Source organism: Streptomyces sp. NPDC002701 (genome assembly GCF_042889045.1).
Classification (GTDB): domain Bacteria; phylum Actinomycetota; class Actinomycetes; order Streptomycetales; family Streptomycetaceae; genus Streptomyces.
The window spans coordinates 1-56,444 of sequence record NZ_JBIAQL010000015.1; the positions used below are offsets into that span (position 1 = coordinate 1).

General features: G+C 72.8%; 49 protein-coding genes (1 of these 49 running past the window's edge). 17 read left to right on the forward strand and 32 right to left on the reverse strand.

Translation table 11 applies throughout. The annotated features are described in order from the left end of the window. Window positions 1-153: 153 nt before the first annotated feature. Window positions 154-699 carry a GtrA family protein gene (locus ACFYXC_RS29810; RefSeq protein ID WP_389555064.1) on the reverse strand — a complete coding sequence of 182 codons (546 nt, stop codon included), beginning with the start codon at window positions 697-699 and terminating at the stop codon, window positions 154-156. A gap of 308 nt (window positions 700-1,007) precedes the next feature. On the opposite strand from ACFYXC_RS29810, the gene ACFYXC_RS29815 reads away from it, so the two are divergent. Both ACFYXC_RS29815 and ACFYXC_RS29820 read left to right on the forward strand, forming a co-directional pair. Continuing rightward, window positions 1,008-1,433, forward strand: a complete 426-nt coding sequence (locus ACFYXC_RS29815; RefSeq protein WP_388913313.1) for a pyridoxamine 5'-phosphate oxidase family protein — start codon at window positions 1,008-1,010, stop codon at window positions 1,431-1,433. 27 nt (window positions 1,434-1,460) lie between these two features. Next, complete coding sequence (locus ACFYXC_RS29820) at window positions 1,461-2,186, forward strand: pyridoxal 5'-phosphate synthase (protein ID WP_389555066.1); 726 nt, start codon at window positions 1,461-1,463, stop codon at window positions 2,184-2,186. Here the strand turns inward: ACFYXC_RS29820 and ACFYXC_RS29825 are convergent. Genes ACFYXC_RS29825 through ACFYXC_RS29835 form a run of 3 tightly spaced genes read right to left on the reverse strand, consistent with a single transcriptional unit; the run spans window position 2,164 to window position 3,694 of the window. Further along, complete coding sequence (locus tag ACFYXC_RS29825; protein ID WP_389555068.1) at window positions 2,164-2,775, reverse strand: GNAT family N-acetyltransferase; 612 nt, start codon at window positions 2,773-2,775, stop codon at window positions 2,164-2,166. The two genes, ACFYXC_RS29820 and ACFYXC_RS29825, sit on opposite strands and share 23 nt — an antisense overlap. Window positions 2,776-2,783: 8 nt before the next feature. Further along, a complete protein-coding gene (locus tag ACFYXC_RS29830; protein WP_389555070.1) occupies window positions 2,784-3,245 on the reverse strand; it encodes a Zn-ribbon domain-containing OB-fold protein in 462 nt (153 codons plus the stop codon). Further along, the gene (locus ACFYXC_RS29835; RefSeq protein WP_389555072.1) at window positions 3,242-3,694 is read right to left on the reverse strand and encodes a DoxX family protein; all 453 of its coding nucleotides are present in this window, start codon (window positions 3,692-3,694) and stop codon (window positions 3,242-3,244) included. The genes ACFYXC_RS29830 and ACFYXC_RS29835 overlap by 4 nt, the downstream gene beginning before the upstream one ends. 181 nt (window positions 3,695-3,875) lie before the next feature. On the opposite strand from ACFYXC_RS29835, the gene ACFYXC_RS29840 reads away from it, so the two are divergent. The 4 genes from ACFYXC_RS29840 to ACFYXC_RS29855 all read left to right on the forward strand — a co-directional run bounded on the left by ACFYXC_RS29840 (window position 3,876) and on the right by ACFYXC_RS29855 (window position 9,331). After that, entirely contained in the window at window positions 3,876-5,165 is a 1,290-nt protein-coding gene (locus ACFYXC_RS29840) for a flavin-containing monooxygenase (RefSeq protein WP_389555074.1), read from the forward strand. A gap of 155 nt (window positions 5,166-5,320) precedes the next feature. After that, complete coding sequence (locus ACFYXC_RS29845; protein WP_389555076.1) at window positions 5,321-7,570, forward strand: acetate--CoA ligase family protein; 2,250 nt, start codon at window positions 5,321-5,323, stop codon at window positions 7,568-7,570. A 291-nt stretch (window positions 7,571-7,861) separates the two neighbouring features. Further along, entirely contained in the window at window positions 7,862-8,641 is a 780-nt protein-coding gene (locus ACFYXC_RS29850; protein WP_389555078.1) for an enoyl-CoA hydratase/isomerase family protein, read from the forward strand. A gap of 57 nt (window positions 8,642-8,698) precedes the next feature. Next, entirely contained in the window at window positions 8,699-9,331 is a 633-nt protein-coding gene (locus tag ACFYXC_RS29855; protein WP_389555079.1) for a flavin reductase family protein, read from the forward strand. A 41-nt stretch (window positions 9,332-9,372) separates the two neighbouring features. On the opposite strand, the gene ACFYXC_RS29860 is transcribed toward ACFYXC_RS29855, so the two are convergent. Continuing rightward, window positions 9,373-10,689 (reverse strand): MFS transporter, encoded by a 1,317-nt coding sequence (locus ACFYXC_RS29860; protein ID WP_389555080.1) that lies wholly within the window; start codon window positions 10,687-10,689, stop codon window positions 9,373-9,375. Between the two features lie 71 nt (window positions 10,690-10,760). Here ACFYXC_RS29860 and ACFYXC_RS29865 point away from each other — a divergent pair, with 71 nt between their 5' ends. Next, window positions 10,761-11,750, forward strand: coding sequence for a GlxA family transcriptional regulator (locus ACFYXC_RS29865; protein WP_389555082.1), 990 nt, complete (start codon window positions 10,761-10,763; stop codon window positions 11,748-11,750). A 102-nt stretch (window positions 11,751-11,852) separates the two neighbouring features. Here the strand turns inward: ACFYXC_RS29865 and ACFYXC_RS29870 are convergent, their stop codons facing one another. The 3 genes from ACFYXC_RS29870 to ACFYXC_RS29880 form a co-directional block, all read right to left on the reverse strand. Beyond that, window positions 11,853-12,902 carry a Zn-dependent alcohol dehydrogenase gene (locus ACFYXC_RS29870; RefSeq protein WP_389555084.1) on the reverse strand — a complete coding sequence of 350 codons (1,050 nt, stop codon included), beginning with the start codon at window positions 12,900-12,902 and terminating at the stop codon, window positions 11,853-11,855. Between the two features lie 4 nt (window positions 12,903-12,906). Beyond that, window positions 12,907-14,049: an acyl-CoA dehydrogenase family protein gene (locus ACFYXC_RS29875; RefSeq protein ID WP_389555085.1), complete on the reverse strand. Its 1,143-nt coding sequence runs from the start codon at window positions 14,047-14,049 to the stop codon at window positions 12,907-12,909. A gap of 102 nt (window positions 14,050-14,151) precedes the next feature. Further along, window positions 14,152-15,072: an SDR family oxidoreductase gene (locus ACFYXC_RS29880; protein ID WP_389555087.1), complete on the reverse strand. Its 921-nt coding sequence runs from the start codon at window positions 15,070-15,072 to the stop codon at window positions 14,152-14,154. Window positions 15,073-15,168: 96 nt separating this feature from the next. Between ACFYXC_RS29880 and ACFYXC_RS29885 the strand changes: the two genes are divergently transcribed. Further along, a complete protein-coding gene (locus ACFYXC_RS29885; protein ID WP_389555089.1) occupies window positions 15,169-16,095 on the forward strand; it encodes a cyclase family protein in 927 nt (308 codons plus the stop codon). Between the two features lie 435 nt (window positions 16,096-16,530). Here ACFYXC_RS29885 and ACFYXC_RS29890 read toward each other — a convergent pair whose 3' ends face one another. The 4 genes from ACFYXC_RS29890 to ACFYXC_RS29905 all read right to left on the reverse strand — a co-directional run bounded on the left by ACFYXC_RS29890 (window position 16,531) and on the right by ACFYXC_RS29905 (window position 20,793). After that, complete coding sequence (locus ACFYXC_RS29890; protein WP_389555267.1) at window positions 16,531-17,025, reverse strand: ATP-binding protein; 495 nt, start codon at window positions 17,023-17,025, stop codon at window positions 16,531-16,533. 495 nt (window positions 17,026-17,520) lie between these two features. Continuing rightward, window positions 17,521-18,441, reverse strand: a complete 921-nt coding sequence (locus ACFYXC_RS29895) for an acyl-CoA dehydrogenase family protein (RefSeq protein ID WP_389555091.1) — start codon at window positions 18,439-18,441, stop codon at window positions 17,521-17,523. Window positions 18,442-18,445: 4 nt separating this feature from the next. Further along, window positions 18,446-19,600, reverse strand: coding sequence for an acyl-CoA dehydrogenase (locus ACFYXC_RS29900; RefSeq protein WP_389555092.1), 1,155 nt, complete (start codon window positions 19,598-19,600; stop codon window positions 18,446-18,448). Then, window positions 19,600-20,793: an amidohydrolase family protein gene (locus ACFYXC_RS29905; protein WP_388913267.1), complete on the reverse strand. Its 1,194-nt coding sequence runs from the start codon at window positions 20,791-20,793 to the stop codon at window positions 19,600-19,602. The genes ACFYXC_RS29900 and ACFYXC_RS29905 overlap by 1 nt, the downstream gene beginning before the upstream one ends. Window positions 20,794-20,926: 133 nt before the next feature. Here ACFYXC_RS29905 and ACFYXC_RS29910 point away from each other — a divergent pair, with 133 nt between their 5' ends. Continuing rightward, the gene (locus ACFYXC_RS29910) at window positions 20,927-22,438 is read left to right on the forward strand and encodes a class I adenylate-forming enzyme family protein (RefSeq protein ID WP_389555094.1); all 1,512 of its coding nucleotides are present in this window, start codon (window positions 20,927-20,929) and stop codon (window positions 22,436-22,438) included. On the opposite strand, the gene ACFYXC_RS29915 is transcribed toward ACFYXC_RS29910, so the two are convergent. Beyond that, the gene (locus ACFYXC_RS29915) at window positions 22,417-22,929 is read right to left on the reverse strand and encodes an EF-hand domain-containing protein (protein ID WP_388913261.1); all 513 of its coding nucleotides are present in this window, start codon (window positions 22,927-22,929) and stop codon (window positions 22,417-22,419) included. The two genes, ACFYXC_RS29910 and ACFYXC_RS29915, sit on opposite strands and share 22 nt — an antisense overlap. A gap of 163 nt (window positions 22,930-23,092) precedes the next feature. Further along, the gene (locus ACFYXC_RS29920; RefSeq protein ID WP_388913258.1) at window positions 23,093-23,467 is read right to left on the reverse strand and encodes an STAS domain-containing protein; all 375 of its coding nucleotides are present in this window, start codon (window positions 23,465-23,467) and stop codon (window positions 23,093-23,095) included. 395 nt (window positions 23,468-23,862) lie between these two features. Between ACFYXC_RS29920 and ACFYXC_RS29925 the strand changes: the two genes are divergently transcribed. Then, a complete protein-coding gene (locus tag ACFYXC_RS29925) occupies window positions 23,863-24,444 on the forward strand; it encodes a sigma-70 family RNA polymerase sigma factor (protein ID WP_389555095.1) in 582 nt (193 codons plus the stop codon). After that, on the forward strand, window positions 24,441-25,727 hold the full coding sequence (locus tag ACFYXC_RS29930; RefSeq protein WP_389555097.1) for a zf-HC2 domain-containing protein: 1,287 nt from the start codon (window positions 24,441-24,443) through the stop codon (window positions 25,725-25,727). The genes ACFYXC_RS29925 and ACFYXC_RS29930 overlap by 4 nt, the downstream gene beginning before the upstream one ends. Window positions 25,728-25,966: 239 nt before the next feature. On the opposite strand, the gene purU is transcribed toward ACFYXC_RS29930, so the two are convergent. After that, window positions 25,967-26,818 carry a formyltetrahydrofolate deformylase gene (gene purU, locus ACFYXC_RS29935; RefSeq protein ID WP_389555099.1) on the reverse strand — a complete coding sequence of 284 codons (852 nt, stop codon included), beginning with the start codon at window positions 26,816-26,818 and terminating at the stop codon, window positions 25,967-25,969. A 171-nt stretch (window positions 26,819-26,989) separates the two neighbouring features. Continuing rightward, window positions 26,990-27,490 (reverse strand): hypothetical protein, encoded by a 501-nt coding sequence (locus ACFYXC_RS29940; protein WP_388913246.1) that lies wholly within the window; start codon window positions 27,488-27,490, stop codon window positions 26,990-26,992. A 117-nt stretch (window positions 27,491-27,607) separates the two neighbouring features. On the opposite strand from ACFYXC_RS29940, the gene ACFYXC_RS29945 reads away from it, so the two are divergent. Continuing rightward, window positions 27,608-28,912: an ABC transporter substrate-binding protein gene (locus tag ACFYXC_RS29945; RefSeq protein ID WP_389555101.1), complete on the forward strand. Its 1,305-nt coding sequence runs from the start codon at window positions 27,608-27,610 to the stop codon at window positions 28,910-28,912. Here the strand turns inward: ACFYXC_RS29945 and ACFYXC_RS29950 are convergent, their stop codons facing one another. Both ACFYXC_RS29950 and ACFYXC_RS29955 read right to left on the reverse strand, forming a co-directional pair. Next, entirely contained in the window at window positions 28,913-30,865 is a 1,953-nt protein-coding gene (locus ACFYXC_RS29950) for a hypothetical protein (RefSeq protein WP_389555102.1), read from the reverse strand. A 341-nt stretch (window positions 30,866-31,206) separates the two neighbouring features. Then, complete coding sequence (locus ACFYXC_RS29955) at window positions 31,207-32,592, reverse strand: transcriptional regulator (protein ID WP_388913237.1); 1,386 nt, start codon at window positions 32,590-32,592, stop codon at window positions 31,207-31,209. Between the two features lie 327 nt (window positions 32,593-32,919). Here ACFYXC_RS29955 and ACFYXC_RS29960 point away from each other — a divergent pair, with 327 nt between their 5' ends. From ACFYXC_RS29960 to ACFYXC_RS29970, 3 genes are all read left to right on the forward strand, one after another. Further along, window positions 32,920-33,579, forward strand: coding sequence for a bifunctional DNA primase/polymerase (locus ACFYXC_RS29960; protein WP_389555103.1), 660 nt, complete (start codon window positions 32,920-32,922; stop codon window positions 33,577-33,579). A gap of 166 nt (window positions 33,580-33,745) precedes the next feature. Then, window positions 33,746-34,537 (forward strand): ABC transporter ATP-binding protein, encoded by a 792-nt coding sequence (locus ACFYXC_RS29965; RefSeq protein ID WP_388913231.1) that lies wholly within the window; start codon window positions 33,746-33,748, stop codon window positions 34,535-34,537. Beyond that, window positions 34,534-36,162, forward strand: coding sequence for a transporter (locus tag ACFYXC_RS29970; protein ID WP_389555105.1), 1,629 nt, complete (start codon window positions 34,534-34,536; stop codon window positions 36,160-36,162). The genes ACFYXC_RS29965 and ACFYXC_RS29970 overlap by 4 nt, the downstream gene beginning before the upstream one ends. A 209-nt stretch (window positions 36,163-36,371) precedes the next feature. Here the strand turns inward: ACFYXC_RS29970 and ACFYXC_RS29975 are convergent, their stop codons facing one another. Together ACFYXC_RS29975 and ACFYXC_RS29980 are read right to left on the reverse strand one after the other, a co-directional pair. Then, a complete protein-coding gene (locus ACFYXC_RS29975) occupies window positions 36,372-37,253 on the reverse strand; it encodes an alpha/beta fold hydrolase (protein WP_388913225.1) in 882 nt (293 codons plus the stop codon). A 779-nt stretch (window positions 37,254-38,032) separates the two neighbouring features. After that, the gene (locus ACFYXC_RS29980) at window positions 38,033-38,722 is read right to left on the reverse strand and encodes a metal-dependent transcriptional regulator (protein WP_149509265.1); all 690 of its coding nucleotides are present in this window, start codon (window positions 38,720-38,722) and stop codon (window positions 38,033-38,035) included. Window positions 38,723-39,005: 283 nt separating this feature from the next. Between ACFYXC_RS29980 and ACFYXC_RS29985 the strand changes: the two genes are divergently transcribed. After that, on the forward strand, window positions 39,006-39,764 hold the full coding sequence (locus tag ACFYXC_RS29985) for an SIS domain-containing protein (RefSeq protein WP_388913221.1): 759 nt from the start codon (window positions 39,006-39,008) through the stop codon (window positions 39,762-39,764). A gap of 72 nt (window positions 39,765-39,836) precedes the next feature. Here ACFYXC_RS29985 and ACFYXC_RS29990 read toward each other — a convergent pair whose 3' ends face one another. Beyond that, the gene (locus ACFYXC_RS29990; protein WP_389555107.1) at window positions 39,837-41,219 is read right to left on the reverse strand and encodes a PAS domain-containing protein; all 1,383 of its coding nucleotides are present in this window, start codon (window positions 41,217-41,219) and stop codon (window positions 39,837-39,839) included. Window positions 41,220-41,864: 645 nt separating this feature from the next. Continuing rightward, window positions 41,865-42,965 (reverse strand): citrate synthase 2, encoded by a 1,101-nt coding sequence (locus ACFYXC_RS29995; RefSeq protein WP_389555109.1) that lies wholly within the window; start codon window positions 42,963-42,965, stop codon window positions 41,865-41,867. Window positions 42,966-43,263: 298 nt separating this feature from the next. Between ACFYXC_RS29995 and pdxH the strand changes: the two genes are divergently transcribed. After that, on the forward strand, window positions 43,264-43,947 hold the full coding sequence (gene pdxH / locus ACFYXC_RS30000; RefSeq protein WP_388913212.1) for a pyridoxamine 5'-phosphate oxidase: 684 nt from the start codon (window positions 43,264-43,266) through the stop codon (window positions 43,945-43,947). A 70-nt stretch (window positions 43,948-44,017) separates the two neighbouring features. Here the strand turns inward: pdxH and ACFYXC_RS30005 are convergent, their stop codons facing one another. The 10 genes from ACFYXC_RS30005 to ACFYXC_RS30050 all read right to left on the reverse strand — a co-directional run. Next, window positions 44,018-44,626: a TetR/AcrR family transcriptional regulator gene (locus tag ACFYXC_RS30005; RefSeq protein ID WP_388913209.1), complete on the reverse strand. Its 609-nt coding sequence runs from the start codon at window positions 44,624-44,626 to the stop codon at window positions 44,018-44,020. Then, on the reverse strand, window positions 44,614-45,348 hold the full coding sequence (locus ACFYXC_RS30010; protein ID WP_389555111.1) for an enoyl-CoA hydratase family protein: 735 nt from the start codon (window positions 45,346-45,348) through the stop codon (window positions 44,614-44,616). Before ACFYXC_RS30010 ends, ACFYXC_RS30005 begins: the two co-directional genes overlap by 13 nt. Next, the gene (locus tag ACFYXC_RS30015; protein ID WP_389555268.1) at window positions 45,345-46,910 is read right to left on the reverse strand and encodes a 4-coumarate--CoA ligase family protein; all 1,566 of its coding nucleotides are present in this window, start codon (window positions 46,908-46,910) and stop codon (window positions 45,345-45,347) included. Before ACFYXC_RS30015 ends, ACFYXC_RS30010 begins: the two co-directional genes overlap by 4 nt. An 84-nt stretch (window positions 46,911-46,994) precedes the next feature. Continuing rightward, entirely contained in the window at window positions 46,995-48,197 is a 1,203-nt protein-coding gene (locus tag ACFYXC_RS30020) for an acyl-CoA dehydrogenase family protein (RefSeq protein WP_389555112.1), read from the reverse strand. Between the two features lie 221 nt (window positions 48,198-48,418). Then, window positions 48,419-50,287 carry a biotin carboxylase N-terminal domain-containing protein gene (locus ACFYXC_RS30025; protein WP_388913565.1) on the reverse strand — a complete coding sequence of 623 codons (1,869 nt, stop codon included), beginning with the start codon at window positions 50,285-50,287 and terminating at the stop codon, window positions 48,419-48,421. Window positions 50,288-50,322: 35 nt separating this feature from the next. Next, window positions 50,323-51,930, reverse strand: a complete 1,608-nt coding sequence (locus ACFYXC_RS30030; RefSeq protein ID WP_389555114.1) for an acyl-CoA carboxylase subunit beta — start codon at window positions 51,928-51,930, stop codon at window positions 50,323-50,325. Continuing rightward, window positions 51,927-53,666, reverse strand: coding sequence for an acyclic terpene utilization AtuA family protein (locus ACFYXC_RS30035; RefSeq protein ID WP_389555115.1), 1,740 nt, complete (start codon window positions 53,664-53,666; stop codon window positions 51,927-51,929). The genes ACFYXC_RS30030 and ACFYXC_RS30035 overlap by 4 nt, the downstream gene beginning before the upstream one ends. After that, on the reverse strand, window positions 53,663-54,460 hold the full coding sequence (locus ACFYXC_RS30040; RefSeq protein ID WP_389555117.1) for a TIGR03084 family metal-binding protein: 798 nt from the start codon (window positions 54,458-54,460) through the stop codon (window positions 53,663-53,665). The genes ACFYXC_RS30035 and ACFYXC_RS30040 overlap by 4 nt, the downstream gene beginning before the upstream one ends. 117 nt (window positions 54,461-54,577) lie before the next feature. Next, window positions 54,578-55,552: a DMT family transporter gene (locus ACFYXC_RS30045; protein ID WP_389555119.1), complete on the reverse strand. Its 975-nt coding sequence runs from the start codon at window positions 55,550-55,552 to the stop codon at window positions 54,578-54,580. Window positions 55,553-55,707: 155 nt separating this feature from the next. Beyond that, window positions 55,708-56,444: the final stretch of an FAD-binding and (Fe-S)-binding domain-containing protein gene (locus tag ACFYXC_RS30050; protein ID WP_389555121.1), read on the reverse strand. Its footprint extends 2,167 nt past the window's final position; only the last 737 of its 2,904 coding nucleotides appear in the window; its start codon lies off the right edge, out of view — the gene reads right to left on this strand; its stop codon occupies window positions 55,708-55,710.

The window sequence follows — 56,444 nt, forward strand, 5'->3', positions numbered from 1 at the left end:
TCCCACCCGCCTTCCGGCAGGTGGTCGGCCCGACGCGTTTCCGGCTGCGAGCGCACGTCCCACCCCACCCCCGCCCCCGACAGACCACCCCCACCCCCACCCACCCAAGGGGCGCGGGGAACTGCGCGACCAGCCACAACGCACCCGCGGACATCACCCCCCGGCAGCAAGCCCCAACGCACCCACCCGCCCAGAAGCAACCGGCACCGGCACCGCCACCACGGTCACCGCAGCCCCACGCCCCACCCGCTCACCCCGCGAACCCGCGAACACGACCAACCGCAGCACCAGGAACCGCCCAACCCCCGCAGCCCCGGACGCCAAGAGGTACACGACCTGCTCGGCCAGCACCCCGGGCGCCCCCTGCAGCACGTGCAGGACGAACACCGCGAGCGAGGTCACCGCGTACGCCACCGTCGCGGACCCCGCGGACTGCCAGTGCGCCCGCCACCCCGCCCGCCCCCCGGTCCCGAACGTGAACAACGCGTGCAGCTCCGTGCAGACGACCGTCGACACGACAGTGATCACCGCGTTCGCCACAGCCCACGGCATCGTGCCCGTGCCGGCCAGCAGCGCCACCGCCCCGCTGGAGAGAACCCCGACCCCGCCGCCGCACACCACGAACCGGACGAAGGAGGCGAACGGCCCAGGTGCGGCCCCGCCCACCGACTTCGGCTCCGCCGCACGCTGCGACTCCATGGGATCTTCCTTCCGGCAAAGGGCTGAGGGCTGCGAAGACCTGTGCCGCACCCCTGCGATCAACTGGCCACAACAATGCCGTCGTCCGTCCGTCTCCACGAGAGAGCCCGCACCCGGATCCATGGTGGTGCCAGCACTACCCCCACCCCCCGCCGCACCCCCGTACGACGTACCTCTGACGCGATGTCGCCGTGGCGGCCCCGGAATACCCAGCGGGACGGAAGACGCTGAAGGAACCGAGGGAGACAAACCGAGGGAAACAACCGCCGTCGCACGCCGTCGCACCGCCACACCACGGAGGAGACCCCATGGCCCTGACCCGTGAAGAACGCGAGCAGTTCCTCGCCGAACCGCGCATCGCCGCGCTCGCCGTCGACGCCGGGGCGGGCCGCGCCCCGCTCACCGTGCCGATCTGGTACCAGTACGAACCCGGCGGCCTCGTATGGATCCTGACCGGCCGCGACTCCCGCAAGAACGAGCTGATCACCGCCGCGGGCAGGTTCTCCCTGATGGTGGAGCGGGTCGAACCCACCATCCGGTACGTGTCCCTGGAGGGCCCGGTCGTCGAGTCGACCCCCGCGACCCGCGAACAGCTCCACGAGATCTCGGCCCGCTACCTCCCGGCCGACAAGGTCGACGGGTACGTCGACTTCTCCTGGAAGGAGCACGGCGAGATGGTGGTGATCCGGATGCGCCCCGAACGGTGGGTGTCGTCCGACCTCGGTTCGGTCTGAGGCCAGCCGCCACGTGACAATCGGGGCATGAGCGCCGACACCCCCACCCCGCCGCCTGACATCCCCGCCCCACCCCCGGACACCGCCGGCTCCGCCCCGTCCGGCGAGTTCGTACGGCTGCTGAGGTCCCAGCGGGTCTGGGACACCGAGCTGCCGGAGTTCGCCCCGGACACGGCCCCCGCGCGACCGCTGCCGCTCTTCGAGCAGTGGTTCGCGCAGGCCGTGGCGGCCGGGCAGAGCGAGCCGCACACGATGTCGCTGGCCACGGCCGACGCCGAGGGCCGGCCCGACGTACGGACCGTCATGCTGCACGGCGCCGACGAGGAGGGCTGGCACTTCGCCTCCCACGCGGGCAGCCGCAAGGGCCGGCACCTGGCGTCCCGCCCGTACGCGGCACTCGGCTTCTACTGGCCCGCGCAGGGCCGGCAGATCCGGGTGCGCGGCCCGGTGACCGTCGCGCCGCCCGAGGTCGCGCGGGCCGACCTGCGGGCCCGTTCGACCGGGGCGCTGGCCTCAGCCCTGGTGGGCCGGCAGAGCGAAGTCCTGCCCTCGTACGAGGAGTTGACGCGCGCCTCGGACGCGGCCTGGGACCGTGCCCGGCGGGAACCGGACGCTTCCGCGCCGTCGTGGACGGTGTACGTCCTGGACCCGGACGAGGTGGAGTTCTTCCAGGGCGACGCGCGCCGGCGACACGTACGGCTCACCTACCGCCGCGCGCAGGGCACCTGGCTCAGAGAACTGCTGTGGCCCTGAGTTCCGGATCCGTGGCCAGTCGTGCGTGCAGATGCACGTCCCGGAAGGCGTCCCGGCGCCCCGCCTCGAACATCGCCCCGCGCAGGGTCCCCTCGTACGGGAAGCCGCACCGCTCGGCGATCCGGCACGACGCCTCGTGTCCGAGGGCGTGGCCCAGTTCCAGCCGGTGCAGGCCCAGTTCCTCGAAGGCCCACCGCGAGGCGAGGGCGAGCGCGCGCGTGGCCACGTGGCGGCCGCGGGCGTCGGGGAGCACCCAGTAGCCGACCCGGGCGACCCTGATGACGTGGTCGACGTCGTTGATGCCGATGTGCCCGAGCGGTACGCCGTCCGCCGCGTCGGTGACGCAGAAGGAGGCGCCCACCGCCTCCTGGGCGGCCTTGGCCCGTGCCCGCAGCGAGTCCCGCGCGTCGACCGCGTCCACTGTCTGCCTCAGCGGCGTGTTCCACCGCTGGAACTCCGGGTCGAGATGGCCCCGCAGCCACGCCTGGACGTCCGCACCGGCGTCCGCGTCCCAGGGGCGCAGCCACAGTCCGTGACCGTGGATCTCGGGCAGCGGGAGGGCGGCGGAGGCTTCGTACGGGTCGGTCATCACACCATTCAACAACGGCCGCCGGAGCCCTCCGGGACGAGGGCCGGGCGGAACACGGGAACCACGACCGCGGCCCGCGCCCCGGCCGTGTCCTCCCCACCCTGTGCGCGGAAGGCGACCTCCAGCGCCATTCCCACCGTCAGCGCGCCCTCGCCGCAGTCCACCACCTCGGTCATCATCCGCGGCCCTTCCGCCAGGTCGACGACGGCGGCGACGTACGGCGTGCGGGCCGTGAAGGGCGGCAGGTCGTTGCGGTGGACGACGGACCAGGTGTAGAGCGTGGCCCGGCCGCTCGCCCGCTCCCAGGTCACGGCCCCGCTCCAGCAGTGCGGGCAGAACTCGCGGGGGTAGTGGTGGGCGCGCCCGCACACTCCGCACCGGCGCAGCAGCAGGTGCCCGTCGCACGCCGCGTCCCAGTAGGGGCGGGTGAAGGCGTCGATCTCCGGCACGTCGAAGCGGTCGGCCGTCATCGGAAGAGGCCCAGCGCGCTGTCCAGCGACCAGGTCTGCCAGGACATGGCGAAGAGGGCCACCAGGGAGATCAGCGCCATCATCGTGTTCTGCCCCTGCTCGGCCCAGTCGTGGATCATCAGCACGAGGTACAGGAGATTGAGCAGCAGCCCGCCGGCCAGGGCGATCGGTGTCAGGAGGCCCGCGACGAGGCCGAGTCCGAGGGCGAGTTCCGCGTACACGACGACGTACGCCATGGTCCGCGGCCGGGGCGCGACGACCGTGTCGAAGCCGCTGCGCACCGCGTTCCACCGGTGCTTCGCCGCGACGTCCGCCGCCCACGCGATGCCGGTGCCCCGCTCGAACCAGCCCTTCCGGTCCTTGTGCCGCCAGCTCTCCAGCCACCACAGCCCGAGGCCGATCCGGAGCACGGCACCCCATTCCGCACCGGTGAGCCAGATCGTGTCCATGGACCCTCGCCCCTTCCGCACCCACACATCTGACGGTACGTCAGTTGAGCGCACCGGACCCGGACGCGCAAGAGTCCTACGACACGAGCCCCACACACCCCTCCCACAGCCGTGATCGATTCGCAACCGATTCCGGGCTTGACCGAGACCCAACAAATGACGACATGCATACGCTCGGCACATGGCCGACTCTCCCGACCCGACACCCCAGGCACCCGCACCGGCATCCGCGCCGGACGCCGTACCGACACCCGCACAGGCGGCCGCACCGGCACCCGCACAGGCGTCCCCGCAGGCGGCCGCGCCGCGGCAGGACCGACCCGTGTACGTCATCGGCGGCGGGCCGGGCGGGCTCGCGGCGGCGTACGCGCTGCGCGCCCGCGGCGTACGGGCCGTCGTGCTGGAGAAGTCCGACCGGGTCGGCGCGTCCTGGCGGCGGCACTACGACCGGCTGCGGCTGCACACCACCCGGCGGCTCTCCGCGCTGCCCGGCCTCGCGATGCCGCGCTCGTTCGGGCGGTGGGTGGCCCGTGACGACGTGGTGCGCTACCTGGAGAAGTACGCCGAGCACCACGAGCTGGAGATCGTCACAGGCGTCGAGGTCTCCCGCGTCGAGCCCTCCGCCGACGGCACCGGCTGGCTGCTGCACGCCACCGGCGGACGCGAGCTGACCGGCAGCGCGGTGGTCGTCGCCACCGGCTACAACCACACGCCGTACGTGCCCGAGTGGCCGGGCCGTGACGCCTACACGGGCCGGTTCCTGCACGCCGGCGAGTACCGCAACCCCGCCCCGTTCGCCGGCCAGGACGTCCTGGTGGTCGGCGTGGGCAACACGGGCGCGGAGATCGCCGTCGACCTCGTCGAGGGCGGCGCCTCCCGCGTACGCCTCGCCGTGCGGACCGCGCCGCACATCGTGCGCCGGTCGACGGCCGGGTGGGCCGCCCAGTACACCGGGGTCCTCTGCAGGCGGCTGCCGTGCGCGCTGGTGGACCGGATGGCGCGCCCGCTGGCGAAGCTCAGCGTGCCGGACCTCTCCGCGCAGGGGCTGCCGCGACCCGACACCGGGCTGTACTCGCGGGTCAACCAGGGAGCCATCCCCGTCCAGGACGTCGGGCTCATCGACGCCGTCCGCAAGGGCCGGGTCGAGGTCGTGTCCGCGGTCGACGGCTTCGAGGACGGCAAGGTCGTCCTCGTGAACGGCGACCGTGTCGCCCCGGACGCCGTGATCGCGGCGACCGGTTACCGGCGCGCCCTGGAGAACGTCGTCGGCCACCTCGACGTGCTCGACGGCCGTGGACGCCCGGTCGTCCACGGCGCCCGCACGCCGAAGAACGCGCCCGGTCTCTACTTCACCGGCTTCACCAACCCGATCAGCGGCATGCTCCGCGAACTGGCCATCGACGCCGAGAAGGTGGCGAAGGCGATCGCGCGCGACGCCGGGCGGCGCAATCCGTCCCGCATCACGCGCTGACCAGCCCGGGCGGGCCGGGCCGGCCCGCCCGGACCTGCCCGCCGGCGGGCGGTCGCCCCGACTTCTTTGCCTGCAGCACCGTTCCTGACGCGGTGTCAGTTCGTTAATCTGACACTGCGTCAGCTAATGGCAGCCACTCAGGAGCGGGCGGACCGATGCTTGGATCAACCCACGGCACCCTCACCACCGACGCCCGCCGGGCCCGGGTCATCGCCTGCGGCGAGCAACCGGCCCCTGCCGCGCACGGCAGGCCCGCCACCGACGGCGACCTCGACGTCAGCGGCCGTCCGCTGTACGCCGGCGTACCCGATCTGGACCGCTTCTTCCGCCCCGAGTCGGTGGCCGTCGTCGGCGCCTCCGACACCGAAGGGCGCCCGAACGCCGGCATCACCCGGCAGCTGCTCGCCTGGGCGGAGCGGGTCGGCGCCCGGCTGCACCCGGTGCACCCCACCCGTGCGTCCGTGTTCGGCACACCCTGCGTCCCCTCGGTCGCCGACCTGCCCGAGCAGGTCGACCTGGCCGTGCTGCTGGTCTCCGACCCCCTCCCCGTGATCGAGCAGCTCACCGACACCAAGGTGCGGTTCGCGGTCGCCTTCGCGTCCGGGTTCGCCGAGACGGGCGCGGCGGGGGCCGCCGCGCAGGCCCGCCTCACCGAGGCCGTACAGCGCTCCCTGCAGCGCTCGGGACCGCGCTCCGGACTCCGGCTGCTCGGCCCCAACACCAACCTCAACGCCTTCGAGAGGTTCCGCGACGACCTGGACGGACCGGCGATCGCGCTGATCACCCAGTCCGGCCACCAGGGCCGCCCGGTCTTCACCCTCCAGGAACTGGGCATCCGGCTCTCCCACTGGGCGCCCACCGGCAACGAGGCCGACCTGGAGAGCGCCGACTTCCTCTCGTACTTCGCCGAGCAGCCCGAGGTGGGCGCCATCGCCTGCTACCTCGAAGGGCTGAAGGACGGCCGCGCCTTCCTCCTCGCCGCCGACCGGGCCGCCCGCCGCGGGGTCCCCGTCGTCGCGGTGAAGGTCGGCCGCACGGAGACGGGCGCCCGCACGGCCGCCTCCCACACCGGCAAGCTGACCGGCGCCGACGCCGTGGTGGACGCCGCGATGCGCCAGTACGGCGTCGTACGCGTCGACGGCCTGGACGAACTGCAGGACACCGCGGCCCTGTTGGCGCGGGCCCGGCCGCCGGTCGCCGAAGGGGTCGCCGTCTACTCGATCTCCGGCGGTACGGGCGCGCACTTCTCCGACCTGGCGACCCGGGCGGGCCTGCGCCTGCCCGCCCTCTCCGCCGCCAAGCAGGCCGAACTCCACCAGTGGATACCGCACTACCTGGACGTCACGAACCCGATCGACAACGGCGGCCACCCCGTCGGCGACCGGCGGGGCCGCAGGATCATCGACGCGATCCTCGCCGATCCGGCCGTGGGGGTGCTGATCTGCCCGATCACGGGCCCCTTCCCGCCCATGAGCGACCGGCTCGCGCGGGACCTGGTGGACGCGGCCGAGCAGACGGACAAACTCGTCTGCGTGGTGTGGGGGTCGCCGGTCGGCACGGAGCCCGCGTACCGCGAGACCCTGCTCGGCTCGTCCCGCGTCGCGACGTTCCGCACCTTCGCGAACTGCATCACGGCGGTACGCGCCCACCTCGACCACGCCCGCTTCACGGCCTCGTACCGCTCCCCCTTCGACGACGCCCCCCGTACCCCGTCTCCCTCCTTCCGCAAGGCCCAGGCGCTGATGCGGCCGGGCAGCACGCTCAGCGAGCACGCGGCGAAACAACTGCTGCGCGCGTACGGGATCCGGGTGCCGCGCGAGCAGTTGGTGACCAGCGCGGCCGCGGCCGTCCGGGCGGCCGGGCTCGTCGGGTACCCCGTCGTCATGAAGGCGTCCGGCGCGCGGCTCGCCCACAAGACCGAACTGGGGCTGGTGAAGATCGGTCTGACGTCGGCGAGTCAGGTGCGGGACACGTACCGGGAGCTGACCGACATCGCGCGGTACGAGGACGTGCCGCTCGACGGGGTCCTGGTGTGCCAGCTGGTGGAACCCGGCGTCGAGATGGTCGTCGGGGTGACGCACGACGACCTCTTCGGGCCGACGGTGACGGTCGGGCTCGGAGGGGTACTGGTCGAGGTCCTGCGGGACACGGCCGTACGGGTGCCGCCGTTCGGCGAGGAGCAGGCGCGGTCGATGCTCGGCGAGCTGCGGGGGCGGGCGCTGCTGGACGGCGTCCGGGGGCGGCCTCCGGCGGACCTGGACGCGCTGGTGGAGGTGGTGCTGCGGGTCCAGCGGATGGCCCTCGAACTGGACGCGGAGCTGTCCGAGCTGGACATCAACCCCCTGGTGGTGCTGCCACGCGGCCAGGGCGCGGTGGCCCTGGACGCCCTGACAACATGCCGCTGACCCCTCCGGGGGGTGCGCTCCCGAGTGGGGGGTTGGGGGGGGGGGGGGCCCCCGCCCCCCCCCCCCCCCCCCCCCCCCCCCCCCCCCGCCCCCGGGGGGGGCGGCCCCCCCGCGCCCCTGAAGGGGCGGGCCCCTTCAGGGGCGCGGGGAACTGCGCGCTCAACCCCCACCACCCGCACCAACACACCACCGCAAGCCCCACCCACCCGAGGGGCGCGGGGAACTGCGCGACCAGCCCCCACCCACCCGCACCAACACACCCGCCCGCCCACAACTCCCGGAGGGAACCCCGTGATCACGCACGTTCTCAAGGACGGCGTCTCCTGGATCACCCTCAACCGCCCCGACGCGATGAACGCCCTCACCCCAGACCACCGAAACCACCTGATCCACCTGTTGGAGGAGGCGTCAGCCTCCGACAACACCCGCGCCGTCGTGCTCACAGCAACCGGCCGCGGCTTCTGCGCCGGCGCAGACCTCCGCGGCGGCCCACCCCCCACGGCCCGAGCCGCAGGCGACATCGCGAGGGTCGTCCGAACCGGCGCCCAGCGCCTCGTCACCGCGGTCCTCGACTGCGAGAAACCAGTGATCGCCGCCGTGAACGGCACCGCGGCCGGCCTGGGCGCCCACCTCGCCTACGCCTGCGACCTGATCCTCGCCGCCGAGTCGGCGAGGTTCATCGAGGTCTTCGTCCGCCGCGGCCTCGTCCCCGACGGCGGCGGCGCCTACCTCCTCCCCCGCCTCATCGGCGTGCACCGCGCGAAGGAGCTGCTGTTCTTCGGCGACGCCCTGACCGCCGCGGAGGCCCACCGTCTGGGCCTGGTCAACAAGGTCGTCCCGGACGACGAGCTGGAGCAGACGGCCCGCACCTGGGCCGAACGCCTCGCCACCGGCCCCACCCGCTCCCTCGCCCTCACCAAGCAACTGGTGAACGCGTCCCTGGAATCGGACCGCGCCACCGCGTTCACCGCCGAGGCCGCCGCCCAGGAGATCAACATGACGACGGCGGACGCCACCGAGGGCGTGACGGCGTTCGTGGAGCGGCGCGGCCCGCGGTTCAGGGGCCGCTGAGCCGCCGCCGGCACCCCCTTCCGATCTGACACTCCGTCAGCTTCAATGGAGGGTGTGATGGGACACGCAGGAATGGCCGCGGCAGCCGTCCGCTACCTGAGGTCGGCCGACCCCCCGCGGGCCGCGGAACCGGTCGTCGAACCACTCCCGCGCCCCGCCCTGCGCGCGGTCGCCGACGACGAACGCGCCCCCGTCGGCCCCACCGAGTTCCGCCGCGTCCTCGGCACCTTCGCGACAGGCGTCACGGTGATCACCGCTCCGGCCACCGAGGCCGGCACGTCCGGCCCCGCCGGCTTCGCCTGTCAGTCCTTCACCGCGCTCTCCTTGGATCCGCCCCTGGTGGCGTTCATGGTCGCGCGCACGTCCACGACCTGGCCGCGCATCGCCCGCGCGGGCGTCTTCTGCGTGAACGTCCTGGGCGCGCACCAGGAGGACCTGTGCCGCGGTTTCGCGGTGAGCGGCTCGGACAAGTTCGCCGGGGTCGCCCACGACCCGGCCCCGGTCTCCGGCGCACCACGCCTGGCCAGCGCCACGGCGTGGATCGACTGCACGGTCCACGCCGTCCACACCGGCGGCGACCACCTGATCGTGGTGGGCCGGGTGAACGCCCTGGGCACCCCCGACGAGGACGCCGGGGACGCCGCCCCCCTGCTCTTCCACCGCGGCCACTTCGGCGGCTTCACGGTCTGACGCCCTCGCTCTCGCCCTCGCCCCAGCCCTCGCCTTCACCCTCAGGCGACAGCGATCTCCCCCGGCTCCCGCCGCCGCCGGATCACCAGTGCCATCAGCGCGGCCACCGCGCACAGCGCCCCGGAGGCGTACCACATCACGTCGTACGAGCCGAAGGCGTCGCGGGCGGCTCCGCCGAGGAAGGCGACGAGGGCGGCGCCGACCTGGTGGGAGGCGAGGACCCAGCCGAAGACGATGGCGCTGTCGTCGCCGAACCGCTCACGGCACAGCGCGATGGTGGGTGGCACGGTGGCGACCCAGTCGAGCCCGTAGAAGACGATGAAGAAGACCATCGGCGGGTGGACCGAGGGGCCCAGGAGCAGCGGCAGGAAGAGGAGCGAGACGCCACGCAGGGCGTAGTACACCGCGAGCAGCCGCCGCGGGTCGAAGCGGTCCGTGAACCAGCCGGAGGCGATCGTGCCGACGACGTCGAAGACACCGATCACGGCGAGCAGCGAGGCGGCGGCCGTGATGGGCATGCCGTGGTCGTGGGCGGCGGGCACGAAGTGGGTCTGGATCAGGCCGTTGGTCGAGGCGCCGCAGATCGCGAACGTCCCGGCGAGCAGCCAGAAGGGTCCGGTGCGGGCGGCGGAGAAGAGCACCTTCACCGCCCGGCGTGCCGCTCCCGGCACGGGCGGCGGTTTCTCGACGAACCGCGTCGATCCGTACGGTTCGAGGCCGACGTCCGCCGGGTGGTCCCGCAGCAGCAGCCAGACGAACGGCACGACCGCGAGCGCCGCCAGGGCGACGGTCACGGCGGCGGGGCGCCAGTCGTGCTCCGTGACGATCCAGGACAGCACCGGCAGGAAGATCAGCTGACCGGAGGCCGAGGCGGCCGTGAGGATGCCGGTGACCAGGCCCCGCCGCTCGGTGAACCAGCGGTTCGTGACGGTCGCGGCGAAGGCGAGCGCCATCGATCCCGAGCCGAGCCCGACGAGCAGCCCCCAGCACAGGATGAGCTGCCAGGCAGCGGTCATCCACACCGTGGCGCCGGAGCCGACGGCGATGACGATCAGCGCGAGGGCGACGACCCGCCGGATGCCGAACCGGTCCATCAGCGCGGCGGCGAACGGCGCCGTCAGCCCGTACAGCGCGAGGTTGACGGAGACCGCGAGGCCGATCGTGCCGCGCGACCAGTCGAACTCGTCGTGCAGCGGGTCGATCAGCAGTCCCGGCAGGGAGCGGAAGGCGGCCGCGCCGATGATCGTCACGAAGGTGACGGCGGCCACGAACCACGCCCGGTGCACCCGGGTGCGCCGCCGCCCGGTTCCGGGGCCCTTCGCGGGCGTCACGGCGGCCGCGTCAGTTGTCTGTGTCACGTCATAGAGCCTCCGCCGTGCGCCCCCTGCGGACGAGTGGCCCGAAGGACAGCATTCGCTAGGATCGGGCCATGGGTACGCACCTGGCGCACAGCCCGTTCCGCCCGCACCGCGTGGTCGTCCTCGCCCTGGACGGTCTCCTCCCCTTCGAGCTGGGCATCCCGCAGCGCATCTTCGGACGCGCGGTGGACGGGCAGGGCCGGAAGCTGTACGAGATCGTCACCTGCTCGGTCCGGCCGCCGGGCCCGGTCGAGACGGACGCCGACTTCGCCGTGCTCGTCGAGAACGGACCACAGGCGCTGGCCACCGCCGACACCGTCGTGATCCCGGCCTCGTACGAGCTGGGCCCGGTCCACGAGGAGGGCGTGCTCACCGAGGAGCTGGCCGTGGCGCTCGCCCTGATCCGGCCCGGTACCCGGCTCGTCTCCATCTGCACGGGCGGGTACGTGCTGGCCGCGGCCGGTCTGCTCGACGGGCGCCCGGCGACCACGCACTGGGCGTCCGCCGAGCACTTCCAGCGGCTCTTCCCGAAGGTGCGGGTCGACGCGGACGTGCTGTTCATCGACGACGGGGACGTCCTGACCTCCGCCGGGGTGGCGGCGGGCATCGACCTGTGTGTCCACATCGTGCGCCGTGACCACGGCACCGCCGTCGCCAACGAGGTGGCCCGCCGTACGGTCGTGCCGCCGCACCGGGACGGCGGACAGGCGCAGTACATCCGACGACCGGTCCCCGAGCCGCAGGTGGCGACGACCACCGCCGCCCGCGCGTGGGCGCTCGGCCGGCTGCACGAGCCGATCCAGTTGCGGGACATGGCCGCGCAGGAGGCGATGTCCGTGCGTACGTTCACGCGCCGCTTCCGCGAGGAGGCCGGGGTCAGTCCAGGCCAGTGGCTCACTCAGCGGCGGGTGGAGCGTGCCCGGCACCTCCTGGAGTCCACGGACCTGCCGATCGACCAGGTGGCCGCGGAGTCCGGCTTCGGCACAGCACAGTCGATGCGCCAACACCTCCAGTCAACCCTGGGAGTAACCCCCACGTCCTACCGCAGAACCTTCCGCTGACCCCGACCCACACCCACCGCCCAGGGGCGCGGGGAACTGCGCGCCCAGCCCCCACACACCCGCAGACTCAAACGCACCCGCACCCACACCCGACGAGCGGACCTAGAACAACAAAACCCCCCGGGCGACCCGCCCGGCCCCGGCGTCGGCGACGGCCTTCTCGAAGTCCTCCACCGCATACGTGCACGTCACCAGCTCGTCCAGCAGCAACCGCCCCTCCCGGTACAGCTCCGCGTACAGCGCGACATCCCGCTGCGGCCGCGAAGCCCCGTACCGGCACCCGAGGATCGACTTGTCCAGGAACATCGAGGAGACGAGGAAGGACGCCTCGGCGTCCGCCCCCGGCACCCCCAGCAGCACGGCCTGCCCGTGCCGGTCGAGCAGGTCGACGGCCTGCCGTACGAGCTCCACCCGGCCCACGCACTCGAAGACGTGGTCGGCGCCGGTCGGCAGGATGTCCCGCACCCCCTCCACGGAGGTGAGGAAGTGTCCCGCGCCGAACCGCCGCGCCATCTCCTCCTTCGCCGGGTTCGAGTCGACCGCCACCACGGTGAGCGCCCCGGCGATCCGCGCGCCCTGCAGCACGTTGAGCCCGATCCCGCCCGCGCCGATGACGACGACGCTGTCCCCGCGGTCCACCCGTGCCCGGTTCAGCACGGCCCCGACCCCGGTCAGCACCCCGCAGCCGATCAGGGCGGCCGACGCCATCGGGATGTCCTTCGGGATGCGTACCGCCTGCACGGCCTTCACCACCGTCCGCTGCGCGAACGCGGAGTTGGACGCGAACTGGTACAGCGGCTGCCCGCCCCGCGTGAACGGCCGCTGCGGCCTCCCGATCGCCTTGCGGCACATGGTGGGCCGCCCCCGGTCGCACTCCGCGCACGCGCCGCAGTTGGCGAGCGTGGACAGGGAGACATGGTCTCCGGCCTCGACGTGGGTGACGCCCGGCCCCACCTCCGCGACGACGCCCGCGCCCTCGTGCCCGAGCACCACGGGTACGGGGAAGGGGATGGTCCCGTCCAGCACGGAGAGGTCGCTGTGGCACAGCCCCGCCGCCGCGACCTCGACCAGTACCTCGCCCGGCCCCGGACCGCGTACCTCCAGGTCGTCCACCACCAGGGTCTGCCTGCCGTCGAAGACCACGCCCTTCATGACCTCAGCCCTTCGCTTCCCTGGGAAGGCCGAGCACGCGCTCGGCGATGATCGTGCGCTGGATCTCGTCCGAGCCGCCGTAGACGGTGTCGGCCCGGCTGAAGAGGAACAGGTGCTGCGACGCGTCCAGTTCGTACGGGGCCTCCGCCGTCCAGTCCGCCGGTCCGACCGCCGCCCCGGCGCCCCGCACCCGCACCGCGAGTTCGCCGAGCCGCTGGTGCCACCGGCCCCACAGCAGCTTGGCCACACTGGGGGCGCCCCGGTCCGCCGGCCCGCCCAGCGTCCGCAGCGCGTTCCACCGCATGGTGCGCAGCTCGGCCCACTGCCGTACGAGCTGCTCCCGTAGGACCGGGTCGTCGGCCGCACCCGTGGCGACGGCCGTCTCCAGCACCTGGGCCAGCTCCTGTGCGAAGCCGATCTGCTGGGCCAGGGTGGAGACTCCGCGTTCGAAGCCGAGCAGGCTCATGGCGACCCGCCAGCCGTCGCCCTCGCCGCCGACGAGGTGCTCGGCGCGCGCGTGCGCCCCGTCGAAGAAGACCTCGTTGAACTCGCTGGTCCCGGTCATCTGCCGGATCGGCCGGACGTCGATCCGGCCGGGCTGGTCCATGGGCACGAGCAGGAAACTCAGTCCGTGATGCCTGCGCGACCCCGCTTCGGTACGGGCCAGGACGAAGCACCAGTCCGCCTCGTGCGCCAGGGAGGTCCAGATCTTCTGTCCGCTGATCCGGTAGCCGCCCGCCTCCCGTACGGCCGCCGTGCGGATGCCGGCGAGGTCGGATCCGGCTCCGGGCTCGCTGTACCCCTGGCACCAGAGCTCGTCCCCGGCCGCGACGGGCGGCAGGAAGCGGGCCTTCTGCCCGGCGCTCCCGTGCGCGATGAGCGTGGGGGCCAGCAGCTTCTCCCCGATGTGCCCGCTGCGGGCGGGCGCCCGGGCCAGCGCGTACTCCTCGGCCCACACCACCTGCCGGCTGAGCCCGACCGTCCGGTTCCCGTATCCGCCCTCCGCCCACCCGAGCCCGATCCACCCGGCCTTCCCGAGCGTCCGCTCCCAGTCCCGCCGGTTCCCGCCCCACGGCACGCGCTCCGCCAGCCACTCCCGCACCTCGACACGAAAGGCTTCGTCCTCCACGCCGATCCCGAACTGCATGAATCCCGCCACCTCCTGCGCACCGGCTCACCCAGGGGCGCGGGGAACTGCGCAACCAGCCACAACGCACCCGCACCCACACCCCACGCACGCCCCCGTCCCCTACGACGTCGCCCCCTCCGCGGCCCGAGCGGCACGCGCCGCCCGGGCCATCTCCGCCACCTGTTCCAACAGCGGCATGGGATCCACCCCCACCGTCCCCGGCAGGAAGTCCGCGATCCGCTCGGGGGTCCAGGCCCCCTCCGCGTACCCGGCACGGAGTTCCCGCGGCTGTGCCCACACCGCGATCTTCGGTCCGGCGACCGTGTAGACCTGCCCGGTGATCTCCGCGGCCCGGGCCCGCTCGGACAGCAGGTAGACCACGAGCGCGGCCACGTCCTCGGGCTCGCCGATCTCCTTCAGCTCCATCGGCACGTTCGCCGACATCCGCGTACGGGCGACCGGCGCGACCGCGTTCGCCGTGACCCCGTACTTGTGGAGCCCGAGCGCCGCGCTGCGGACGAGCGAGATGATCCCGCCCTTCGCCGCGCTGTAGTTGGCCTGCGAGACGGACCCCTGGTGGTTGCCGCTGGTGAACCCGATCAGCGTGCCGGAGCGCTGCCCGCGCATCACGGCCGAGGCGGCGCGGAACACGGTGAAGGTGCCCTTGAGGTGGGTGGCGATCACCGGGTCCCACTCGTCCTCGGACATGTTGAACAGCATCCGCTCGCGCAGGATCCCGGCCAGGCAGACGACTCCGTCGAGCCGCCCGTACGCCTCCAGGGCCACGTCCACGAGCCGCTGTCCGCCCGCCATGGTGGAGATGTCGTCGGCGACCGCCACCGCGTCGCCGCCGGCCGACCCGATCTCCTCGACCACGGCGTCGGCGACCGAACTCGTCGGCTGCGCGCCCTCGACCGACACGCCGTGGTCGTTGACGACGACCCGCGCGCCCTCGGCCGCGGCGGCCAGGGCCACCGCGCGTCCGATGCCCCGGCCCGCCCCGGTCACGGCGACGACCTTGCCCGCCAAGAAGTTCCCCACGCGCCGGCCCCTTCCCGCAGTTTCTGACGGCCCGTTAGATTTGGCTCCGATTCTACGGCCCGTCGGACACCTGAGGACAAGCCCCGGGGAGGACTCATGTCACTGCCGGCCGAGTTCCACGAGATCGCCAAGCGCGTGAACAACTGGGGGCGTTGGGGCGCCGAGGACGAGATCGGCACCCTGAACCTGATCACCGACGAGGTCGTGCGCAGGGCCGCCGCGGGCGTCCTCAGCGGTCTGCGCGTGCCGCTCGCGCTGCCCCTGCGGCGGGACGGCGTACAGACGGGGATGATTCCCGGGCGGGTCGATCCGCTCCACACGATGACGCAGATCAACCAGGAGCTGTTCGGTCCCGGCACGGTCGCGTGCAGCGACGACGCCGTGACGATGGGCCTCCAGGCGGCCACCCACTGGGACGCCCTCACCCATGTCTCGCACTCCGGCACGCTCTACAACGGCCGCCCCGCGGGCACGATCACGGCGCACGGCGGCGCGGAGTTCGGCGGTATCGACAAGGTGGGGCACATCGTCTCGCGCGGTGTCCTGCTGGACGTGGCCCGCGCGCTCGGCAGGGAGCGCCTGGACGGCGGACACGCGGTGACCCCGGAGGACCTCGAAGCGGCCGAGGAGATGGGCGGGACGCGGGTCGGTCCGGGGGACGTCGTCCTCGTACGCACCGGTCAGATGCAGGTGCTGCTCGCGGGCGACAAGGAGGCGTACGCGTTCCCGTCCCCCGGACTGTCCGTGCGCACTCCGGAGTGGTTCCACGCCCGCGATGTCGCGGCGGTCGCGAACGACACCCTCACCTTTGAGATATTTCCTCCCGAGATCGAGGGCCTGTGGCTGCCCGTCCACGCGCTCGACCTGGTGGAGATGGGCATGCCGCAGGGCCAGAACTGGAATCTCGAAAAGTTGTCCACAGCCTGTGGAGAACTTCGGCGGCACACGTTCCTGCTGTCGGCGACCCCCGAGCCGTTCGCCGGCGGCACGGGAAGTCCCGTGGCGCCGGTCGCGATCCTCTGAGCGGGGTGTGAAGTCACGGTGGACCGAGGGCCGGTTGGCGGCGCGCCTCCCCCACACCCGGCCACGCCCGGGCGGTGAGGAACCCCCACCTCACCCCGAGCACGGCCACGCGCGCCGCCATCCGGCTCTCCGGCGCGCCCGCCCTGCTCCTGGCCCCACGGGAGCCGACGCCGAATCGCGGTCCGCACTCGCCGAGGGCCTCCGTCACCGAAGTCCTCGTCGTCCCCTCGCGGCGAACCACTGACCACAAGCGTGATGAAACGGACACGGGGCGTCAACACCCCACCAGGGGTTCATCCCTTAAGCACCTTTTGTGGCCCACGCGGAAGGAAGCACGGCCCGGCGCACCCGGCATCACCGGACGTCCGGACCCCGCACTCCGTGCCACCCGTGCGCCAGCGGGCGCGCCGCTGCACGAGCGCCCGCTCCCGCGCGTCAGACCGCCTCGTACGCCAGATCCCCGTACGCCGCCGGGGCCGCCTCGCGGGCCGTGGTGACCGCGGCCGCCGGCGAACAGCGGTCCAGCTCGCACCAGATGCGCTTGCCGGCACCCTCGGCGCTCCAGCCCCACCGGTCGGCGAGGCCGTCGACGAGCGCCAGGCCGCGGCCGTTGGTGTCGTCGCTGTCCGAGCAGCGCAGGCGCGGGGCCCGGGTGCTGGCGTCGAGCACTTCCAGCCGGACGGTGGCGACGACCTCACCGAGGGCCCGCCCGCCGGCCGCCGGCCCGGCCGCGGCGGCCGGTACCGACAGGCGCAGCACGGCGGGGCGGCCGGTGTGCACCACGGCGTTGGTGACCAGTTCGGAGACGAGCAGGATCAGCGTCTCGGCCAGCGGCTCGTCGGCCGCTATCCCGGACCCCGCGAGCCGTGAACGCGCCCACCTCCGGGCCCGCCCCACCTCCGCGGGGTCGGGCCGGATCTCCAGCTGCACTTGAAGCACCTGCACCGCTCACACCATCCGAACCGGCGGACACATCGCCTCGCGCCTCGCAAGGGCCACGATCGTGGTCAGAAAAGGGTTCACGGAACGTGATTCCCTAGAGAGACAGCATGGTTGACGTACAGTCACCCCAACAAGCGCTTCGGGCATATTCCAGCGCGAAGGAGTACGCGTGCGGCATACTGTGCGACGCTCGCCACGGGGAGTCGAACAGGCAGGAACGGTCCTGCTTCCTGCCCCGCGAGCGGCGCGCATCGCCGGATCCGGGGCTGCCCCGGGGGCAGCACCGTGATGGCCCGGCCTCAGAACCACTCGCATCCCACACAAGGTACCGGAGCACGCCGCCGACTCCGGGGCGTGACGAGTCACGCATAGGACACAACCCGATATCGACGCTCGGTAATTCCGGTATGCCACGTTCCGCGTCATCCGTCCCCCGTGACCCGTTCCGCAGTGCCACGATCGGCGGCAAACCGGCGGGGCGGCTCACGTTCCCGGCCGCTCCGCCGGAGCCAGCAGCTCCTCCGCCAGGGCTTCCTCTGCCTCCGCGGCGGCCGGCCCGCGCCGGGCCCGGCACCAGGCCCGTTTGAGGTGAAGGTGCACGTCGGACTCCCAGGTGAACCCCGTGCCGCCGTGCACCTGGAGGCAGTCGCGGGCCCCGCGCACGGCGGCCTCGTCCGCCGACAGCCGGGCCGCCGCGATGTCGAGCGGGTCACCGGTGACGGCCGCCGCGTACACCGCCGCGCGTGCCACCTCCACGCGTACCAGCATCTCCGCGCACAGGTGCTGCACCGCCTGGAAGGCCCCGATCGGCTGCCCGAACTGCTCACGGGTCCGGGCGTGTTGCACCGCCAGCGCACAGGTGCGCCCGGCGGAGCCGAGCTGTTCGGCGGCGGTCAGCAGGACGGCCACCGGATCACCGGGCGCCGCCCGGGGCACCCGGTGCAGGGGCGTCAGCGGGTCGGCCGAGCGCAGGGCGACGGCGCCCGTCACGTCCCCGCGTACGACGTCCGCCGCGTCCAGCCACTCGACGAGGGTGCCGTCGACCGCCGCGACCACGCACGCGCCGGTGGCCGCTCCCGGCACCTCGCCGGCCGCCAGATGGGTGGCCACCAGCGGTCCGGGCAGCAGGGCGCGGCCGGCTTCCTCGAAGGCCAGCACCGCTTCGGCGAGCCCCAGTCCGACCCCGCCCCGCGCCTGGGGCAGCCGCAGCGCGAAGAAGCCCGCCTCGCCCAGCTCGCGCCACAGCGCTCGGTCCAGGACAGGGGCGCTCCCCCGGTCCCCGGCACCCGCGTCCCGGGGCGGGGCCGCGGCGGCCCGCAGCCGCTCCGGCCCGAACCTGCGCGCCAGCAGCTCCCGCACCCCCGCCCGCAGGGCCCGCTGATCGTCGCCGAGCCGGAAGTCCATCCGGTCACCGTCCCTTCGGCAGGCCCAGGATCCGCTCCGCCACGATGTTCCGCTGGATCTGCGAGGTCCCGGCCGCGATGGTGTACGAGAGCGACGACAGCCGGTCCACCGTCCACTCCCGGCCCAGGTCGAGCGCCTCGGGGCCCAGCACCTCCGCCGCCGCGTCGTAGAGCTCCTGGCGTGCCTGCGAGTACCGCAGCTTGAAGACGGAACCGCCGACGCCCGGCACCGCCCCGGTGTGCTCGGACTCGCTCACGTTCCACTGGGTCAGCCGCCACAGGGCCCGGAACTCGGCGTTGAGCCTGCCGAGCCCGCGGCGCAGCGGTACGTCGTCCCAGCGGCCGTTCTTCCGTGCCTCGCAGGCCAGTTGGCGCAGGACGCGCCGGCAGGCGACCACCTCGCCGGCGAAGGCGGTGCCGCGCTCGAAGGACAGCGTCACCATGGTCACGCGCCAGCCGTCGTTCTCCTCACCGACCCGGTGGGCGACGGGCACCCGTACCTCGTCGAGGAAGACCTCGGCGAACTCGGCCGAACCGGTGAGGGTACGCAGGGGACGTACCGTGATCCCCGGCGCGTCCATCGGCAGGGCGAGCCACGAGATCCCCCGGTGCTTCGGCGCCCGCGGATCGGTGCGCACCAACAGCTCGCACCAGTCGGCGACTTCGGCGTGCGAGGTCCAGAGCTTGGAACCGCTGACCACGTAGTCGTCGCCGTCGCGCCACGCGCGCGTGCGCAGCGACGCGAGGTCCGAGCCGGCGTCCGGCTCGCTGAACCCCTGGCACCACACCTCCTCGCCGCGCAGGACCGGCGGCAGCCAGCGCGCCCGCTGCTCAGGGCTCCCCTCGGCGGCGATGGTGGGCCCGGCGTGCAGCAGCCCGACGAAATTGGCCCCCACATAGGGGGCGCCCGCGTTCTCGGTCTCCTCCAGGAAGATCAGGTGCCGGGTCGGCGTGGCCCCGCGGCCGCCGGCGTCCACGGGCCAGTGGAGGCCCGCGTACCCGGCGTCGTACAGCCGCCGCTGCCAGCCGAGGTCGTACGCGCGCCGCCCGGGCCAGTCGCCGGGCGAGGGTTTCGCCGGCAGTCCCGGGAGCACCTCGGCGAGCCATTCCCGCAGCCGTGCCCGGAACTCCTCGTCCTCGGCCGAGTACGAGAGGTCCATCACCTGTCGAGATCCAGGTCCAGCATGCGGATGGCGTTGCCTCGCATCAGCTTGTACACGGTCTCGTCGTCGAGGCCCTTCACATGGTCGAGGGCGACCTCCTTGGTGTGCGGGAAGGTCGAGTCGACGTGCGGGTAGTCGGTCTCGAAGGTCGCGTTGTCCCGGCCCACCACGTCCAGCGAGGCGACCCCGTGCTTGTCGCGGAAGAAGCAGCAGAAGATCTGCCGGTAGTAGTACGTGGACGGCGGCTCGGGGATCAGGTCGCGCACCCCGCCCCAGGCCCGGTGCTCCTGCCACACGTCGTCGGCCCGCTCCAGCGCGTACGGGATCCAGCCCATCTGGCCTTCGCTGTAGGCCAGTTTGAGGCGCGGGAACTTCACGAGCACACCGGAGAACAGGAAGTCCATCATCGACGCCATGGCGTTGTTGAAGCTCAGGGACGCCTGGACGGCGGGCGGGGCGTCCGGGGACGCGGCGGGCATCTGGCTGCTGCTGCCGATGTGCATGTTGACGACCGTGCCGGTCTCCTGGCAGACGGCGAAGAACGGGTCCCAGTACCCGGAGTGGATGGACGGCAGTCCCAGGTGGGTGGGGATCTCGGAGAAGGTCACGGCCCGCACGCCGCGGGCCGCGTTGCGGCGGATCTCGGCGACCGCGAGGCCGATGTCCCAGAGCGGGATGATGCACAGCGGGACGAGCCGGCCGCCGCTGTCGCCGCACCACTCCTCGACCATGAAGTCGTTGTACGCGCGCACGCAGGCGAGCGCGACCTCCTTGTCCTGCGCCTCGGCGAAGGTCTGTCCGCAGAACCGCGGGAAGGTCGGGAAGCACAGGCTCCCCTCCACGTGGTTGGCGTCCATGTCCTTGAGCCGCTCGGCCGGGTCCCAGCATCCGGGCCGCATCTCCTCGCGGGTGATGCCCTCCAGGGTCATCTCGTCCCGGTCGAAGCCGACGGCGGCGATGTTGCGCTTGTACGGGAACTGCAGGTCCTCGTAGATCCACCAGTCGGTCGGCGGCCCGTCCGGGTCCATCGTGATCCGGTACTTGCCCGCCACGTAGGCCAGTTCACCGATACCGGCCGTCAGCGGTTTCGGACCGCGGTCCCGGTACTTCCTCGGCAGCCAGGTCTCGAAGAGGTGCGCGGGCTCGATCACGTGGTCGTCGACGCTGATGATCCGGGGCAGCTCGGTCATGGTCCAGCCCTTTCCGGCAACATATCTGATGGACCGTCAGACGCAGGCTAGCCCCGCACCCCTGGACCGACAAGGCGCCGACGCCTACGCTCCCTGACCAATCTGACAACCCGTCAGCTCGGAGGGTACGGGCATGCCTACGGACACCGCACACGCGCTGGGCGCCTCCCGCACGTTCTGGGAACTGGTCGAGCGCCGCGCCGCGCTCACCCCCGACCGCCCGGTCCTCCTCCAGGACGACCGCACCCTCACCTTCGAGGAGCTGCGCTCCGGCGCGGAGAGGACGGCGGCGGGCCTGCACGCCATGGGCGTACGCCCCGGGACCGTGGTCGCCTGGCAGCTGCCCACCCGGATCGAGACGGTCCTGCTGGCGATGGCCCTGACCCGGATCGGAGCGGTCCAGTCCCCGGTGATCCCCTTCTACCGGGACCGCGAGGTGGCCTTCGCGCTGCGCGCGTCGGAGGCGGCCTTCTTCGCGGTACCGGGCCGGTGGCGCGGCTTCGACCACACGGCGATGGCGGAACGCGTCGGCGCACGCGGCGTCTTCGAGGCGTACGGCACCCTCCCCACCGGGGACCCGTCGACGCTCCCCCCGCCCCCCGCCACCGGCACCGACGTGCGCTGGATCTACTGGACCTCCGGGACGACGTCCGACCCCAAGGGCGTGCTGCACACGGACCGTTCGCTGATCGCCGGGGGCTCCTGCCTCGCCCACGCACTGCACCTGTCGGCCGACGACATCGGATCCATCGCGTTCCCCTTCGCGCACATCGGCGGCCCCGACTACCTGGTCATGCTGCTGCTGTACGGGTTCCCCGCCGTCCTCTTCGAGACGTTCACGCTGCCGGACGCCCTGGAGGGCTACCGCGAGCACGGGGTGACGGTGGCGGGCGGTTCCACGGCGTTCTACTCGATGTTCCTGGCCGAGCAGCGCAAGCGGCCGGACACACGGCTCATCCCGACCCTGCGCCTGCTCGCGGGCGGCGGCGCGCCCAAGCCTCCCGAGCTCCACCACGCCGTGGTACGCGAGATGGGGGTCCGCCTCACCCACGGATACGGCATGACCGAGGTCCCGATGATCACCATGGGCTCACCGGACGACACGGAGGAGAACCTCGCGACGACCGAGGGGAGACCCCCCGAGGGCATGGAGATCCGCATCACGGACGGGGAGGTGCGCCTGCGCGGGGAGGCCGTCTGCCGGGGCTACCTCGACCCGGCGCAGACCGCGGCGGCCTTCGACGACGACGGCTTCCTGATCACAGGAGACCTCGGACACCTCACCCCCACCGGCCACCTCGTCCTGACGGGCCGCCTGAAGGACGTCATCATCCGCAAGGGCGAGAACATCTCCGCGAAGGAGATAGAGGACCTGCTGCACGGTCATCCCGGCGTCGGCGACGTCGCGGTGATCGGCCTGCCGGACGCGGAGCGCGGGGAGCGGGTGTGCGCGGTCGTCGAACAGCCGCCGGCCGCCCGGCCGCTCACCCTGGCGGACCTGTCGTCCTATCTGCGCGCGGAAGGACTGTCCGTCCACAAGCTGCCGGAGCAACTGGAGGTGGTGGACGCCCTTCCGCGCAACGAGGCCCTGCGCAAGGTGCTCAAGTACAGGCTCAGGGAGCGCTACTCGGCAACCATGAAGTAGCGGGCGAACGCCTGCACGATGTCCGGCTCGGTCACCAGCCCGTCGGCGTCCGCGTCGAGCGTGCCCGCCGCGGTGGCGGCCGTCTCCTCGGACGCGCCCAGTGCGGTGAGGACCCGGGTGGTCTCCTTGACGGACACCGAGCCGTCCCCGTCGCCGTCCGCGACGGCGAGCGCCGCGTCCAGGAAGGGGCGGGCGATCTCGGCGAACCGGTCGGGGTTGTCCCGCAGCCGCTTCACGGCTCCGTTGACGAACTCCTCGCGGGTGATCCGCTGGTCGCCGTCACGGTCCGCTATGCCGGCCATGCCCTGCCAGAAGGCTTCCGCGCCGATGTACAGGGCCTGGCCCTTGTCGGACCGGGCCGCCGTGCCGAACTCGGCGAGCAGCGCCTTCGCCGCCGCGTTGAAGTCCTCGCGGTCGATGTAGCCGTTGCCGTCCTGGTCGAAGGTGGCGAACCGGGCAGCGATCTTCCGCTCGTACTCGGTACTGACCATGTCTTTTCGGGCCGCCTTACATCACGTGGGTGCGTCTGGCACGGAGCGTACGACGACCGGGACCCTCCGGGAGCCGGAAAACGACGCTTGTGCCAAGACCGGGGAAAATCCGCGACAACGGCGTCACGGACCTACAGACGATCTTCCCCGTACGTGACGGGATTCACGCGGGCAGTGAACTCGACTCGTCGTCGACGGCGGCCCCGACATCGGGATACACGTCGAAGAGCCTGCGCACACCGAGGGCGCCGAGGACCCGGTTCACATGCGACCCCTCCACGGCGCCCTGCGCGGGCAGGATCAACCGGAGCCGGCCCTGACAGGACTTGATCAGCCGGCGTCCGCCGATCAGGACCCCGACACCACTGGAGTCGCAGAACTGCACTCCGGACAGATCAAGCACGACGTCCCGCCGCCCGTCGGCCACGGCCTCGTGCATCCGCTGCCGCAGCACCGGTGACGTCACCAGATCCATCTCACCCGAGACCCGCACGACGGCCCAGCCGCGCTGCTCGCCTTCGGTCACCCTGAGCGTCACGCGCCTGTCCCTCGCTCGACGATGTCGGTCGCACCCGGACGGCCCGCAACGGCCGGACCGGAACGGAAACGGAAGGCACTCCTTCGCTTCCCTGCTGCGTGGCTGCCCCACCTCCCGCTCCGCGAAACACGGATTACCGAATCGCAACGAGCCCCTGCCGACCGGTTCCGGTCGGCCCCGATCAGAACAAGTCGGCGCCCCGGCGCACGGAGCGTGCGCCCACCCCTGCACCACGTGATCGGCGCCCTACCATCCGGGCTCCTTCCAGGGGCGCGCATTGCCACAAAGGGGCGTGCGCGGTCAGAGGTGCCGACTACATTCGTGAGGAGGCCGGAGAGGAGAATCCGGTGGACACAGGGACAGGCGCACGGCACGGACAGGGGCGAGGGGGCCTGATGGCCAACAGGGACGCGCCACCCCGCTGGGACCGCAAGATGCAGCAGCGGCTCGCGCGGGGAGAGGCTGCCGCGCTCGGTGAGCTCTACGACCGATTCGCTTCGCTCGTGCACGGCCTTGCCCATCGCGTGCTCGGAGATGAGCGCGCGGCCGACAGCATCACCCGCGAGGTCTTCACCCACGTCTGGGAGAACCCCGAGGCGTACGACCCGAAGCAGGGCCCTCTGCGTTCCTGGGTCGCCACCCTGACCCACCGCCTCGCCGTCCAGCGCCTGCGCACCACGGAGACCGCGGCGCTCGCCCACGAGGGCACGGACGACACCGACGAACTGGAACGCAGGGTCCGCCGCGCCTCGGTGGCGGCCCGCGCCGACTACATCGTCACGTCCATGCCGACCTCGCTGCGGGCCGCCCTGGAACTCGCCTACTTCCAGCGCCGCGGCTACCGCCAGACAGCCGCCGACCTGGGCGTCACCGAGGACGAGGCCCGCCGCCGCCTGCGCCTCGGCCTCCAACTCCTGTCCACGGCCCACGACTCCGGCCCCTCCGGGACGCCGCCCGAACACGGGGGTACCCGGTGAACGGCACAAGCTCCTCCGGCGAGTACGACGAGGACGACGAAAAGAACGAGCCACCCCCACAGTCCCCCGACGCGCCCCCGGCACTCCCCACCCCTCTCCCTTCTTCTCCCCGCATACCCATGCCGCGCGCGTCCGTGGAGGACACGGGCCACCCCCTCCCCCTGTCCCTCGCCCCCGCTGCGCCGCCGGCCTTCGAACACCGGGTGCTGAAGGCCCTGCTCGGTGCCTGGGCGCTGGCAGCCTGCTCCCCCGAGGAGACGGCGGCCGTCGAGGACCACCTGGGGAGCTGCGGTGCCTGCGCGGACGAGGCCCTGCGCCTGCGCGAGGCGGTGGGCCTCCTGCACCCGCCCGAGAGCCTCGACCTGGACCCGGCCCTGCGCACCCGCGTCCTGGAGACGTGCCTGGGCCGCCGCCCGCCCCGCATCCCCGTCCCCGCCTGGGCCACCCCGTACGACGCCGAGACAGCCCGCCTGGACGCCCTGCTCCAGGACATCGGCGACGCCGAGTGGCACGCCCCGGTCCGCCTGCGCTGGTTCGACGGCGACGAACCGACGAGCCGGCGCACCACCGTCGCCGGAGTGATCACCCACCTCCTGACCGTGGACGGCCTCGTCGCCCTCGCGCTCGGCCTGGACGACCCCCTGGAAGCGGCGGCGGACACCCCCACGCCCGCCGGCCGCACCGAGGCGTACTGGGGCGCCGCCCACGTCCCGCCGACCCGCTCCGTACGGGGCCCATGGCGCGAGCAGGCGCATCACCTCGTCCGCACGGCGGCCTTCGCCGGCGGCGGCTCCGGCCGCCTCCCGGTCCCGTACGGCGACTTCGAACTCCCGCTGCGGGACGCGATGCTGGATCGCGCCTTCGAGACCTGGGTCCACGCGGGAGACATCGCGGACGCGGTCGACTACCCCTACCAGCCGCCCTCGCCCCGCCATCTGCACGCGATGATCGACCTGGGTGCCCGGCTGCTCCCGTCGGCCCTGGCCGCCCGCCGCCGGGCGGGCCTCGCAGCCCCGGGACCGACCCGCCACCTGGTCCCGGGTCGCAGTCTGCGCCTGGAGATCGAGGGTTCGGGCGGCGGGGAGTGGCTCATCCCGCTCGACTCGCCCGGCGCCGCACCCTCCCCCGACCACGAGGTGGCGCACGTGGCCCTGGACGGCGTGGAGTTCTGCCAGCTGGCAGCGGGCCACGTCTCCCCCGAGGAGGCGGCGGCCGGCCAGCTGGGCGACCGCGAGGCGATCAGAGACGTCCTCTTCGCAGCGGCCTCACTGAGCCGCATGTAGACGCCCCGCAGCCGCGAGACGTCGGAAGGGGGCCGGGGCGACGTGTCCGCCCGCAGCGGATGGCGCGTCCGCTCCGGGCTCCCCGCAAACGGCTCAGTCGCGCCAGACCGAGGATCGGACATGTCACGCCGGCCCCCGACCCCCCGCCCCACGGCAGGCGCCCGAAACGCCCCCGTCACCCACCCACGCCGACCCGGCCACCCCCGGCAGGGCCCTCACCCGCACCCTCGGCCGGTCCCTCAGTCGAAGACGACGGTCCGTCGCCCGTTCAGCATGATCCGCCGCTCGGCATGCCACTTCACCGCCCGGGCCAGCGCCTGGCACTCCACGTCCCGCCCCACGGCGACGAGCTGCTCCGGCGTGGCCTGGTGCCCCACCCGCTCGACCTCCTGCTCGATGATCGGCCCCTCGTCGAGGTCGGCCGTCACGTAGTGCGCGGTAGCGCCGATCAGCTTCACCCCGCGCACATGCGCCTGGTGATACGGCTTCGCACCCTTGAAGCTCGGCAGGAACGAGTGGTGGATGTTGATGATCCGCCCGCTCAACTGCTTGCACAGATCGTCCGAGAGCACCTGCATGTACCGGGCGAGCACCACGAGCTCGACGTCCTGCTCCCGCACCAGCTGCAGCAACTCCGCCTCGGCCTGCGGCTTGGTGTCCTTGGTGACCGGGATGTGCCGGAACGGCACGCCGTACGAGGCCACGAGTTCGGCGAAGTCCGTGTGGTTGGACACCACAGCGGCGATCTCGACCGGCAGCGCCCCGATCCGCGCCCGGAACAGCAGGTCGTTCAGACAGTGCCCGAACCTGCTGACCATCAGCACGACCCGCATCCTCTCCTCGGCCCGGTGGATCTGCCACTCCATCTGGAAGGAGTCACCGATCGCCGCGAAGCTCGCCCGCAGCTTCTCCAGCGTCACCGGCGACTCGGCCGAGAAGTGGACCCGCATGAAGAACAGCTTCGTGTCGTGGTCACCGAACTGCTGGCTGTCCTCGATGTTGCAGCCGGTCATGAAGAGGTAACTCGACACGGCGTGCACGATGCCCTGCTTGTCGGGGCAGGAAAGCGTCAGGACGTACTGCTCGTTCATGTGCGCCAGGGTCCCATACGGGACCCCGCCCCCACGCACTCGCCCGCGATCCGGACGGCCCCCGTCAGGGGCGCGGGGAACGGCGCGCTCGCCCCCCACCGGCCCGCACGGATCCACGCACCCCCAAGCGCCCGGGACCACGCACCCTCAGCCGCCCGGAACCACGCACCCTTACGCGGACCGCGTCATGATCCGCAGAACCTCGAGCGTCCGGGGCGGAACATCCGGCTCCTCCCCGTCGCTCACGGCCATCCGCACGTGCGCGTCCCGAGCCGCCCGCACCGCCTCCGGCCACCCCGGGTGGTCGAGATACGCGGAGACGGGCGCGTCGGGCCCCACCTGATGCATGATCCGCAGCACCCGCAGCACGGCGGAGTCGACGAGCGCCGCCTCCTGGGAGTCCCGGAAGATCGTCCCGACGTATTTCTCGGCGGACCAGTTGTCCAGCCAGGTGTCCTCGACGAGGCGGTAGACGGCGTCGGTCACGTCCCCGTACCCGTCGACCCCCGCGAGCCATATCCCCCGCTGGAACTCGGTGTCGGAAAGCATGTGCAGCGCGGAGCGCACATTGCTGCGCCAGCGCCACCACGGCATGTCGTTCAGTGGCATGCCGCCCATGGTGGATGAGCGACGCCCGCGACGGGAAGAGTTCTCCGAACCTTGCACGGTCACCGATCGTACGTTCCCACCGGACCGGCCCGCCCCGCACCCCGCTGTTCACCCTCCTGTCACCATGCGTTGACCAAGGGTGACACCGGCCGTAGCGGTGTGACGGAATCGTGTGGGTACATGACCGGCAGGCGACCCACGCGCACCTTCCTCCCCGCAGCCCGCGTCCTCCGTCTCCCCTTCACCAGGGCCAGAGTGCTGTTCGCGGGCGCGCTGGCGCTGAGTGTGTCGACAGCCGTCGGGTGCGGTGTCGTCCCCGGTACCACGGGGGGTTCGGGGGGCGACACCATCACCGTCATGACCTGGGCGCCCGAGAAGACCAGAACGACCAACAAGCCCGGAATGCCCGCCATGGCGAAGGCGTACGCGCGCTGGGTCAACTCCCACGGCGGCATCAACGGCCGCAAGCTCGAAGTGCTGACCTGCAACGACCGCAACGATACGGTGGGCGCCGCGAGCTGCGCCCGCCGCGCGGTCGAGGCGAACGTCGTCGCGGTCGTCGGTTCGTACAGCCAGCACGCCCGGTCCTTCTTCTCCCCGCTGGAGGCGGCCGGCATCCCCTACCTCGGCGGCTACGGCGTCACCGACGACGAGTTCACCAGCCCGCTCTCCTACCCGGTCAACGGCGGCCAGCCCTCCCTGCTGGCCGGCCTCGGCCAGCAGCTCGCCAGGACCTGCGGCCCGGTGACGCTCATCCGTCCCGACACGATCGCCGGCGACGAACTGCCCGTACTGCTCGACTCCGGGCTGACGGCGGCGGGGCACGCGGCCTCCGTCGACCAGCGGGCCGCCGAGGACGCCACGGAGTACGCGGGGCACGCCCGGCGGGCGCTCCAGCGGTCCACGACGGATCCGCAGGAGGAGGGGTGCGTGATCCCCGCGCTGGGCGACCGCACGGACATCTTCATGGACTCCTTCCGGCGGGCCCGCGAGGAGTACCCGACGGTGCACACGGCGTCCGTGCTGGGCAGCGTCGACCAGTCGATGATCGACGCGACGGGCCGTACCTACGAGGGCGCGTACGTGACCGGCTGGTATCCGGCGTCGAGCGACAAGCGGTGGAAGCCGATGCGCGAGGTCATCCGGCAGGAGGCGTTCGGCGACAACCGGATCGACGTCGCCGACCCCGGTGTGCAGACGACCTGGGTCGCGTACACCGCCCTGCAGAAGGCCGTCGAGTCGCTGGGTGAGGGCGAGGTCTCCTCGCGGACGCTGCGGCGCACGCTCGACGACGGGCTGAGGATCGACACGGGCGGACTGACGCCGACCCTGAGCTGGAGCTTCCAGGACCTGATCGCCGCGAGCGGCTTCCCGCGGCTGGTCAACGCGGACGTGACCTTCCAGGTGGTGCGCAAGGGCAAGCTGGTCACGGAACGCACGGGCTTCGTGAACGTGTCGAAGGTCCTGGAGAAGACCACGATCTGATCAGAGCTGCCCGGGCTGGCGCTCCGTCAGTCCGTAGGTGTGCGCGATCGAGTTCCACAGCTTCGCGGCCTTGGCCTTCTGCAGGGTCGCGGTGCCGCTCTCCCGGTTGCCGGCCGCGGTCTGGCCGGTGGAGCGGGCCTGGCCCTTGGTGCAGCCCTTCTTGCCCGCGGCCTGGTCGGCCCACGCCGCGTAGTGCTTGTCCGCCGAGGCGGACGCCTTCCAGGCACTGTTGAGCGCGGCGGTCAGCTGCGCGTGGTTCTCCAGCTTGTCGACGGTGAGCCCCGAGAGACGTGTGACCAGGTCGTTGCGCTGCTTCGCCGCGTTGCGCAGGTCGGTGGCGGCCTGGCCGAGATTGGTGCACTTGCGTACGTTGTCGACGGCCTTGACCACCGAGTCACGGCTGTTGCCGCTGTCCGCGAGGAGCTTGTCCAGGGCCACGGCCTGCGCCTCCTCCGGCCCCACGGACTCGGCACCGGAGTCCTCGGTGGCCGGCGCGGTCGCCGCCACCGTCGTGTTCTCGGCGCTCTTGTCGTCGCTCCCGCCGCCGCTGAGCAGGGCGCCGGCGCCGATGCCGAGCACGGCGATGCCCACGCCGACGGCGGCGATGAGCGGTACGCGGGACCGGGAGGACCGGCCACCGCGGCCGTGGTCACCGTCCGCCGCGGCCCGTCGCCCGCCGCGCCCGCCCGGCCCGTCGGGGGCCGTCGGTGCGCCCGCGCCGACGGGGGTGCCGAAACCGGACGGCGTACCGAATCCGGCCGGAGCGCCGAACTCCGGTGAGGCGCCGCCCGGTTGTCTGCCCGGCCGCCTCCCCTGCTGCCGGGCCCGCGGCTGCTCGAACCGCGGAAGCTGCTGCGTGGAGCCTCCCGCGTCGGCCCCCGCGTCGGACCGGAAGAGGTTGTCGAACTCGGCCGGCGGCTGCTGCCGGTCCTCCGGCCCGCCCGGCCGTACCCCGTACCCGGGCGCGCCGGGCTGTGCGGGGACCGGTGCCATGAACTGCGTGGGCTGGGCGTCGGGGTCCACGGCCGGGGGCAGGGGCCCCGCGCCGTTGCCGCCGGACACCGGCCCGGGGCCGTCCTTCGGGACGCGGCCGAGGTACCGGGTGGACTCGGCGGACGTCGCCGCGGGTGCCGTACCCGCGGCGGGCATCTCAGGCGGCAGCGCGCCCGGGCCGACCGGCGGAAGGAACTGCGTGGCGCCCTCGTCCGCGGGCCCGGCCGCGGCGACGGGCGGCAGGAACTGGGTCGCGCCCTCGTCCATCGGGGCGCCGGGTATCGCGCCGCCGGGCGTCTGCGGGGCGCCCCACTGCCCGCCGGAACCCTGGGTCCCGTACTGCTCCGAGGGCTCCGGGTACCGCGTGCCCTGCCCGCCGGACGCGTCCCAGCCCGAGCCACCCGGCGCACCGGACCCCTGGCCCTGCACGTGCTGGTTCTGTCCGTGCTGGTTCTGTCCGTGCCGGCCCTGCGTCTGCTGTCCCTGTCCGTGCCGGCCCTGAGGGCTCCGGCCCCGCATGTCCTGCTGCGGTACGCCCTGGTCCGGCGCGGAGCCGTCCCAGCTCGGGGGCTGCTCCCCCGGGCCGCCCGTGCCCCGGGGCGAGGCGCTCCAACTCGAGATCTGCGAGCCCTGCGCGTCCTGCCCCTGGGAGGCACCGGGCCCCGCCTCGGGCGTGCCGTATCCGGAGCCCTGCGCACCCGGTGCGCCCTGGCCCTGGTCCTGACCCTGGTCCGCTCTGCCCCATTCGTCCCCGGACGACCAGCCGCCCTGCCCGGGCTCCTGGGGAGCCTGCGGTGCGGGCCGCGGGCCCCACGGCTGGTCCCACGCCTGACCGCCCGCCGGGACCGCACGGTCGCCCGTCTGCCCCGGCAGGAGGGGCTCGCCGCCGTCGGACGGCAGCACGATGCCTTCGCGCGCGGGTCGCGCCGAGGGCTCGTCGCCCTGTCCGTTGTGCGTCACCGGGACTCCTACGAATGGGGGACCTTCGGAATCGTCGGTTCACGCTACCGGGTCTCCGCAGGCCGGTGCCACGCAGCACAGGACGTGACTCCCGCCACCGGGGACAGCGGGTGACAAACCGCCCACCGGGACGCTGTTCGAGCCCCTGTTTCACGCCTCTTTTCACCATGCGTGCTTCGTCACACGCACGTTCACGCCCTGGCAGCCCAAGAGGGGCGCGGCCCGGAGCACTTCTCGGCCGTGACCTCCGACCGGAGTGATCCGGACAACACCCCTCGGGTTCCGGACAGCATGCCGCGGGTGCCGGACGGCGCCCTCCGTGCCCGGAGGGCGCCCGTTCGTCAGGCAGCCGCCTGGAGGTCCATCCGCGCCCCGAACTCCCGTACCACGGGCTCCTCCCGGTACGGGTCCAGTCGCTGCTGGAAGTCCTCCAGGTACTCCGCGCCGCGGTTCGAGCGCAGTGTGCCCAGCAGTTCGACCGCGCGCAGACCCGTGTGGCACGCCTGCTCCACCTCGCGCTGCTGCACCTGCGCGGTGGCGAGCAGCACATACCCGATCGCGCGCCGCCGGGCCCGCGACTCCGGATGCCCGGCGAGGGACTCCTCCGCACGCCGCGCGGCCGCCTCGGCCTGGCCGAGGTCCCGGTGACAGTGCGCCAGCTCGTCGGCCAGGTACGCCTCGTCGAAGTGCGCGATCCAGCGCGGGTCGTCCCCCGAGTCCGGGTCGGCCTGCTCCAGCGCCGCCACGGCCCGGCCGGACGCGGCCTGTGCCGAGCGCGCGTCACCCATCAGCGCGTGCCCGCGCGCCTCCGCGGCGTGGAACATGGACTCCGCGCGCGGTGTGACCCGCCCGCGCGCCCCCTCCTGCGCCGCCCGCGCCAACTGCGCGATCTCCCGCGGATTCCCGAGCTGCGCGGCCAGGTGGCTCATGGACGCGGCGAGCACGTATCCGCCGTAGCCACGGTCGCCCGCCGCCTGGGCGAGCCGCAGCGCCTGGATGTAGTAGCGCTGCGCGAGCCCCGGCTGCCCGGTGTCGATCGCCATGTAGCCCGCCAGCTCCGTCAACCGCGCGACGGCCGCGAAGAGTTCCCGGCCGACCGCCTCCCGGTACGAACCCGCCAGCAGCCCCGAGACGACACTGTTCAGGTAGTGCACGACGACGGGGCGCACATGCCCGCTGCCGTACTGGTGGTCGAGGTCGACGAGCGCCTGGGTCATCGCGGTGACCGCCGCCACGTCGGACTGCCCGACCCTCGGCCCGGCCGAGCGCGACACCTGCGCGTCCGGCGAGGAGATCAGCCAGTCCCGGCTCGGCTCGACGAGCGCGGAGGCCGCGACGGACGAGCCGGACAGGAAGTCCCGGCGCCCCACGTCACTGCGCCACAGCTCGCAGACCTGCTCGATCGCGCCGAGGACCGTCGGGGAGAACTGCAGGCCCACGCCCGAGGCGAGGTTCTTGCCGTTCGCCATGCCGATCTCGTCGATCGTGACGGTCCGGCCCAGTTTGCGGCCCAGCGCCTCGGCGATGATCGCGGGCGCCCGGCCCCGCGGCTGCTGTCCGCGCAGCCAGCGCGCCACGGACGTCTTGTCGTAGCGCAGGTCCAGACCGTGCTCCGCGCCGCACATGTTGACCCGGCGGGCCAGACCGGCGTTCGAACAGCCTGCTTCCTGGATGAGCGCCTGCAGTCGTTCGTTCGGCTGCCGCGCGACGAGCGGCCTTGCGGCCATTGGCGTACCCCCTGTGGCTGCGGTGCCTGCCCACGCGCACCGAGTTGATGAGCCCTCAGTGACCGGGACCTCCCGCGCCCCGGTGCCGAGGAGGAGAGATCCGGTCTCGAAGATCAATGCCCCGCGGACATACCGAAGATGCGAGACATGCGAGGATTGCCGGGGTAAAGGCTGCTGCCTGCCCCTCACAGGGCTACCCACCACCCGCTGCCGCCTCCCCTGCGCGCCCCCGCACATGCACCCATGCGCCCCACCCATGGAATCGGTGCTCCTCCCCCGCGCGCGCAGGAGCCGTAACCCCGGGTGGGTGCGGGAGTTGAGTGGGACGTGGAAGAGACGATCGCAGGCCCCGAGACCGCCCAGATCCCGAAGCAGCGCGGCGAGTCGCTGCAGGACACCGCCGTGCGCTATGCCGAGGAACGCCACTGGGACGTGTTCCCCGGCACCTGGCTGGAGGCCGTCGAGGGTGTGCAGCGCTGCTCGTGCGGTGAGCCCTCGTGCGCCTCCCCCGGCGCGCACCCGGCGCGGGGGGACTGGTCGACGCTCGTGACGGGCAGTGTGACCGTCGCCCGCCGGCTGTGGGCGAAGCAGCCCGCGGCATCGATCCTGCTGCCGACGGGACGGACGTTCGACGCGATCGACGTGCCCGAGACCGCGGGGTTCCTCGCGCTCGCGCGGATGCGGCGGATGGAGCTGACGCTCGGGCCGGTCACCTGCACGCCGAACCGGCGGATGCAGTTCTTCGTGCTGCCGGGGGCCGCGGCGAAGGTGCCGGATCTCGTGCGCAGGCTGGGCTGGCCGCTCGCCTCCCTGGACCTGGACGTGCTCGGGGAAGGCACGTACGTGGCTGCGCCGCCCACGCGGGTCGGGGGGCGCGGGGCTGTCCAGTGGGCCTGCCGGCCGACCCCGGCGAACCGGTGGCTGCCGGACGCGGAGGAGCTGATCTCGCCGTTGGCCTACGCGTGCGGACGGGACGCCCGGCGGTAGCCCGAAGTCCGCCGGTGACCTGCGGCGCCCGCCGGGTGTCCGCGGCGCCTGCCGGTGATCGGGTGCGGGTGGGCGGGGGCCGGTCGCGCGGTTCCCCGCGTCCTCGGAAGCGGGGCTGCGCCCCTGCTTCGGCGAAAACGCTCCGCGGGTCCGTATCGTGCTCCGCATGACGGTGGGAGGTCCGGTGGACGCGGTCGCGGTACGGGTGCGGGGACTATGGAAGCGGTTCGGGGAGCAGGTGGCCGTCGCGGGCATCGATCTGGAGCTGCCCGCGGGGCAGTTCATCGGCCTGGTCGGACCCAACGGAGCCGGCAAGACCACCACCCTGTCGATGGTGACCGGCCTGCTCCGCCCCGACCAGGGCACCGTCGAGGTCGTCGGACACGACGTGTGGCGCGACCCCACCGAGGTCAAGGCCCGCATCGGGGTCCTGCCCGAGGGGCTGCGCCTCTTCGAGCGGCTCTCCGGCCGCGAACTCCTCGCCTACACGGGCCGCCTGCGCGGACTCCCCGGCGCGGAGGTCGACAAGCGCGCCACCCAGCTGCTCGACGTGCTCGACCTCGCCGGAGCCCAGCACAAGCTGGTCGTCGACTACTCGACCGGTATGCGCAAGAAGATCGGCCTGGCCGCCGCGCTGCTGCACAACCCCGAAGTGCTCTTCCTCGACGAACCGTTCGAGGGCGTCGACCCCGTGTCCGCCCAGACCATCCGCGGGGTGCTGGAGCGGTACACCGCCTCCGGTGCCACCGTCGTCTTCTCCTCCCATGTCATGGAACTCGTCGAGTCGCTCTGCGACTGGGTCGCCGTGCTGGCCGCGGGCCGCATCCGCGCCCACGGCCCGCTCGCCGAGGTACGCGGTGAGTCCCCGTCCCTCCAGCGGGCCTTCCTCGAACTGGTCGGTGCGAACGGCCGCGACACCGGCTCAGACCTCGACTGGCTCGGCGGCGGAGCCCGATGAGCACCCCCGCCCGCCACACCACCTCCGTCACCTCTGTCGCCTCTGTCACCTCGGTCGTCGTACGGCTGAAGCTGGCCCTGCTGCGCAACGGCCTGCGGCAGTCGGCCGGACGGCGGGCCGCGTACGTGGCGTCGCTCGTCGTCGTGCTGCTCTTCGCCGCCGCCCAGCTCATCGGCCTGATCGCCCTGCGCGGCAACCCGCACGCGGTGAACGTCACGGTGCTGCTCACGGCCGTACTGGCCCTCGGCTGGGCCGTGATGCCGCTCTTCTTCCCCGGCGGCGACGAGACCCTCGACCCCACCCGCCTGGTGATGCTCCCGCTGCGCCCGCGCCCCCTCGTCCGCGCCCTGCTGGTGGCGTCGCTGGTCGGCATCGGACCGCTGTTCACGCTGTGCCTGCTCACCGGCTCGGTCGTCGCGACGGCGCACGGGGCCGCGGCGTACGTCGCCGGCGTCGTCGCGGCCGTCCTGGCGCTCCTGGTCTGCGTGGCGTTCGCCCGGGCCGTCGCGACCGCCAACCTCCGGCTGCTGACCAGCCGCAAGGGCCGTGACCTGGCGGTGCTGAGCGGTCTGCTGATCGCGGTCGGCGCCCAGGTCGTCAACTTCGGGGCGCAGCGGCTCGGTTCGTCCGGCCTGTCCACGCTGGACCCGGCGGCGGACGTACTGCGCTGGGTGCCGCCCGCGTCGGCGCTCGGCGCGGTGGACTCCGTCAGCGAGGGCTCGTACGCCGTCGGGGCCGCCCAGCTCGCCCTGAGCGGGCTGGCCCTGGCGGGACTGCTCGGCCACTGGCAGCGGAGCCTCACCCGGCTGATGACCTCGCCGGACGGTTCCACGCTGCAGGCCGGCGAGCCCGTGCGGGACACGGCGGGGCGCTCCTCCGGGCTCGGCCGGCTGCTGCCGCCCGGCCGCACCGGCACGGTCGTGGAGCGCAGCCTGCGGTACGTGTGGCGGGATCCGAAGACGAAGGCGGCGTGGGTGACGTCGCTCGCGATCGGCCTGATCGTCCCGCTGTTCAACGCGCTGCAGGGAACCGGGTCGATCTACTTCGCGTGCTTCGCCGCGGGCATGCTCGGCATCCAGATGTACAACCAGTTCGGGCAGGACACGTCCGCGTTCTGGATGGTCGCGATGACGATCTCCTCGACCAGGGACGCGTACGTCGAACTGCGGGGCCGGGCGCTCGCCCTCCTGCTGATCACCCTCCCGTACGCCACGCTCGTCACCGTCCTGACGACGGCGTTGCTCGGCGACTGGCCGGCCCTGCCCGAGGTGCTCGGCCTCTCCTTCGCGCTGCTCGGCGCGATGCTGGCGACGGGTGCCTGGTCCTCCGCCCGCTTCCCGTACTCGATCCCGCAGGAGAGTTACAAGAGCGTGGCTCCCGGCCAGGCGGGACTGGCCTGGATCTCGATCTTCGGCGGCATGGTCGCGGCGGCGCTGCTGTGCGCCCCGGTCATCGCCCTCACCATCTACCTCAACGTCTCGGCGGACGGCGAGGCGTGGACCTGGCTCCTCCTCCCCCTGGGCACCGCCTACGGCACCCTCCTCACCCTCGCGGGCCTGAAACTGGCCGCCCCCCGAACAGCCCACAACCTCCCAGAAATCCTGACAGCAGTAAGCAAGGCATAACCCACCACCGCCAGGCCACGGGAAAGCGCAGTCTTTTCAGGGGCGCGGGGAACGGCGCAAGCTTCTAGGGGCGCGGGGAACTGCGCAATCTTTAAGGGGGCGCGGGGAACTGCGCAATCTTTAAGGGGGCGCGGGGAACTGCGCAATCTTTAAGGGGCGCGGGGAACGGCGCGACGAGCCCCCACCCACCCGCACCCAGCCGAACCCACCTAGCGCAACACCTCGTCAAGAAACGGCTCAACCGCATCCCGCCAGGCCGACGGCTGGTCATAGTGCACAAGATGCCCCGCCTCGGCCACCTCCGCATACCGCCCATCAGGCAGCACCCGAACCATCTCCTGGGACTCGGCCCGCCCCAACTCCCCGTCGAGCCCCCGCACGACCAGCGTCGGACAGCACACCTGCGCCAGCTCCTCCCAGTGCGCGTCGTACACCCACGTCTCCCGCGACTTGAGCATCTGCTCGGGCTCGAAGACCGGCCGCCACCCGTCCGCGTACTCGGCCATGACCTCCGCGTAGAACTCCCCGCGCGCCGGGTTCGGCCGTTCCACCCACGGATCGTCCTCGCCGAACCACTTCCGGACGTCCGCGAGCGTGGCGAACGGAACCGGCCAGGACTTGAACCAGTTCTCCCACTCACGCTGTGAGGCGGACCCGAGCGCCGAGGCCCGCATGTCGCAGATGACCAGCCCGCACACGAGGTCGGGGCGCCTGGCCGCGAGCTGCCAGGCCGTCAGGGCCCCCATGGCGTGCCCGATGAGGACGGCCGGGGCGAGGCCCAGCTCCTCCAGAGCGGCCTCCGCGTCCTCGACGTACGCCCCGCGGGTGTACTCCGTCTCCGCCGGCTTCTCGCTCTGCCCGTGGCCCCGCTGGTCGAGCGCCACGGCCCGGTGCCGCTCGCCGAGCCAGCGGGCGGTGGACGCCCAGTGCGAGGCACGGCCCATCAGCCCGTGCAGTAAGAGCACGCCGGGCGCCCGCTCGACCCCGCCGGCCCGCTCGCCCCGGGGCGGATCGGCCTTGGGAGGGTCGGCGAACTCCCAGGCCGCGAGGCGCACCCCGCCCGCCCCGGTCACGTCGATGCGCCGCACCATACGCTGGCACCCCCAAAGATCCGCTCGGCCGGTTCGTCCCGCACGAGCCCGCCGGTCCACTCGTACCGTTGGCCGTACCGCTGCTCCTGCTGGTTGTTCCTGCGTAATCCGTAGTCGTTCCGTCACCCGTACGCTCTCGAATGCACATTCGAAAGTGGGGTTCTGGGCGGTAACACCCCTCCTTCGAGTGACCCCGCCCGAGGATTGGCCGCCGCCGCCGAGGGGAGATCTTCAACGGGAGGCGGGCCGCTCGGGGAAAACGGTCCGCAGGGGATGACCCTGGGAGCTCGGGGCTCCGGGTCAGCACGGGGGAGGACAGGCCCCGGCGCCTCACGGCGCCGGGGCCCTCCGTACGTCCGCGGCACATCCTTGCGCCCCCTCCCCGACCGCGCGTCGGCGGCGCTGCCGTCACGGTCAAGAGCCCTCAGGTCATATGCCTCTCGCGACAGCCTCGCACGGGAACGGTCCGCCCGCTGCAATTCCACGCACTGAATCTTCGTTTCTGCGGGAACGCCGCCATGGGTCAACTGAGGCGCGTGTGACGGAAGTTGACCGAGTGGTTCGGAGCGGGAAACGGCCGTCCGGAGGCTGCCTGGTCAGGGGCGCGCGGAGGACGCGCCGCCGGGCACGCCACCGCGCACGACCGCGCACGACCGGCGGCACGCGAAATCGCCCGGCCGGCCCGAGAACGACCGAAAACCGGCCCACGCGCCGAGCTCTCCGTGTGCGCACAGCGCACAGGGCTCTTCTCCGGCGCGAGCCGCGGTGTCGTCGCCGCCCTACCGCTTCGCCACGAACACGTGGGACGCCACGCCCGACTCCAGCTCCGCGGCCTCCCCGCCGCTGCCGACGAGCACCCCGCCCGCCGACTCCGTCACGCTCACGACCGAACCCGGCTGCACGCCCGCCCGCCGCAGCGTGTACATCAGCTGCGCGTCCGTCTGGATCGGCTCACCGATGCGGCGCACGACGACCGTCTTGCCGTCCAGGCCGGGGTCCAGGTCGGCCAGCGACACCATGCCCGCGTCCAGGAAGGGATCCGCCCCGTTCTCGCCCAGCTCCTCCAGGCCCGGGATCGGGTTCCCGTACGGCGACTCGGTGGGGTGGCGCAGCAGTTCGAGCACCCGCCGCTCGACCGCCTCGCTCATCACGTGCTCCCAGCGGCACGCCTCCGCGTGCACCTGCTCCCACTCCAGACCGATCACGTCGACGAGCAGGCACTCGGCGAGGCGGTGCTTGCGCATCACGCGCGTGGCCAGCCGGCGGCCCTCCTCCGTGAGCTCGAGGTGGCGGTCGCTGGCCACCGCCACGAGGCCGTCGCGCTCCATGCGGGCCACGGTCTGGCTGACGGTCGGCCCGCTCTGGTCGAGGCGCTCGGCGATCCGGGCGCGCATGGGGACCACACCTTCCTCCTCCAGCTCGAGGATGGTGCGGAGATACATCTCCGTGGTGTCGATCAGTCCGGACATACGTGCCCCTCGATTAGCTCTGCCGGAGGCTGGGTGGCTCACCGGCGTGTGCGCTGGCCCTGGCAACAATTCTGACGCATCCCACCGACAACCGTGCCGTGCCGTTCGAACCACGTGGTGACGAGTGCCCGACGCGTGCCTGCGGAGACGGTCGGGCCCGGCACCCGCAGACGGGTGGAAGGGGGCCCTCGTGCCCCAGTGTCGCTCCTGCGGAGCGTATTGACACGGAAGTGGTCCAGACCGCAACGTGATCCGCGACACGACAGCGGAAGGGGCTTCGCGGATGGGCGACAGCAAGCTGGCCGGGCAGTTCTTCGACGCCGCGATCGGCCTGCTGCAGCGGGTGCGGGACGAGGAGGCACCCTCGATCGAGGCGGCCGGGACGATGATCGCGGACACCGTCACGGACGGCGGCCGGCTCTTCGCCTTCGGCGCCGGTCATTCGTCGCTCGCCGCGCAGGACCTCGTCTACCGCGCGGGCAGTCTCGCGCTGATGAACCTGCTCGCCGTACCGGGCGCGGTCGGTGTCGATGTCATGCCGGCCACGCTGGGCTCCGCGCTGGAGCGGGTCGACGGTCTCGCGAGCGCGGTCCTCGGCGCCAGTCCGGCCCGCGCCGGCGACCTCCTGGTGATCATCTCCCTCTCCGGGCGCAACGCCCTCCCCGTCGAGATGGCGATGAGCGCCCGCGACCTCGGCCTGAAGGTCATCGGGGTCACGTCGGTGGCGTACGCCGCCGAGACGAGGTCCCGGCACACCTCGGGGACGTACCTGAAGGACCACTGCGACGTCGTCCTCGACTCGAAGATCGCGATCGGCGACGCGGAACTCACCCTCGACACCATCCCGGCGCCCTTCGCCTCCGCCTCCACGGTCGTGACCTCGGCGCTCCTCCAGTCGGTCATGGCCACGGCGGCGGGCACCCTCGCGGACCGCGGCCTGGAGCCGCCGCTCCTGCGCTCGGGGAACGTCGACGGGGGTCTGGAGTGGAACGACCGGGTCTTCAGGGAGTACGGAGACCGGATCTTCTACTGGCAGCGTTGACCCGCGGGCCGGTGGGGGCCGGTCGCGCGGTTCCCCGCGCCCCAGCGGACGGGGCTGCGCCCCCGCTCCTCGTCACCCCTGCTCCAGCACCGCCGCCAGATCCAGTGCCGCCGCGATGCGTACCGCGACATCCTCCGCGTACGTCGCGTCGAACCTCTCGAACTGCGTGCGGCTCGCGCCGCGCAGGAACGTGACGACGCCCAGCGTCCGCCCCCGGCTCCGCAGGACGACACACAGCGCGTGCACCGCATCCGCCGGCCACTGACGGGCGACGGCCCAGTCACGGGCACGCTCCGGATCGCTCACCCCCGCACTGGCCCGTACGGAACCGATCCGCTCGACGCACTGGAAGGCCGGATGCCCCTCGGCGTACCGGACGGGCAGCCCGGCCCGCCCCGCGGGCAGACTGGGTCCGGGCGCGCCGGAGGGCGTGGCCGCGCCCCGCACGAGCCGTACCGGCCCCTCCCCGTCGGCCACGGAACCCCCCGCCACCCGGTCGATCAGCGCGTGGTCGGCGAATCCGGCCAGCGCGAAGTCGAGATGGACGGACGCCGCCTCCGCGGGGTCCTCGCACTCGGCGGCGGCCCGCGCCGCCCGGTGCAGCTGGTTGGTCCTGAACCGCAGCAGCGCCGCTTCCTGCTCGGTCTGCTTGCTCTCGGTGACGTCCTGGAAGAGCCAGGCCACCCCGAGCGGAACCGGTTCCTCCGCGAGCGGCGAGGCCAGCCGCAGGAACCCGCTGCGCCAGCAGCGCCGCTGATCCCCCTCCGCGGTGCGCAGGGTCACCCACATCTCGGCGGGCGCCGGCGGCGCACCCTCGGCGAGGACATGCGTGAGCGCGCTCTCCAGTTCCTCCACCCCCTGGGCGAGCAGCTCGCCCAGGGGCCGCCCCAGCAGGGCCGTGCGTCCGGAGCCGAGGGCCCGCGCCGCGTGCGCGTTGACCACGGCGGGCCGCAGGTCGGCGTCGACGAGCACGACCCCCCAGGAGGCGTCGTCGAAGAGGGCCTCGCTCAGGGCGATCGACCGCTCCAGGTCGATCTGCGCGTGCACCTCGCTGAAGGCGCAGTACACCCCGGCCGGCTTCCCGTCGGGCCCGGGCACGGCGGCCGACTGGGTCCGTACGAGGACCCGGCCGCCCTCCTTGGTCAGCAGCGCGAATTCGTGGACCTGCCGCCCGGGGGCCTGCATCGCGGACAGCAGCCGGTTCCCGACCTCCTCGGCGTCCGCGGTCCGCACGGCCCAGCCGGCGAACCCGTGCCGTCCGACCGCCTCGGCCGCGGTCCAGCCGAGGATCCGCTCCGCCTCCCGGTTCCAGTGCGTCACCACCCCGTCGGCGTCGAACGCGCACAGCGCGGCGTCCATCCCGTCGAGCAGAGCGGCCAGCAGATCGGCCCCGTCCCGCTCCGGCTCGTCCGGCCCGAGCTCGTCCGTCGTCCCGCTACGCCGCGAAGCACTCACCTGGCACCCCCTGCAGGCCGTGTCGGCGAATCCTGCGCGGTGTGCCCGCGCGTCTGTTCACTCACTACGAATCACTCACTAGGAATCATTCAACTCGAACGTGACGCACCCCACATCTGGTTCCCACAAGATTGAGGAAATCGTTGTGTGCGGGCACTTCGGCCCCGGACGGCCGGACCGGTCGGTCTTCGGGCCGGTCGCCGGATCCCCGTCGTCCCGGCACTCCCACAAGATCGGTTCCCCCCGTGGATCCGGTCAACGCGTCAACTTCGCGGAAAATCACTTGAGCGACGCCCCGACGCTTCCTAATGTGTGGTCCACGCCGAAAGGAGGTGATCGGGTACATGTCTGAAACCCGGACCAGCGAGGTGGCTGCGGGCTAGCGGCCCGTCACCACACACAGTGCGGTGCCGGACCAGCGCGTGAGACGAGCGTGCGGCCGGCCCAATCTCAAGCAGTCACCCGACCCGCGTGCTCGCCGGTGAGTCCGGCCGGCTCCCTCCTCGGAGGGGACCAGAGCTCGCGGGTCGTCTGCGTTCCCCGGCGGACCGTCGGGGTGACGACACACGTGTGGCGGCGCTCCATGGAGCGCCGCCACACGTGCCGTCCGCACACGATCATGCCTGCACGATCATGTCTGCTCGGTCAGTGGGCGATGCTCTCGAAGCCCTCGATCTCGCGCGGGTTGCGGGTGCCCGGGCCGACGTAGCGCGCGGAGGGCCGGACCAGGCGTCCGGTGCGCTTCTGCTCCAGGATGTGCGCGGACCAGCCGGCGGTACGGGCGCACGTGAACATCGAGGTGAACATGTGGGCCGGGACCTCGGCGAAGTCGAGGACGATGGCGGCCCAGAACTCGACGTTCGTGGCGAGGACGCGGTCCGGGCGCCGGGCGTGCAGTTCGGCGAGGGCCGCCTTCTCCAGGGCCTCGGCGATCTCGAAGCGGGGAGCGCCCAGCTCGCGGGCGGTGCGGCGCAGCACCCGCGCGCGCGGGTCCTCGGCGCGGTACACCCGGTGGCCGAAGCCCATCAGACGCTCGCCCTTGTCGAGGGCCTGCTTGACGAACGCCTCGGCGTCGCCCGTGCGTTCGATCTCCTCGATCATGCCGAGGACCCGCGAGGGGGCGCCGCCGTGCAGCGGTCCCGACATGGCGCCGACGGCTCCCGAGAGGGCCGCCGCCACGTCGGCGCCGGTGGACGCGATGACGCGGGCGGTGAACGTGGACGCGTTCATGCCGTGCTCGGCGGCGCTCGTCCAGTAGGCGTCGACCGCCGCCACGTGCTTGGGGTCGGGCTCGCCGCGCCAGCGGATCATGAACCGCTCGACGACGGACTGCGCCTTGTCGATCTCCCGCTGCGGGACCATCGGCAGGCCCTGGCCGCGGGCGGACTGGGCGACGTAGCTGAGGGCCATGACGGCGGCGCGGGCGAGGTCCGCGCGGGCCTGCTTCTCGTCGATGTCGAGGAGCGGCTTGAGGCCCCAGACGGGGGCGAGCATGGCGAGCGCGGACTGCACGTCCACCCGGATGTCACCGGAGTGGACGGGGATCGGGAACGGCTCGGCGGGCGGCAGGCCGGGATTGAAGGCGCCGTCGACGAGCAGGCCCCAGACGTTGCCGAAGGAGACGTGGCCGACCAGGTCCTCGATGTCGACGCCCCGGTACCGCAGGGCGCCGCCCTCCTTGTCCGGTTCGGCGATCTCCGTCTCGAAAGCGACGACTCCTTCGAGTCCGGGTACGAAGTCGGACATCAGGCGGCTCCTCATGATGTGTGCGACGGGTGGTGTGTGGGAGGTGCGGGTTGCGCGGTGCGACGTGCGAGGTGGAAGAGCGGTGGTGTTCGGGGTGCGAGCGTGCGGTTCCGCGGTCGCCTCGTGGACTCGCGGTCCGTACGTCACTCCGGTCATGCCCCGTGCGGCCGGCGGTCACCCAACCGTTCCGGAAGCAGGACGATATCCCTTGGTGCCACCTTTGGGGAGAGTACGCGGCACTCAGTGCCACGCAGTGATGAAGCCCACGCCCGCCAACTGCCCTCGGCCGCCCTCGGTCATGCGGCAGGATGACCATGTGACCGACCGTGAACCCCTCCTCGACCCCGCCCTGATGCGCAAGCAGTACCGGGCCGAGGGAATGGACGAGACCGAGCTGGCCGACCACCCCATGGAGCAGTTCGCGCGCTGGTTCACCCAGGCCGCGGCGCGGGGCGCGCTGTACGAGCCGAACGCGATGGTCGTCTCCACGGCGGACGCCGGGGGGCGGCCCAGTTCCCGGACGGTGCTGCTGAAGCGGTACGACGAGCGGGGTTTCGTCTTCTTCACCAACTACGGGTCCCGCAAGGCGCGTGAGCTGGCGGAGAACCCGTACGTCTCGCTGCTCTTCCCCTGGCATCCGATGGCGCGGCAGGTCGTCGTGACCGGGACCGCGGAGCGCACCGGGCGGGACGAGACGGCGGCGTACTTCCGTACGCGACCGCACGGGTCGCAGCTCGGGGCGTGGGCCAGTGCGCAGTCCTCGGTGGTCGCCGCCCGGGACGAGCTGGAGGTGTCGTACGCCGAGCTGGTCGCGCGGTATCCCGCCGGGGAGCAGGTGCCCGTGCCGCCGCACTGGGGCGGGTTCCGGGTGGTGCCGCGGACGGTGGAGTTCTGGCAGGGACGGGAGAACCGGCTGCACGACCGGCTGCGGTACGTGGTGGACGAGGGCGGGCAGTGGCGGGTGGAGAGGCTGGCTCCCTGAAGGGCTGAGCCCTCGAAGGCCGTGCGCTGAAGGGCCGTGCTTCGAAGGGCCGTGCCCGGACCGGGGGCGCTCAGCCCAGCGCGCCGTCCAGGATCCGGGCCCACTGGGCCACGACCTTGGCCCTGCGGGACGTGTCGTCCGTCAGGAGGTTGGCCAGGCCCAGGCCCCGGGACATGTCCAGGAAGCCCTGCACGGTCTCGCGTACGCCGGGGCGGGACTCGTCGGCGTTCAGCAGGTCCACGGCGATGCGGTGGGTCTCGCGGCCGACGCGGGCCTCCAGCTCGGTCACGCGGGAGCACAGCTGGTCCTCGTTGGAGGCGGCGACCCAGAGGTGCAGGGCGGCGCGGAACAGGGGGCCCGTGTAGAGGTCGACCAGGGCGGCGACGACGGCCCGGCGGTCCGTGGCGCCCTCGGGGAAGAGGGCGCGCAGGGCGGTGGAGCGCTCCTCGGCGACGTACTCGACGGCCGCCGTGAAGAGGTCCTCGCGGGTCGGGAAGTGGTGCTGGGCCGCGCCCCGCGACACCCCGGCGCGTTCGGCGACCACGGAGACCGTCGAGCCCGCCCAGCCGCGTTCGGCGAGGCAGGCCACGGCGGCGGCGAGGAGGCGTTGCCTGGTGGCGCGGCTGCGGTCCTGTTTGGGGACGCGTTCCGCCGGCGGCGCGCCGTTCACCACACCCATGAGGGATCCCGTCGTTCGAGGAAGGCGGTCATTCCCTCGCGGGCCTGTGCGGAGGAGAACAGCCGGGCCGAGAGAGCGGTCAGGCCGGCCGCGTCCCGGTCGAAGGTGTCCAGCACCTTAGCCGTGAGCAGCCGCTTCGTCTCGGCCAGCCCCTGCGGTGAGGAGCGCCGCAGCCCGTCGAGCACCGGCGCGAGGACGTCGTCGGCGTCGTCGCCCGCCGCGGTGACGAGGCCGATCCGGGCGGCCTCGGCCGCGTCGAACTTCTCCCCGGTGAGGTAGTAGCGGGCCACCGCGCGCGGGTCGAGGCGCGGCAGGAGGGGCAGCGAGATCACGGCGGGGGCCACCCCGATGCGTACCTCCGTGAAGGCGAAGGTGGCGTCCCGGGAGGCGGCCGCGATGTCGCAGGCGCCGAGCAGTCCGAGGCCGCCCGCGCGCACATGACCGGTGACGCGGGCGACGACGGGCCTGGGCAGTTCGACGATTTGGCGCAGCAGCGCCACGAGCGTGTCGGGGTGCGGCGGGTCGGTCAGGTCCGCGCCCGCGCTGAAGGTGTTCCCGGTGTGGGTGAGGACGACGGCGCGTACGCCGCCGTCCCTGCCGCACTCCGTGAGCGCGTCGGCGAGGTCTCCCACCAGGCGGGCGGAGAGGGCGTTGCGCCGCTCGGGCGCGTCGAGCGCGAGGGTGGTGATCCCCCGCTCGTGCGACCGCCGCACCGTGGTCATGCGCGCTCCCTCAGTTCCCGTCGCAGGATCTTCCCCGAGGCGGCCCTCGGCACCGCTTCGAGGAACTCGACGTGCCGGACCTTCTTGTACGGGGCGACGCGCGCGGCGACGTACTCCATGACCTCTTCCTCCGTGAGACCCGCCGCGGCCGGCTGGCGCACCACGTACGCGTGCGGCCTCTCGTTGTTGTCGGTGTCGTAGACCCCGATGACGGCGGCGTCCGCGATGCCGGGGTGCGTCAGCAGGAGTGCCTCCAGCTCGGCGGGGGCCACCTGGAAGCCCTTGTACTTGATGAGTTCCTTGACGCGGTCGACGACGTACAGCCAGCCGTCCGCGTCGACGTGTCCGACGTCGCCGGTGTGCAGCCAGCCGTCCTCGTCGATCATCGCGGCGGTGTCGTCGGGCCGGCCGAGGTAGCCCTTCATGACCTGGGGGCCGCGGATGACGATCTCACCGCGTTCGCCGACGCCGACGTCCTTCGCGGGGTCGTCCAGGGAGACGATGCGCATCTCGGTGCCGGCGATGAGCTTGCCGACGCTTCCCGGGGGCGCGTTCCGCTCGCCGAGGGGGACGACGTGGGTGCCGGGGGAGAGTTCCGTCATGCCGTACGCCTGGCCGACCGGCGGCAGCCCGAGCCGGTGCGAACACGCTTGTGCCAGTTCGGCGTCGAGGGGGGCCGCCGCGCTGATGACGTACTGCAGGGACGACAGGTCGTAGCCCTCGACGGCGGGGTGCTTGGCGAGGGCGAGCACGATCGGCGGGGCCACGTAGAGGCCGGTGATGCGGTGCTTCTCGATGGCCGCGAGGAACGTGTCGAGGTCGAAGCGCGGCAGCACGACCACGGTGGCGCCCTGCCTCAGCGGGGCGTTCATGAGGGCCGTCAGTCCGTAGATGTGGAAGAACGGCAGGACGGCGAGGATACGGTCGCCGGGGCCCATCGGCATGGTGGGGGTCAGCTGGGCGAGGTTGGTGGCGATGTTCCGGTGGGTGAGCATCACCCCCTTCGGGACACCGGTCGTCCCGGAGGAGTACGGGAGGGCCGCCACGTCCGTCACGGGGTCGACGTCGATCTGCGGCTCGGGGGCCGTGGAGCCCAGCATGTCGAGCAGGGAGCGGTGTCCGGGAGCCTGGTCGCAGACGAGTATCTCCCGTATGCCGCCCGCGAGTTCGGCCGCCGCGCGGGCGGTGTCCAGGAGCGGTGAGACGGTGACGATCCACCGGGCGGCGCAGTCCCGCAGCTGCTTGGCGAACTCCTCCGGCGTGGCGAGCGGGTGCACGGTGGTGACCGACGCCCCCGCGCGCGTGGCCGCGTAGAACGCCGTGGGGAAGGCGACGGTGTTGGGGCTGTGCAGGGCGAGCACATCGCCCTTGCGCACGCCGAGTTCGGCGAGCGCGGCGGCGATCCGCCGGTGGAACGTGTCGAGCTGGGCGTAGGTGAGGGTCGTGCCGTTCACGCCGTCGATCAGCGCGGGGGCGTCACCCCGGGAGGCGGCACGGCCCAGCACCGCCTCGTGGATGGGTTCTTCGACGGCGGGAACGTCTTCGTACTCGCTGCGGAACACCATGGCGGGCCCTTTCCAGGAGCCGGGGATGTGCACGGAGGCCGGAGGCCGTGAGGGAGCCGGAGGCCGTGGAGGACATGGTGCCTAGTAGGACTTGGGCAGGCCCAGGGTCTGGTGCGAGACGTAGTTGAGGATCATCTCGCGGCTCACGGGGGCGATCCGCGCCACCCGGGACGCGGTGATGAGCGAGGCGAGGCCGAACTCGCCGGTCAGGCCGTTGCCGCCGAGGGTGTGCACGGACTGGTCGACGGCCTTCACGCAGGCTTCGGCCGCCGCGTACTTGGCCATGTTGGCGGCCTCTCCGGCGCCGATGTCGTCCCCCGCGTCGTACAGGTGGGCGGCCTTCTGCATCATCAGGCGGGCGAGTTCGAGGTCGATGTGCGCCTGCGCCAGGGGGTGTGCGATGGCCTGGTGGGCGCCGATGGGCTCCCGCCAGACGGTGCGCTCGCGCGCGTAGCCGACGGCCTTGGCCAGGGCGTAGCGGCCCATGCCGATCGCGAAGGCGGCGGTCATGATGCGCTCGGGGTTGAGACCTGCGAAGAGCTGGAGCAGGCCCGCGTCCTCGTCTCCGACGAGTGCGTCGGCGGGCAGCCGTACGCCGTCCAGGGTCAGCTCGAACTGCTTCTCGGCGCTGTGCAGTTCCATGTCGATCTGCCGGCGCCCGAAGCCGGGGGCGTCGCGCGGGACGATGAACAGGCAGGGCTTGAGCCTGCCGGTGCGGGCGTCCGCGGTGCGGCCGACGACGAGGGTGGCGTCGGCGATGTCGACGCCCGAGATGAACACCTTGCGGCCGGTGAGGATCCAGTCCCGGCCGGTCCGCGCCCCGTCGTCCGGGCCGCCCGCCGGGCCGTCCTCCGCCCGGCGGGCGGTGGTGGTGATGCGGTGGCTGTTGGAGCCGGCGTCGGGTTCGGTGATGCCGAAGGCCATCGTGCGGGTGCCGTCGGCCAGGCCGGGGAGCCAGGCCCGTTTCTGCTCCTCCGTACCGAAGCGGGCTATGACTGTTCCGCAGATGGCCGGTGAGACGACCATCATGAGGAGCGGGCAGCCCGCGGCGCCCAGCTCTTCCAGGACTATGGAGAGTTCGGCCATGCCGCCGCCTCCGCCGCCGTATGCCTCCGGCAGGTTGACGCCCAGGTAGCCGAGCTTGGCGGCTTCCGACCAGAGCTCTTCGGGGTGGCCCTTCTCCGCGATGACCTTGGCGAGGTAGGTGTGGCCGTAGCGGTTGCCGAGGGTTGCCACGGCTGTGCGGAGGGCCTTGTGCTCTTCTGATTCCAGGACTGTGGTCATGTGGCTCCTCGGAGGAGGTGCTTGTGCCGGATGGTGGGTGCCGGTTCGTCGTGGCTGGTGGCGCCGTTCCCCGCGCCCCTTGAAAGACTGCGCAGTTCCCCGCGCCCCTGAAAAGATTGCGCCGTTCCCCGCGCCCCTTAAAGGACTGCGCCGTTCCCCGCCCCCCTGAAAGACTGCGCCGTTCCCCGCGCCCCTTGGGGGTTGCGGCGGTCCTCGTGGCCCTAGGTTGCTCGGGGTTTCACCACGGCCAGTAGGGCTCCTGGCTCCACCTGTTGGCCGGGGGTGGCGTGCAGGGCGGTCAGGGTGCCGTCCGTCGGGGCCGTGATCCTGTGTTCCATCTTCATCGCCTCCAGCCAGATCAGAGGGCTGCCCGCCTGGACCGGTGAACCCTCGGTGAGGCCCTCCGCCACGCGGACGACCGTGCCGGGCATGGGGGCCAGGAGAGAGCCGGGGGCCTGCTGGGCGGTGGGGTCGGAGAAGCGGGGCAGGGCTGTCAGCAGGGTGGTGTTCACGTGGACGCGGTCGTCGTACCGGGACACCTCGAACGTGCGGCGCATCCCGTCGATCTCCAGGACGACGAGGTCGGGCGAGGTGTGCAGGACGCGGACGCCGTCGGCCGCCAGGCCCTCCCGGGTGTGGCGGTACCGGACCTCGTGCTCCACGCCGGCCGAGGCGTAGCGCCTGCTCTGCGGCTGCGAGGGCAGGTTGCGCCAGCCGCCGAACCGGGAGCGGCCGTGGGCGTCGGCGAGCGCGGCGGCCAGGGGGGCGTACGGGTCCGTGTCGGCCGTGGTCAGCTCGGCCAGGTGGCGGTCGTAGAAGCCCGTGTCCATGCGGGCCGCCGCGAACTCCGCGTGGCGCAGGGAGCGTACGAGGACGTCGCGGTTGGTGACCGGGCCGTGGAGCGTCGCCCTCTCCAGGGCGCCGGCGAGGGTGCGGATCGCCTCCGCGCGGGTGGGCGCGTGGGCGACGGCCTTGGCGATCATGGAGTCGTAGTGGACACCGATCGGGTCGCCGTCCTCGTAGCCGGTGTCGAGGCGGACGCCGGGTACGGACAGCCGGTGCAGGGTGCCGGTCTGCGGGGCCCAGCCCCGGGCCGGGTCCTCGGCGTAGAGGCGGGCCTCGATCGCGTGGCCGGACGGCGTCGGCGGGTTGCCGTCCAGGGAGGCTCCCTCGGCGATGCCGAGCTGCAGGGCCACCAGGTCGACGCCGAACACCGCCTCGGTCACCGGGTGCTCGACCTGGAGGCGGGTGTTCATCTCCAGGAAGTGCACGCGGTCCCCGGAGACCAGGAACTCGACGGTGCCCGCGCCCCGGTAGGAGATCGTCCGGGCGGCGGTGACCGCGGCGGACCGCAGGCGCTCCTCGACGCCGGGGGCGAGGCCGGGCGCGGGAGCCTCCTCGACGACCTTCTGGTGGCGGCGCTGGAGGGAGCAGTCACGGGTGCCGTACGCCCACACGGTGTCGTACGCGTCGGCGACGATCTGCACCTCGACGTGGCGCCCGTCCTGGACGTACGGCTCGACGAACACCGAGCCGTCCCCGAAGGCGCTCTCGGCCTCGATCGAGGCGGCCTTCAGCTCGCCCCTGAGGTCGGCCAGTTCGCGGACGACCCGCATACCCCGGCCACCGCCGCCCGCCGCGGCCTTCACCAGGACGGGCAGGTCCGCCGCCGTCACCTCGTCCGGGTCCAGGGCGGCGAGCAGCGGCACCCCGGCGGCCCGCATCACGTCCTTGGCGCGGGTCTTGTCGGCCATCGCCTCGATCGCCTCGGGCGGCGGGCCCACCCAGGTCAGGCCCGCGCCGAGGACGGCCCGCGCGAAGTCGGCGTTCTCGGAGAGGAAGCCGTACCCGGGGTGGACGGCGTCGGCGCCCGCCCGCAGGGCCGCCCGCACGATGAGGTCGCCGCGCAGATACGTCTCGGCGGGCGACGTGCCCGGGAGGCGTACCGCCGTGTCGGCCACGCGCGTGTGGAGGGCGTTCCAGTCGGCGTCCGAGTACACGGCGACGGTGGTGATGCCCCGCTCACGGCAGGTGCGGAAGACGCGGCAGGCGATCTCGCCGCGGTTGGCGACCAGCAGGCTCGACATCATGGGACCTCTCACATCGGTCATGCCCGTCATGCCCCTCACATCCGGAAGACGCCGAAGCCGCCGCGGGCGCCCTCGTAGGGGGCCGTGTGGATCGCGGACAGGCACAGGCCGAGGACGGTCCGGGTGTCGCGCGGGTCGATGACGCCGTCGTCGTACAGCCGCCCGGACAGGAACATCGGCAGGGACTCGGACTCGATCTGCTGCTCCACCATGGCGCGCAGCGCGGCGTCGCCCTCGGCAGCGGCCTCATCGTAAGGCTGCCCCTTCGCGGCGGCGGACTGGCGGGCGACGATCGACAGGACTCCGGCGAGCTGCTGCGGGCCCATGACGGCGGACTTGGCGCTCGGCCAGGCGAACAGGAAGCGCGGGTCGTACGCGCGCCCGCACATCCCGTAGTGCCCGGCCCCGTAGGAGGCGCCCATGAGCACGGACAGGTGCGGGACCTTCGAGTTGCTCACCGCGTTGATCATCATCGCGCCGTGCTTGATGATGCCGCCCTGCTCGTACTCCTTGCCGACCATGTAGCCGGTGGTGTTGTGCAGGAAGAGCAGTGGGATGTCGCGCTGGTTGGCGAGCTGGATGAACTGGGCGGCCTTCTGCGACTCCTCGCTGAACAGGACGCCCCGGGCGTTGGCGAGGATGCCGAGCGGATAGCCGTGCAGGCTCGCCCAGCCGGTCGTCAGGCTCGTCCCGTAGAGGGGCTTGAACTCGTCGAAGTCGGAGGCGTCGACGATGCGGGCGATGACCTCGCGCGGGTCGAAGGGGTGCCGGAGGTCGCCGGGGACGATGCCGAGCAGTTCCTCGGGGTCGTACTTCGGGGGCTCGGCCGGGGCCGGATCGGCGTACGCCTTGCGGTGGTTGAGGCGGGCGACCACGCGCCGCGCCTGCCGCAGGGCGTCGTGCTCGTCGACGGCGAAGTGGTCGGCGAGGCCCGACACGCGCGCGTGCATCTCGGCGCCGCCGAGGGACTCGTCGTCGCTCTCCTCGCCGGTGGCCATCTTCACCAGCGGCGGACCGCCGAGGAAGACCTTCGCGCGCTCCTTGACCATGATCACGTGGTCGGACATGCCGGGGACGTACGCGCCCCCGGCGGTGGAGTTGCCGAAGACGACCGCGACGGTGGGGATCCCGGCGGCCGACAGCCGGGTGATGTCCCGGAAGACGGCGCCCCCGGGAATGAAGATCTCCTTCTGGGAGGGCAGGTCGGCGCCGCCCGACTCGACGAGGCTGATGCACGGCAGCCGGTTGGCGTACGCGATGTCGTTCGCCCGCAGCGCCTTCTTCAGGCTCCAGGGGTTGCTGGCACCGCCGCGTACGGTCGGGTCGTTGGCCGTGATCAGGCACTCGACGCCCTCGACGACACCGATGCCCGTGACGAGCGAGGCGCCGACGGCGTACTCGCTCCCCCAGGCGGCGAGCGGTGACAGTTCCAGGAAGGGCGTGTCGGGGTCGAGGAGCAGTTCGATGCGCTCGCGGGCCAGCAGTTTGCCGCGCCCCCGGTGCCGGGCCACGTACTTCTCGCCGCCGCCCGCGAGGGCCTTGGCGTGCTCGGTGTCGAGGTCGGCGAGTTTGCCGAGCATCGCCTCGCGGTGGGCCGCGTGGTCGGCGGAGGAGGTGTCGAGGGCGGATGCCAGAACCGTCACAGCAGTACCTCCGGTATGTCGAGGTGGCGGGAGCGCAGCCACTCGCCGAGCGCCTTGGCCTGCGGGTCGAAGCGGTGCTGCGCGGCGACCCCCTCGCCGAGGATCCCCTCGACGACGAAGTTCAAAGCGCGCAGCGTGGGCAGGACGTGGCGTACGACGGTCGACTCCGCCGTCTCCGGGAGGAGTTCGCGGAACCGGTCGGTGGTGAGGGTGTGGGCGAGCCAGCGCCAGGCGTCGTCCGTGCGGACCCAGACGCCGACGTTCGCGTTCCCGCCCTTGTCGCCGCTGCGCGCTCCGGCGACGAGGCCGAGGGGTGCGCGGCGCACGGGGAGACCGGCGGGGAGGGGCTCGGGCAGCGGGGGTTCCTCAGCCGGTTCCGGTACGAGGGTGCCGGCGGCCGGGGCCACCCGGACCCGCCGCCCGTCGTGGAGGACCGCGACGTGCTCCACCTCCGCCTGCGGGACGTACACGTCCTCGAAGACTCCGTAGGGGGCGCCCTTGCCGGGGGGCGCCAGCACATGGAATCCGGGGTAGCTGCCGAGGGCCAGTTCGACGGCGGCGGCGCCGATGGTGCGGCCCACCGCCTCCTGGTCGGGGTCGCGCACGACGAGCCGCAGCAAGGCGCTCGCGGTCTCCTCGGTGGGCGCGTCGGGGCGGTCGGTACGGACGAGTTCCCAACGGACCTCGGCGGGGCGTGACTTGGCCCCCGCGAGCGCGGCCTCCAGCTGGGCCCGCACGAAGGCGGCCTTCGCCCCGATGTCGAGCCCGGTCAGCACGAAGACGACCTCGTTGCGGAAACCGCCGAGGCGGTTGAGCCCGACCTTGAGGGTGGGCGGCGGCGCCTCGCCCCGCACCCCGTCGATGCGTACGCGGTCGGGGCCCTCCTGGGTGAGGCGGACCGTGTCGAGGCGGGCGGTGACGTCGGGGCCCGCGTACCGGGCGCCGGACGTCTCGTAGAGGAGCTGGGCGGTGACCGTGCCGAGGTCCACGACGCCGCCGGTGCCGTCGTGCTTGGTGATGACGCTCGTGCCGTCCTCGTGGAGTTCGGCGACCGGGAAACCCGGGTGGTGCAGGCGGGCCGGGTCGTGCTCGGTGAAGAAGGCGTAGTTGCCGCCGGTGGCCTGGGTGCCGCACTCCAGGACGTGCCCGGCGACGACGGCGCCGGCGAGCCGGTCGTGGGCGTCCGGGGCCCAGCCGAAGTGGGCGGCGGCGGGCCCGGTGACCAGGGCGGCGTCGGTGACCCGGCCGGTGACGACGACGTCCGCGCCCTCGCGCAGGCAGACGGCGATGCCTCCGCCGCCGAGGTAGGCGTGCGCGGCGAGGTTCCCGGGGCCGGGGTGGCGGGCGGTGAGGTCGTCGCCCTCGACGTGGGCGACCCGCACCGGGATGCCGAGCCGTCCCGCCAGCTCCCGTACGGCGTCGGCGAGTCCGGCCGGGTTCAGACCGCCCGCGTTGGCCACGATCCGCACGCCCCCCTCGTGCGCGAGACCGAGGCACTCCTCCAGCTGCCGCAGGAAGGTGCGCGCGTAACCGCCGGCGGGGTTCTTGAGGCGGTCGCGGCCGAGGATGAGCATGGTCAGCTCGGCGAGGTAGTCACCGGTCAGGACGTCCAGCGGGCCGCCGGTGAGCATCTCGCGCATCGCGTCGAAGCGGTCGCCGTAGAAACCGGAGGCGTTGCCTACGCGCAGAGGGCGGAGCTGAGGGCGGGGGTCCGGCGCGGGTGCGGGGCCGGTCATCCCGCGGCCCCTTTCGGTGCGCGGCCCGTGCCGGGCGGGCCCGCGAACGCCTGCGCGATGTCCAGCCAGCGGTCGGCGTCGGGGCCTTCCGCGCGGACCGCGAGGTCGGCGCGGTGGGCCCGCTGGGTGACCAGGAGGCAGAAGTCGAGGGCGGGTCCTGTGACCCGCTGGGCGGCGTCCTCGGGGCCGTAGGTCCACGACTCACCGGAGGAGGGGGCCGTGAGTTCGACGCGGAACTCCTCGGCGGGCGGGGTGAGCCCCCGTGTCCCGAAGGCGAAGTCGCGGGCCCGCACCCCGATGCGCACCACATGCCGGAGGCGGTCCGTGGGTGGCCTCGTCACCCGCAGCGTGTCGGCGATGTCCTGGCCGTGGGCCCAGGTCTCCATGAGCCGGCCCGTCGCCATGGAGGCGACCGACATGGGCGGCCCGTACCAGGGGAAGCGCGTCCCGGCGGGGGCCGCGCGCAGGGCCTTCTCCAGCGCCCGCCGCCCGGCGCGCCACTCGGCGAGGAGCTGGTGCGGGGGCAGCGCGGCCCCCCGGTCCGCGCCCTCGTCCACGAAGCCGTGGGGCGAGGCCATCGCCTTCTCGACCTCCCGCGCGAAGGCCGCGGGATCGGTCGCTGCGAGCAGGGCGGACCGGTCGGTCCAGGCGAGGTGCGCGATCTGGTGGGCGACGGTCCACCGTGGGGCCGGGGTGGCGAGCGCCCAGCGCTCCGGCGCCAACTCCCCGACGAGCGCGTCCAGTTGTTCGCTCTCCCGGCACAGGTCATCGATCACGGGCGACGGGTCGGACACGATGGCGCTCCCCTCGGGCACGACGGTGTGCGTGCGCTCCGGAGCATGGCAGCGGTCGGATAAACAAGCAAGCATGCTTGCATTAATCGCCGCGCTTCCGGTGCCGGCCCGGTCGGCTCAGTCGCCGACGCTCTTGGCCCTGCCCCGGCCCACCTGGGTGCGTACGGCGCCCATGCTCGCCACGATGACCAGGGTGATCGCCAGCCCTTCGGTGACCGACAGCGTCTGGCTCAGCACCAGGAAGCCGGCGATCGAGGCGACGGCCGGTTCCAGGCTCATCAGGATCGCGAAGGTGGAGGCGGGCAGGCGGCGCAGGGCGACGAGTTCCAGGGTGTACGGGAGGACGGAGGAGAGGATCGCCACGGCGGAGCCCAGGGCGATCGTGGTCGGATCGAGGAGCTTGTCGCCGGATTCGACGAGGCCCAGCGGCAGGAACAGCACGGCCGCGACCACCATCGCCAGCGCCAGTCCGTCGGCCTGCGGGAAGCGGCGGCCCGTACGCGCGCTGAAGACTATGTACGCCGCCCACATGGCGCCGGCCGACAGGGCGAAGGCGACACCGGCCGGATCGAGGCTGCCGAAGCCGCCGCCGCCCAGCAGGAAGACACCGCCGAGGGCGAGGCCGGCCCAGACGAGGTTGACGGCCCGGCGGGAGGCGAGGACCGACAGGACCAGCGGGCCGAGCACTTCCAGGGTGACGGCGGGGCCGAGCGGGATGCGGGCCACCGACTGGTAGAAGAGGCCGTTCATCGCGGCCATCGTGATGCCGAAGACGACGACGGTGCCCCAGTCCGCGCGCGAGTGGCCGCGCAGCCTGGGGCGGCAGATCACCATCAGCACGATCGCGGCCACCGCGAGGCGGAGGGTCACCACGCCCAGGGCGCCCGCGCGCGGCATGAGGCTCACGGCGAGCGCGCCGCCGAACTGGACGCTGATGCCTCCGGCGAGCACCAGACCCAGCGGGCCGAGGGCGCGTACGCCGCGCGGGGCGGGTCCGGGCGGCGCGGCGGGCTCGGAGAGGGGGGCCGGGCCGGCCACGGCGGCCGCGGGGTCGGCGACCGTGGGGGATCGGTCGGCGCGGGGGAGGGTCACGGGTCGTCCAGGGAGTTCGGGGCGGGGCGTTCGGGGCGTTCGGGGCAAGCCAGCTTCGTACATCGTGATGTACTTGCCAGTCCAGGGTAATGGACTGCGTCAGGGTTGTGAACCTGGTTTGAAACTTACCTGGAGGCGGAGGGGCCTCCGTGGGGTCAGGCGTCGGGCAGGGCCTCCGCCAGGATCTCCGCCAGGTGGCGGGCTCTCGTTCCCGTCGTCTGGTGCAGTTGGGTGCGGCAGGAGAAGCCGTCCGCCAGGATCAGCGTCTCCTCGCCCGCCGCCCGGACCGCCGGGAGCAGTTGTTCCTCGGCGCAGGCCAGCGACACCTCGTAGTGGCCCTTCTCGAAGCCGAAGTTGCCCGCGAGGCCGCAGCAGCCGCCCGCCAGGGAGCCGGTCAGGCCCGCCGCCTCGCGCAGGCGGCGGTCCGCCGCGTCTCCCAGGACGGCGTGCTGGTGGCAGTGCGTCTGGCCCACGACCCGGCGGTCCAGGCGGGGCGGTGTCCAGTGCGGGGCGTGCCGCTCCAGCGCCTCCGCGAACGTCAGCACCGCCGAGGCCAGGCGCCGCGCGCGCGGGTCGTCGGGCAGCAGCTCGGGCAGGTCCGTGCGGAGGGCGGCCGCGCAGCTCGGTTCGAGGACGACGACGCCCGGGAGTTCCGAGGGCGCAAGGGCCGGGTCCAGGAGTGGTTCCAGCAGGTCGAGGGTGTGGCGCAGGACCGTACGGGCGCGGTCCAGCTGCCCCGTCGACACATAGGTCAGACCGCAGCAGACCCGGCGGCGGGGACGGCGCGGGAGCGGCAGCACCCGCAGGCCCGCCGCCCGCAGGACCCGTACGGCCGCCTTCCCGACGGACGGGGAGAGGTGTTCGGTGAAGGTGTCCGGCCACAGGAACACCT

What these genes read in the sequence shown, in the direction of transcription:
- ACFYXC_RS29820 (WP_389555066.1), top strand. Translation starts at nt 1,461, where the DNA reads ATGAGCGCCGACACCCCCACCCCGCCGCCTGACATCCCCGCCCCACCC.
- ACFYXC_RS29975 (WP_388913225.1), bottom strand. Translation starts at nt 37,253, where the DNA reads ATGGTGCGGCGCATCGACGTGACCGGGGCGGGCGGGGTGCGCCTCGCG.
- ACFYXC_RS29810 (WP_389555064.1), bottom strand. Translation starts at nt 699, where the DNA reads ATGGAGTCGCAGCGTGCGGCGGAGCCGAAGTCGGTGGGCGGGGCCGCA.
- ACFYXC_RS29915 (WP_388913261.1), bottom strand. Translation starts at nt 22,929, where the DNA reads ATGGTCAGTACCGAGTACGAGCGGAAGATCGCTGCCCGGTTCGCCACC.
- ACFYXC_RS29910 (WP_389555094.1), top strand. Translation starts at nt 20,927, where the DNA reads ATGCCTACGGACACCGCACACGCGCTGGGCGCCTCCCGCACGTTCTGG.
- ACFYXC_RS29985 (WP_388913221.1), top strand. Translation starts at nt 39,006, where the DNA reads ATGGGCGACAGCAAGCTGGCCGGGCAGTTCTTCGACGCCGCGATCGGC.
- ACFYXC_RS29965 (WP_388913231.1), top strand. Translation starts at nt 33,746, where the DNA reads ATGACGGTGGGAGGTCCGGTGGACGCGGTCGCGGTACGGGTGCGGGGA.
- ACFYXC_RS29830 (WP_389555070.1), bottom strand. Translation starts at nt 3,245, where the DNA reads ATGACGGCCGACCGCTTCGACGTGCCGGAGATCGACGCCTTCACCCGC.
- ACFYXC_RS29865 (WP_389555082.1), top strand. Translation starts at nt 10,761, where the DNA reads ATGGGTACGCACCTGGCGCACAGCCCGTTCCGCCCGCACCGCGTGGTC.
- ACFYXC_RS29825 (WP_389555068.1), bottom strand. Translation starts at nt 2,775, where the DNA reads ATGACCGACCCGTACGAAGCCTCCGCCGCCCTCCCGCTGCCCGAGATC.
- ACFYXC_RS29905 (WP_388913267.1), bottom strand. Translation starts at nt 20,793, where the DNA reads ATGACCGAGCTGCCCCGGATCATCAGCGTCGACGACCACGTGATCGAG.
- ACFYXC_RS29945 (WP_389555101.1), top strand. Translation starts at nt 27,608, where the DNA reads ATGACCGGCAGGCGACCCACGCGCACCTTCCTCCCCGCAGCCCGCGTC.
- ACFYXC_RS29885 (WP_389555089.1), top strand. Translation starts at nt 15,169, where the DNA reads ATGTCACTGCCGGCCGAGTTCCACGAGATCGCCAAGCGCGTGAACAAC.
- ACFYXC_RS29895 (WP_389555091.1), bottom strand. Translation starts at nt 18,441, where the DNA reads ATGGACTTCCGGCTCGGCGACGATCAGCGGGCCCTGCGGGCGGGGGTG.
- ACFYXC_RS30010 (WP_389555111.1), bottom strand. Translation starts at nt 45,348, where the DNA reads ATGACCACGGTGCGGCGGTCGCACGAGCGGGGGATCACCACCCTCGCG.
- ACFYXC_RS30020 (WP_389555112.1), bottom strand. Translation starts at nt 48,197, where the DNA reads ATGACCACAGTCCTGGAATCAGAAGAGCACAAGGCCCTCCGCACAGCC.
- ACFYXC_RS29845 (WP_389555076.1), top strand. Translation starts at nt 5,321, where the DNA reads ATGCTTGGATCAACCCACGGCACCCTCACCACCGACGCCCGCCGGGCC.
- ACFYXC_RS29835 (WP_389555072.1), bottom strand. Translation starts at nt 3,694, where the DNA reads ATGGACACGATCTGGCTCACCGGTGCGGAATGGGGTGCCGTGCTCCGG.
- ACFYXC_RS29995 (WP_389555109.1), bottom strand. Translation starts at nt 42,965, where the DNA reads ATGTCCGACTTCGTACCCGGACTCGAAGGAGTCGTCGCTTTCGAGACG.
- ACFYXC_RS30025 (WP_388913565.1), bottom strand. Translation starts at nt 50,287, where the DNA reads ATGATGTCGAGCCTGCTGGTCGCCAACCGCGGCGAGATCGCCTGCCGC.
- ACFYXC_RS29970 (WP_389555105.1), top strand. Translation starts at nt 34,534, where the DNA reads ATGAGCACCCCCGCCCGCCACACCACCTCCGTCACCTCTGTCGCCTCT.
- ACFYXC_RS29955 (WP_388913237.1), bottom strand. Translation starts at nt 32,592, where the DNA reads ATGGCCGCAAGGCCGCTCGTCGCGCGGCAGCCGAACGAACGACTGCAG.
- ACFYXC_RS30005 (WP_388913209.1), bottom strand. Translation starts at nt 44,626, where the DNA reads ATGGGTGTGGTGAACGGCGCGCCGCCGGCGGAACGCGTCCCCAAACAG.
- ACFYXC_RS29855 (WP_389555079.1), top strand. Translation starts at nt 8,699, where the DNA reads ATGGGACACGCAGGAATGGCCGCGGCAGCCGTCCGCTACCTGAGGTCG.
- ACFYXC_RS30035 (WP_389555115.1), bottom strand. Translation starts at nt 53,666, where the DNA reads ATGACCGGCCCCGCACCCGCGCCGGACCCCCGCCCTCAGCTCCGCCCT.
- pdxH (WP_388913212.1), top strand. Translation starts at nt 43,264, where the DNA reads ATGCGGCAGGATGACCATGTGACCGACCGTGAACCCCTCCTCGACCCC.
- ACFYXC_RS29840 (WP_389555074.1), top strand. Translation starts at nt 3,876, where the DNA reads ATGGCCGACTCTCCCGACCCGACACCCCAGGCACCCGCACCGGCATCC.
- ACFYXC_RS29815 (WP_388913313.1), top strand. Translation starts at nt 1,008, where the DNA reads ATGGCCCTGACCCGTGAAGAACGCGAGCAGTTCCTCGCCGAACCGCGC.
- ACFYXC_RS29870 (WP_389555084.1), bottom strand. Translation starts at nt 12,902, where the DNA reads ATGAAGGGCGTGGTCTTCGACGGCAGGCAGACCCTGGTGGTGGACGAC.
- ACFYXC_RS29875 (WP_389555085.1), bottom strand. Translation starts at nt 14,049, where the DNA reads ATGCAGTTCGGGATCGGCGTGGAGGACGAAGCCTTTCGTGTCGAGGTG.
- ACFYXC_RS29925 (WP_389555095.1), top strand. Translation starts at nt 23,863, where the DNA reads ATGGCCAACAGGGACGCGCCACCCCGCTGGGACCGCAAGATGCAGCAG.
- ACFYXC_RS29980 (WP_149509265.1), bottom strand. Translation starts at nt 38,722, where the DNA reads ATGTCCGGACTGATCGACACCACGGAGATGTATCTCCGCACCATCCTC.
- ACFYXC_RS29900 (WP_389555092.1), bottom strand. Translation starts at nt 19,600, where the DNA reads ATGGACCTCTCGTACTCGGCCGAGGACGAGGAGTTCCGGGCACGGCTG.
- purU (WP_389555099.1), bottom strand. Translation starts at nt 26,818, where the DNA reads ATGAACGAGCAGTACGTCCTGACGCTTTCCTGCCCCGACAAGCAGGGC.